We start from the raw sequence: 57,671 nt of genomic DNA, 5'->3' as shown, positions 1-57,671 counted from the left end.
CATCTTTAATTGGCTGAACATTGAGGTATCGCTTATTATCGGAAATATGTTCCATTAGTATGTTTCTAATCTTTTCTCTGACGACCTCCGGATTTGCATCCTTTCGTAGACAAACGTAACTGTTAAAATTGAGTGCTTCCCAGTTTGTTCCATTTAAAATCAGGGGCTCAGCAAAATATTCTGCCAAAATGAAAAAGTCAAAATTAATACTGGAATTTGGACGAATATCATCAACTACCGCGGTAACTTCGAAAGGATAGTTGTCATTTATCTGAAGCATTTTCCCGATAGGGTTTTCATTGCCAAAATATTTTTTAGCAACTCTTTCAGAGATCACGATAGATTGTTTGTGGCTCAAGGCCAGTTTTTTATTGCCCCGGGTGAATTTAAAATCAAAAATTTTGAATAATTGAGGATTGGTAAAACAGGCCCGATTTTCATAGAATGCATGATCGTTATATTTAACCTTTATGCTGCCACTGGAGACAATTGTACTGTTTTCAATTTCGGGGACTTCGCCCTGCATAGCTTCTGCCAACGGAAAGGATACCCATGGATATTTTTCGACGTCTCCTTTTCTCGGTTCCTCTATAAATACTTTGTAGATTCGATTTGTTTTGGGATAAAAACGGTCATACTGATATTCATAGTTGATCCAGATGGAAAGAAGTATGACAGAAGTGAAACCCACTGCAAGTCCTACAATCGTAATGGCAGAAAGTGCGGTCGATCGGCGAATCTGTCGTATTGCGGTTAACAAATGAATTTTGAACATCCTATTTAAGTTTTTAGGTCATGTTTGTCTTTATTCACATCATCCTATCGTTATTGGAACTCTTGTCTCATTCGTATCGCAGTGCTTCCACCGGGTTTCTTGTGGCAGCTTTCCAGCTCTGCCAGCTAACGGTGAGCAGGGCAATTCCAATGGCCAGCATTCCTGCTAACGCGAAAATCCACCAACTCAGGTCGGTCTTGTAAGCAAAGTTCTCGAGCCATTTATTCATGGCGAACCAGGCAATCGGAGCGGCAATCACAAAGGCGATGACTACCCACTTGATGAAATCTTTGTTGAGTAAAGTCATCACTTCGGAGACCTTGGCCCCATTCACTTTTCGGATGCCAATTTCCTTGGTCCGGTTGGTGATGAAATGAGATGCCAGCCCATATAATCCCAGGCACGATATTACAAGTGCGATGATGGTCAGATAAGAGAAGATGGTCATTTGATGCTCATTCTTTTCATAGAGTTGATTCATGTGTCTGTCCATGAAGCTGAATTCAAACGGTACACCATTGGCTATTTTTTTCCATTGTTTCCGAATCAAATCCAGGTAACGTGGTTCTACTCTCAGAAACATGTAATCGGGTTGCCCTTTTAGCATTCTAAACATGAGTGGTTCGATGGGGTTATTTAGTGCCTCGAAATGAAAGTCTTTTACGACCCCAATGATTTTTTGTTTTTGATTCTCGAAAACATATTTGCCAATAGGGTTCTTCCAGCCCATCTTTCGTACATATGCCTCGTTAATGATAACTGCATGGTCGCTGTCGCTTGGCATCGTCGGTGAAAAATTACGTCCTTTCAACAGTTGTAACCCGAAAAGCCTGATGTAGTTCTCATCCACAGAAGGTTCATTCAAAACAAACTGAAGATCGTTTCCCTCTTCATCTTTAGTAACCATGATAGCTTTCATCCAGTGGTTCGTATTCCCCAAATTGGTTCCGCCTCCACCAAATGCGAAAGACTTTACTTCCGGAAGTTTTTGAAACTCGTTTTGCAATACCTCTTTTCCCGGTAGGTTTTCGTGGTCGCTCAGACTAACGGCGATAAGTTGTTCTTTATCGAAGCCGAGATTAGAATTCTTCATGAAGTGAATCTGGCTCCATATTAAGATTACGCCGGCAATCATGACAATGGAAATGATATTCTGGAAAGCTACCAGCGATTTTCCAAATAAACTGAATCCTGTTTCCGTGTCAAAACCGGGTTTCAGACTTTTGAAAGCAGGATAAAGACCTGCCAGCAATCCAAATCCGAAAAATACGAGAAGTAGGGGAACAGATAGTTGGAAAATAGCGTGCAGGCTGAACCGTTCGCCGAACAGCGCATTGAATTGAGACAACAGAATTGCAGCCAAAAGAATGGAAAGGAAAGCCGCCACCATGGCAGTCAGGATCGATTCGGTTAAAACGTAATAGATGATCCATTTTCTGTCGCATCCGATGATCTTCCGGATGGAAAATTCCTTTTGACGTTTCTGAAGTTGGGCAATGGTGATATTGATATAATTGATGCCGGCTATCACCAGAATAAGGATGGCTATAATGGAAAAAACATAAACCATTGTCTTATTGCCTTTGGGTGTATCGGCGAGTAGCGTATTGTCAAAGTGAATGCTCTTTAACGGTTGAAGGTGGTGTTTCAGATGAAATCCGCCCATCTTCTTAAGCAGCTCAGTGTAAGTTTTCGTGGTTAATGTATCGACTTGTGACCTGAGTCTATTAATATCAGTGGTATTTATTTCCAGATATACAAAATAGTCGCCCCAGTCAACCAAATCTTCCGTTCCATTTACGTTGGAAGGAATCAAGGCCGCAAAGGTCAGGTCGGTATTTGCTGGTAAGTCTTTAATGACTCCGTTCACTTCGTAATTATCCTTTCCAATGGTAATCTGTTTACCCATTGGGTCTTCTTGTTTGAATATTTTTCGTGCTAATGATTGCGTTAGTATGATGGTATGGGGAGAAACCAGGAAATCATCTGGTTTACCTTCGACTGAAGGATAGGAGAAAAGCTTAAAAATGGATGGTGTTGCTGCCCTGACATTGATGTTTTCAAATTCTTTTTCTCCGTACTTCAGTTTAGCATTATCGCCAATATCTACACAGGCTATGTTCTCAACTTCCGGACAATTATTTTTAAGGATATAACCAAAGGCTGTGTTGGCCAAAGCCATATCAGTATTTTGACCATTGGGAGAAGTTATGGATGTTGTTAGTCTGTATATCCGATCGGCATCCGGGTGATAAGCATCGAAACTGGTTTCATTTTTAACATACAGCGAGACAAAAATGAAGACCAGCATAGCTGCTGACAAACCAATCAGGTTGATAAAGAAATCCAGTCGGTTCTTTTTCAACATTCGGTATATGGGACTTAATAGACTTTTCAGCATCGGTTTGATGTTTTTTGTTATTTATTCGTATTGCAACGCCTCCACCGGATTACGTGTGGCTGCTTTCCAGCTTTGCCAGCTAACGGTTAGCAATGCAACCCCCAATGCCAGTATTCCCGCGAGGGCAAAAATCCACCAACTCAGGCTGGTTTTGTAGGCAAAGTTTTCGAGCCATTTGTTCATGGCGAACCAGGCAATGGGTGTAGCAATCACAAAAGCGATGACTACCCATCTGATGAAATCTTTGTTGAGCATGGTCATTACTTCCGATATTTTGGCTCCGTTCACTTTGCGGATGCCGATTTCTTTTGTTCGCTGTTTGGTAATAAATTCAGCTAATCCAAATAATCCAAGGCAGGCAACTAAGATCGCCAAAATGGAAAAACTCCTGAATATTAACCCTGTGCGTTTTACATCATTGTACATTTTCGCGTATTCCATGTCAAGAAAGCTATATTGCATTTCCTGCTCCGGTGAAAATTTATCCCATAATTTTGTTAGCGCGCTGATTATTCCTGACATGTCAGCAGTGCTTGCTTTGACACTGATAAAATTTGGGCTTAATCCGGGATGCATAACCAGAGGCCTGATTGGGTACTGGATGTTGTCGAAATTAAAATCATGAACCACTCCAACTACTGTTAACAAATCATTTCCGTCGGTAATCCGCTGTCCGATCGGATTTTTCAAGTTCAGTTGGTGTACCATTTTCTGATTGATAATAGCCGAATTTTGTTCGGAACTTACATCTTTAGAAAAATTCCCGCCTTCAACAATCGTTAAACCCATTGTTTCGATATAATCGTTATCGACAATCCAGTTTTGAGCGGTAATCCCGGGGTCAATTCCCATCCTGCCTTCTTTATAAAACGGGATTCCATTTCGCAAGGAATTTTCGATTGGCAAAAACGAACTTACAGACACGCTTCTGATTCCTGCAATTGATTTCAATTCATCCTTGAAAGGTGCAATTTTTTCATTCAACGTATTCCCACCTTTTAAAATCAACACCTGCTCTTTATCAAACCCCATATTTCTGTTCATAATAAAACTCATCTGTTTAAATACAGCCAGGGTGCAAACAATAAGAATCAACGATGCGGCAAATTGAAAGACAATCATCCCGCCCCTTAAATTCACGGTTCTTTCTTTTTCCGGTAAATTACCTTTAAGAGTTTTTATAGCATTAAAGGAAGTAAGGTAAAATGCAGGATAAATACCTGCCAGGGTGCCAATAAATACAGCTACTGAAATAAGTAAAGGAACGAACCACCATGCATGCCATGGAATGGTTAATGATTCGCCTGACAAAGCATTAAAATAGGGTAATAGCATAACCGTTAATCCAAGTGCCAGAAAGACTGAAAAGAAACTGTATAATATCGATTCACTCAAAAGTTGTCTGACAAGGGTGCTTCTTTGTGCCCCGATTGTTTTTTGTAATCCTATTTCTTTTGCCTTACTGGTAGATTTTGCTGTAGATAGATTAATAAAATTTATACACGCCAGCAGCAAAATAAAAAAGGCACTCATCCCTAGTACCCAAACAATTCGGTTATCTCCCACATCGGCATAGTCGAAACTTACATTCTGAAAAATATGTGATGATTTTAAATGAATGTCTTTTATCGGTTGCAATTCATAGTAATCTTTTGTCCTATCGTAAAAAAATTGATTTTGCTTTTCATCAAATGGGATAATGTAAGTTTTAACAACCGTTTTCAATTTATCTTCAATAAGCGAAACATTTGTACCGGGTTTTAATAACACATAGTTATGGAAGGTGCTAAAATTCCAATTCTGTTGGTTAGCGTCTCCAAGATTTAAGGCCATTAAAAAATCAAAATGCATATGGGAATTATCAGGAAAGTTACTGATAACTGCGGTAATCGTATAGGGATTTTGTGTGTTGTTATTTAAAATAAGCGATTTTCCGATAGCGTCCTCCCCAGGGAAAAACTTATCGGCAGCACGCTTTGAAATCACTATTGTATTAGGATTTTCCAGCGCATTTGACAGTTTGCCATCAATCACCGGAAACTGAAAAATATCCAGGATACTCTGGTCAACAAATGCAAAACCAGACTCATTAAAATATTCTAAGTGGTCGCTTCGACTTATCCTGTTTTTACCAGCATTAAAATACATTATCCTGCCTGCATTCTCGATTTCCGGAAATTCCTTTTTTAATGTTTCTGCCAGCGGAGCCTGTAAAACAGTACCTGGTACTATTCTCCCATCAATATTTTGCACTTGAACTACACGATAAATTCTCTCTCCATTGATATAATTTTTATCGTAGCTTAGCTCATGCCTGATATATAGGGCAATAAGAAAACAGGCTGAAAGGCCAATGGCGAAACCGCCAATTTTAATAAAGGAATACAGTTTATTCCTTTTGAAATCGCGGAAAGTCAGTTTTATGGTTGTTATAATCATGGTTTAGTTTTTTCAATATTTGCTATTCATATCGCAGCGCTTCCACCGGATTCCGTGTCGCTGCTTTCCAGCTTTGCCAGCTAACGGTGAGCAAGGCAATTCCGATAGCTAAGATTCCGGCTAACGCGAAAATCCACCAACTTAGGTTGGTTTTGTAAGCAAAGTTTTCGAGCCATTTATTCATAGTAAACCAGGCAATGGGAGTCGCAATCACAAAAGCGATGGCTACCCACTTGATGAAATCTTTGTTGAGTAAAGTCATCACTTCGGAGACCTTGGCCCCATTCACTTTTCGGATGCCGATTTCTTTCGTTCGTGCAATGGCAATGAACCAGGCCATGGCAAACAGATTGATGGCGCTGATGAGAATCGCAACCAGAACAAAAGCCTGCAGCATTCGGATGAGTTGATATTCCTTATAAAACTGTTGATTGTAAAAATCATTCAGGACCAGATACTCGAATGGATAATTGGGAAAAGTAGCTTGGAATTTCTTCCGGATAAACGGGATGACAGAAGCAATATTGGCCTGTTTGAGCTTCACAAAATAGTTGCCCCAAATCATGTTTTTTGTCCAGTCGAAGAGGATCATCGGACCTGGATGTTCTCGAATGTTCTGGAAATTAAAATCTGAACAAACACCCCTGATTTTCAATTCGATATTTTGAAGGGCACTTTCATCCGTTAGTTTCAGAACTCTGCCCACTGCTTCCTGTGAATTCTTATAGCCTAAAAAGTTGAGACACGATTGATTGATGATGCAACCTTCATCGACATTTTCGGCGTGTGGCTCAAAATCATTCCCGGCTAAAAGCTTGATGTCGAAAAGCTTGAGGTAATGGACGCCGGCTACCAGAACTGCCGCTTTTCCTGAATGTTCCGTTCCTTTTTTCGCAAAGCTGAAGTTGAAGGCGGCCGTTTCTCCAGGCGTCCGGTTACTTTGAGTAATACCGGATATATTTGGGTTCTGCAATAGGTCTTGTTCGAAAGCGTCGAGGTTATTGATGCTTTGTGAGGTTCGGCGGAAATTTTGTGGAACCTTAATAGCAATGGTGTTTTCGAGGTTAAATCCCTTGTTCTTTTCTTTGAGGTAATTTACCTGTTTGTTGATGCCGATAATGCCAATGATAATAACCATGACAATGGCAAACTGCCCGACGACAAATAATTGCCGGAAGGAAATGCCGGGCATCAGCGGTTTGTATTTGAGATGGAACAGATCGAGACTGCGGAAACGTCCTATCAGGTAGCCGGGAACCACACCGTTAATGATAATGCTTAGCAGTAAGATGCTTCCCAGGCCAAACCAGAATAACCGGTTATGCAACGAGAAATCGAGGGTGATGCCAAACTGTTTTTGTAAAAACGGTAGGAGTAACATACAAAGCAGGAAAGCAACGGCGGTCGCGATGACATGAATGACCAACGAATCGGTAAGCGATTGCGCAATGAGTGTTCTCCGGTTGGCACCGAACACTTTTTTCAATCCGGTAGACGAGGCGTGATTGAGTGCCCTTGTAAAAGAGAAATGAATGTAATTGAGCCCAACAGCCAATACAATCAGCAAACTGATGATGAGCAAAATGTACAAGTAGTCGGCACGGGCGTTGGTTTGTAGCTCATGCTTCAGATGTGAATGCAGATGAATATCTTTCAACGGCTGCAAATGGTACACATGCAACTGGTTATTTTTCTCGAAATAGTCTTTTTTATGAGCCATGGCCAGTTGGTTCATCTTCTGCTCCAACGCTTGCAAGTCCGTACCGGGATGCACTTTCAGGTAAGTGTAAAAATCGGTCTCTCCCCAGGGAGCTTTCATGGGGGGAGGAAGGTGCATCTGGTTGTGGAACGATAACAGCATGTTGGGATGAAAGTGAGCCTGTTTGGGAATATCCTTGTAAACACCTACCACCCGGTATTCAAAAACCGGATATTTGACGATGGTTTTACCAACCGGATTCTCGTCACCAAAGTACTTCCTGGCAGTTGATTCCGATAGAAGAACAGTATAAGGAGCAGTCAAAACCTGGGAACGATCACCTTGGAGCAGCTGAAAAGAGAAGATATTCAACAGTCCCGGCGAAGCAAAATAGACCTTAGTATCCTTGAAAATGTTTTCACCGATTTTGTATTGCGGATTGCTGGCTTGAGCAAGGAATCCGGCTTCAGTCACTTCCGGGTATGTTTTTTTCAATGAACTTCCCATATCTCGTTCGCATTCGGGGATGGAAATCTGAAGTTTGCCATCGGAATACAAATCGGTGGTAATGCGGTAGATGTTTTCGGCATCGGGAAATATCCGATCATACTGCTGTTCGTATGAAACGTACCCGGAAACCAGGATAAAGGTCACCAACCCAACCGACATGGAAATGAGGAGCAGGAGAGTGGGCCTCAAGTTATGCCTGAGCGTCCGGATGGTCATATGGAAATGATACAGGACATTCATTAGTTTAAACGTTAGGTTAATTTGCGACCGGGCTAATCTTGAGGTTTTTGAACCAACCTTCCGAATTGTTGCCAACCCACAAGGCAATCCATCCTTTCTTCCGTTCACTGATTTGGTTAATGACCAACGATGGTTCGGCAGCGTTATTGACGTATACTTTCACTTCCGGATAGGTTACATGAATGGTTGCATGAAACCATTCTTCCGGATCGGGAACGGGTGTGACTTTGTTTTCATATTTGCCCGGATGTTCGTTGCGGAGCTTGTACCAGCCATATTTTGGAGCGGAAATGTACTGGACCGAATGCGAGTTTCTTTCGGGATTTTTAAAGTTGAAAGGACGGAAGTAAACAGCGTCGAATGTGCTGTCATTCACTCCATGGAAAGCTACTCCCACAAAACTGCGACCTGGCACGTTCTTTCCCTTGATGTCGAGTTCGATAGTGCCATTTTGAAATACAACGTCTTTCAGAATGAGTAAACCATCGCCGGGTCTTGCAGCCATGTGCACATTCCCGTTATAGGAAATTCCCCGGTTAAACGCTGACCATTCCTGGTTATCCTGAACGGTCGACAAATCAGGGACAATAACCTTTGCTTGCTGTGCTTCTGCTGAAAACAGGACGCTTAGCAATAACGCAATCGATAATATTAATCTGTTTGGTTTCATTGGTTTACGTTTTGTTAGGTTATGAAATTGAATATTTGGTTATATGCATATTACGGAGAAATTGTCAGATTATTCATATCGTAATGCCTCAATGGGATTGCGCGTTGCAGCCCGGTATGAATGCCAGCTCACTGTCAGTAAGGCAATAATCAGTGTCAGTAAACCTGCTAACGCGAAAATCCACCAACTGAGTGAGGTTTTGTAGGCAAAATTCTCCAGCCATTTATACATTGCGTAATAAGCGATTGGTATGGCAAGAACAAAAGCAGTTATTATCCACATCACGAAACTTTTATTTAGCAAAACCAATATTTCGGAAACTCTGGCTCCGTTAACCTTCCGGATACCGATTTCTTTCGTGCGATTGAGACTTATCAGGAAGATTTGCCCTAGAATTCCCATACAGGTAAGCACAATGGCGATGATTGAAAAGAAGGTGATGGATTTGGCCTGTCTGTCTTCTTTGGTATACATGGCTTGGAACTGAGCATCATAAAAGGTAAATTCCATCGGATCGTCAGGGAAAACAGTTTTCCAGACTTTTCTGAGTTGTACCAATTGTTCTCCTACTTTTCCAGGAGAAAGACGTAATGAAAGCGAATTAAATACACTGTTATCAGCTTTGTAAAGTAGTGCGACGGGGGACATGCTCGTACGTAGCGATTTAACGTTGAAATTTTTAGCCACTCCTACTACATGATAACCATTAGCACCATTGTTGTACTTCTTTCCATCAATATTTTTCCATCCATAACGCTTTATAGCTGCTTCGTTCAGGATACAGGCCTGTCCCTTATCGCCAGCCATAAAATCACGGCCTTCCTGCAATTTGATACCAAAAGTTTTCAGAAAATTATCCGAAACATTAATGCATTCGACCGAAAATTGATTGTCTTTTGCGCCACTTCCCATCGTCAAATTAATTAATCCCGGATACCCGTTACTTAAGGTGTTGTTGACAACGAAAGGCAGCCGTGCGGTTTCTTCTTTGAGCAGATCCTGTTTCTTTGAAAGATATGGGATTTCAAGTCGTACAAGATGCTCCTGGTTAAATCCTAGATCGTGATTTTTAACGAATTGAAGTTGTTTGAAAATGAGCATAACTACGGCAATCAGCGCAATGGAAACGGTCAACTGAAAAGTTAGCATGATTTGTTTTGCCAGCTGCTTTCCGTTTAGTTTTCTTTCGCCGGAAAGGAAGTCGGTTATTCTGAATTTAGATAAAATATAGAGTGGGATCACACTATTCAGTAAAATGATAGCCACAAGTGTACCTGCAAAAACCGGTAGTAGCTGGCGGAAATTTATATCTTCAAGCAAAATGGGTCTTCCAAACAAGGTCCCACTGACGGGTAATAATAAGTATACCAGCAAAACCGCGATTAGTAAAGAAATAATAATCCCGATAGACACCTCAAGCATCGAATCGATCAGTAGGTTTGTCATGCCGGCTCCGTTGGTTTTTTGAATACCGATTTCCTTCATTTTGGCATATTGCATCGAAACCGTGTAGTTGAGATAATTGATACTCGAAAGCAAAATGATAAGAATGGCAATGGAGAGAAAAACAAGCAGCATCCTGGCATTTCCTTTGCTGTGCTCATCCCAGTCGAGCTTTAGGGGTGACAAATAAATGTTCGATATATTTTGCAATGCCAGACTATCGGTGTTGGTGTTAAATTGCTTGATTGTACCATTTAGTTTTTCGGAAAACTGTTTGGGATTTACTCCATTTTTTAAAAGAAGAAAATGTTCCGTTGGATAGACGCAGACACCGGCGTTGCATGCCGTAGCCATCTGAAAATCTTTGTTGTCGCTATTCAGTAGTAGATCTGCTTTGAAAGTCGAATTCCCGGGAAGATCTTCCATAACAGCTGTAACTGTAGCAGTAAAAAACTCTTCTTTCACGGTGCGACCCAGTGGATTTTTGTTGCCAAAAAGCTTCTTAGCTACTGATTGGGTAATCACTGCCGAATTCAACTGACTAAATGGTTTCGCTCCTTCGCGGGCCAGGATTTTCACCGAGAAAACATTGAAAAAATGATTATTTGTGGAAATAACGTGTGATATCCGAACAAACTTTTTGGTTTCCGGGTCTTTCAATGTTATCGGGAAATAGCTGAAGCCCATCGGACACTCTTTTTTAACATCAGGATAATTTTCCGAAAGCACAGTGCTCAATTTATAATCAAGTCCCGAGGTGTTTTTTTTGATATCGTACAAGCGATAGATATTCTTATAATTGGCAAAATGCTTGTTTACATTATGTTCTGAGTTATAAAATAATGCAATAAAAATACACGCCGTAAAGCCAATGGCGAAACCACCAATAATCAACGACGAATACAATTTATTCTTCAGTAAATTCCTGAGAGCAAGTTTCAGTTTAAAGCGAATCATTCTTTTATTTTTATTTGTCTATTCATACCTCAAAGCGTCTACCGGATTTCGGGTCGCTGCCTTATACGATTGCCAACTAACCGTTAGCAGGGCAATCGCGAACGACAATATCCCGGCAAGGGCAAATACCCACCAACTGAGTCCGGTACGATAAGCAAAATTCTCCAGCCATAAATTCATGACATACCAGGCAATCGGCGTCGCTACAACAAAGGCAATGGCCACCCATTTGATGAAATCTTTGTTCAGCAAAGTCATTACTTCAGAAATATTGGCACCATTCACTTTTCTAATGCCGATTTCCTTGGTTTTGCTGATGATGGTAAACAGGCTGATGGCATATAGCCCCACCGCCGCGATGGTTATAGAGAGAATGGAAAGAATTAGCATCAGCTTTTTTGCTTGCTGATCTCTTCCATACTGGCTGGCAAGAACAGCATTGTGAAATTCGTATTGAATCGGACGATTAATGTGAAACTTTTTCCATTGCTTTTGCAGCAAGGCAATCACTTCCGAGGTTTCATTATTCCGGAATTTGACAAAAACATTACCGGAATTTTCTGCTCTTAAAATTATTAATGGTTGAATTTTATGGTAGAGCGAGCGGTAGTTGAAATCTTTCGTGATTCCGATAACGTGAAACCGGGAATTGTCTATTAACAGTTCTTTTCCGATTAATGAGCCCTTCTTATGGTATTCGTTGGCTGCTGTTTGGTTTAGAATGACAGCCTTGTCGTCAGTCGGGTGATTTGTATCGAAAAAACGTCCTTCATTCATTTTTAAGTCGAACGTTTTCTGGAATTCATCATCTACATGCATGACGCTGGTGTGGAAATAATTTTCTTCGTTTTCCGTCTCGAAGTATGCACTATTCATGCCGGGGTCATTCTTCCCGAAACTGACATCACTGGTGGTGACATCTTTTACAGCGGTATAAGCTTTCAGATCGTTGATAAAACTCTGCCGGTTGGCATCACTTAATTCATAAAAACTGAACATGAGAACATTGTTGGCATCGTAGCCGCGATTTTTATTCACCATGTAGCTAATCTGCTTCTGCACAAAAATAGAGCTGAGAATAATCAGAGCTGATAAGACAAATTGCAGAAATACAAAACTGTTTTTGACGGTGAAACGGTGGTGGCTGTTTTTCTCGTCTTTTAACAGGTTGAGCACTTTCCTTTTGGATACATAGTAGATGGGCAAAATATTCGTTAGCATATTAAACAACAGCAGCCCAAGGAAAGTCAGCAGGAATATCTTTATTAACAGAATGGTTGAGATTTGGATATTGAGGTTCAGATAATGAGCCAACGGTTGCCCACCGATTTCGTAGAGTACGATAGCCAGAAAAAATCCAATGGTCCAAAAAATTAATGATTCATACAGGAACTGCGAGGCAATTTGCCTGCTGAATGCTCCGGTCGTTTTCCTAATGCCAATCTCTTTCAGGCGGGTGGATAAATTGGCAATGGTTAGGTTGGTGAAGTTGATCGACGAAATCAACAAAACCAGCAATGCCAGAATGATGGCTCCGTACACGTATGTTTTGCTGGCTGTAACAGCCGGGTCGAATTTGTGATTGCTGAAATGGATGGCTGTCAGGGGTTCAACCATGTAAAAGAGATAAAGCGAATCATTGGCTTTCAAATCATCCCATGTTTTTGCTTTAGCACCATCGACATCACCGATGGGAGCGTGGGTGTAAACGGTTTTGGTCAGCTGAAAGCTCAATTTATCAATATCCGGATTGGCTGTATTTGTTTTGATGTACGTGTAATAGGATTGAGAGCCAAAAGGCTGTTTCTCCGGTTCGGTTTTCTCGATGGATTGCACCACTTGATATTGCAGGTGAAAGTTTTTTGGAAAATCCTTGAATACACCCGTAATCACACAATCTTCGTCCATTAACTTGACCACTTTGTCCAAGGCGGCATCCGTATTCCCAAACAACTTAACAGCCAGGCTTTCGGATATGGCGATATCATTCTTCGAGCCAAACAGATTTGAAGATGCTTTTTTAACGGGAAGATGAAAAAATGAGAAGAAATTCGGATCTGCAAAAAGCAATGGACCGCCTTTGATTATCTCGTTGTGGTAGTGTATATTGGCATCTCTGTCCGGTTTAATTCTTGTCGCCTGGGTAACTTCAGGTATGTCATGAACAATGGCTTCCGCCATGGCGGCACTAGTTACCGCATAATCAGCCTCATCTCCGTTGAGGTTTCCTTTTATGTAAATGCGGAAAATCTTGTCCTTGTCGGGAACAAATTTGTCGAAGCTGGTTTCGTAATAGACGTATCCGGCAGCGAACAAAATCACTGCAAACGATATGCTGATACCGAAAAGCTTGGCAAATGTCAATGCGCTGTTCTTTCGTGCATTGCGGAATACCATTATGATGTTTGACAGATTGAGCATGGTTGTTCTCTATTTCGTTTCTTTCAATTATTCATATCGTAATGCCTCAATAGGATTACGTGTAGCAGCCTTCCAGCTCTGCCAGCTAACGGTGAGTAATGCAATTCCCAGCGCCAGCAAACCCGCTAAGGCAAAAATCCACCAACTTAAACTGGTTTTGTAAGCAAAGTTCTCGAGCCATTTATTCATGGCGAACCAAGCAATGGGCGTGGCGATGACAAACGCAATAGCTACCCATTTGATGAAATCTTTATTGAGCATGGTCATCACCTCTGATATCTTGGCACCGTTCACTTTCCTGATGCCGATTTCCTTCATATGTGACTCAACCAGAAATAGGGTAATGCCCAACAGACCAAAGCATGCAATGAAAACTGACAGAATGGTAAGTGCCAGAGAGATTTTGCCAAAATCCCTGTCTTTTGTGTATAGCTTGGCCATTGTCTGATTGAGAAAATAGTATTCGTATGGCCAACCGGGAGCAAATTGCTTCCAAATAGCTTTCGCCTTACTTTGTACATTGGTAATAGTCCCCGGAGTCATGTTCGCTAATTTTAGGTACACATAGCTTAGATTTTCCGGTTTCCGGTAAACAAATGCCATGGGCTGTATCGGAGAGTGAAGGGAGGCGTAGTTGAAGTCTTTTACGACCCCGATAATATTTCCGGGGGCATCTGAGTATGAAGAAACCCTTGCTTTTTCAATGTTACTAATCCCAAATTCTTTGATGGCTGTTTGGTTAAAAATGTGGTCTTTTTCTTTATCGGAGTTTGATTTGAATCCGGTTCCCTCCACCAGCTTCAATCCCATCAGTTTAAAAAAGGCACTGTCCACCTGGATAACATTATACTGAACTCTTTCATTCTCCCCGTTGTTCGAGATGCTCATTCCCCAGGTATTGTATTCCTGGCCCAAAATTGTGGATGCAAAAGCGACCTGACTGACCCCGTTAATCTGTAACAATTCATTTCTGAGGGCAGCTGTATGAGCTTCCATTTCTCCAATTAACGGAATGCATAGAATGCCTTTTTTATGAAAACCGGTGGAGTGGTTAAGTATATAATGATTCTGCCTGTGAATAATCAGTGTTCCGGTTATTAATATGATAGAGAAGGCAAATTGAGTAATCAATAGTACATTGCGTAGGTGGGCTTTGCCAGGAACATTATTTTGCGATATCAGATGAAACTGACCTGCCCGGAAATAAGTAGCGATAATCATACCGGCTAATGCTGCAATGGCGATTGGAATGAGCCATAGTTTTTGTGAAATGAAAATTGAAAGAATGGACAGAAACGAGAACGATTGCCCGCTGAGTTGATTGAACAACGGATAAGTGAGTGCAACCAGTGCAACTGCTATGATAAATGAAATGAAGACCAGTAAAAACGATTCGAAGATAAACTGAAGATTGATTGCCGTTCCGGAAGCTCCGTTAATACTCGATATGGCAATATTTTTTCGTTTCTTCTCTTTCTGGGCTGTACTTAAATTAATGAAGTTAACAGTCCCCACCAGTAGCAAAATCAATGCAAGTATAGCTATGGAACGGATATTGGTCAGGCTGTTCTGTGCCAGGACATCTTCGGGAAAAGGATTGTTGTAGTATAAGGTTGAGAATGATTTTAAGCTCAGATGTTTTACATCTTTCGAAAACCAACCGGGAGCGGCTTTTTTGAACGCAGCGGTCAACTTCTGGTCAGTTGCTTCGATTGAGGTTCCTTTCTTAAGTACGACAAACGTTTCGTAATTGCAGTTTCCCCATTGTTGCCTTCCTCTTTTGTACCAGTCAACCTTGTCGAGTGAGCTTTGTGGCAAAATGCAGGAGAATTTTAACATATCATTCTGCGGAAGATCTTTAATAACTGACGCTACCTGGTACTGAAAATCGCCAAAGGCTGTACTTTTGAACGTAATACTTTTGCCTATCGGGTTTTGCTTACCAAATATTTTTTCCGCCATGCTTTGCGTCAGAACAATTCCATTCGGACTATTCAGAGCTTGTTGTATATTTCCAACTATAGCCTGATAGGGAAATACCTTGAAAAAATCTTTACTGGCATAGAGTACTTTCCCGGGGGCATAAGTCTTTGTTCCGGATACAAAATATTGTTTCATACTCCAGCTGTCCATTAACCAGGTATAAGTCGAAACTTCAGGAATTGCATCCAATAGTTCAATCGTTTTATAAGAAACCGATGTCCCGTTCTGCCCCTGTAATCTGTAAATATCTTTGCTATCAGGTAAATTCTTTCCCATACCGGACTCATTTGCCAGATAACTTCCCAGGAAGATGAATATGACGAAGGTGATTGACAGCCCGATGATATTCAGCGCCGACGTAATTTTGTTTGAACGGATGTACCGAATAGCCGATTTTAAATGATAAATGATCATTGCTTTTGTTTCTGTTTTATAACGTTATGTCTCTACCGGATTTTTTGTAGCAACCTTTCCCGTATTTTTAATCCTGAAACTTCACATTGACGTTTCCACCGGACGCGTGCATGTAAACGGGGATTCCGCCACCATTCATCGTTCCTTTTACCCGGTCTTTTTCTGATGTGCCGGAAAAGTTATGCAGTTCGATGTGCACTCTGTCTGATTTCAAATCCAGGTCCATACCCAATTTATCGCCATTTTGAATCGTTGCGTCAACTCCACCGCCACTGGATGCCAGGTATAGTTTTTTGCTTAAATTGCTGATGTTGACATGTACAGAACCTCCGCTGGATGTGGCTCTTATAGCTTCCGTTTCACCAGTGACAGTTACACCGCCTCCGCTACTACTGGCATCCACATCTCCGTGCACATTCTTCAGGCGCACACCTCCACCGGAACTGCGTGCATAAACACTTCCGTGACCTTCATCCAACGTTACACCGCCTCCGCTGGAACTTAAGCGAACATCACCGTTCTGGTTTATGGCCTGGACACCACCTCCGGAAGAACTTGCCTTTGTAGTCCCTGCAACGTTTTCCAGACGTATTCCGCCTCCGCTACTTGATAGATCGTGTGTCGTTCCGTCTACATTTGAAATTTTTAATCCTCCGCCGCTGGACGATACATTGCAGGACATTTTTTTAGGAACGGTAATCTTCAGGGAAATGCCAACATTGTTCCAGAACTTGAAGTTTCGTTTGCGTTCAACGTTTGCCGTGATGACCGAACCATTTTTCTTTATATCCAGGTTAAAATCTTTCATGACATCGGTGAGCAACGGATCTGTCGGAGATAGAATTTTTCCGTTTTTCCGGACAAATGCCTGCACAACCACTTTGTTTTGGTCGTTCCCTTCTACCACAATACCTCCACCGGATGATTGGGAATTCAATGTTCCCGGTTGATTCATATCAAAGGTTTTGGTTATCGTTGGAGTGCCCTTTTGGGCAAATCCGTTACACGAAAGCAATGTCGCCATCAGGGCGATTAATGTGTACCGTTTGATTCTGATTTGACTTTTCATGATCTTATTTTTAGGTTTTCATTAAAGTTACTCATATCTCAGCGCTTCCACCGGATTTCTTGTCGCCGCCTTCCAGCTTTGCCAGCTAACGGTGAGTAGCGCAATTCCCAATGCCAGTATTCCCGCTAAGGCAAAAATCCACCAGCTTAAACTGGTTTTGTAAGCAAAGTTCTCTAACCATTTATGCATGGCAAACCAGGCTATGGGTGTGGCAATGACAAAAGCAATACTCACCCACTTGATGAAATCTTTATTGAGCAAAGTCATTACTTCCGATACGTTGGCCCCGTTTACTTTGCGGATACCGATTTCCTTGGTGCGTTGCTGAATGACAAAGAGCAGGATTCCCCATAAGCCCATTACCGAAATGATGATGGCAATGAAGGAAAACAGGCTGAGTTGCTTTTGCAACCGTTCTTCGCCATTATACAATTTGGCAAATTCATCATCAAGGAAATGGTAGCTGAAAAGAAAATCCGGGTTTAGTTTTTTTACTGTCTTTTCTATATTCCCCAAGGTACCGGAAACATGGGTTGGAGCTATCTTGACAAAAAGATACCTCATATTGTCGAGTCCTGCTTCTTTTATAAACATTAATGGCCCGATAGAACGATTAAGTGGCTTGAAATTAAAATTATTAGTAATTCCGGTAACCTCCAGTTCCAGTGTGTCACGAATAATTTTTTTATTTAAAGCATTCCCATCAGGTGAAATGATATCGGCTAATGTTTTATTGATAACAACAGCTCCGGGTTTTCTCGTTTTGAAATAATCGCCATCGAGCATCTTGATATCAAATGTTTTACAGAAATTATCGTCTGTTTCGATAAAGGTTATCAGGGGGTCAACATTTGCAGGTTTCCCTTCCCATTTAAATCCGTCACCGTTCCAGTAAATTCCGGTAAGGTTACGTGATGCTGCCGTTGAACTCAGTATGTTGGGATTTTTCCGAAGTTCATCCTGCAGAACTTTATAATTCGATTGGAGTGGTCCCTGTAAATCAACCCGAACAATTTGTTCCTTGTTAAATCCCAAATCGAAATTCCGCAGGTAGCTTAATTGTTTGATGGTGAATAGGGTGCAGATTATCAGTCCGATGGCCAGGCCAAACTGAACGCCGGATAGAATCGTCCTTAATCTGGAAACGCTTATCGTCTCATTTACTTTGGCTTTCAGCGAATTTACCGGTGAGTTAGATCTTAGTGTGAGTGATGGAATTAACGCAGAAATGAGCGCGATCAGGCCTCCTGAAACCAAAAACATGACAATGGAGGCTGGCGTGAAAATACCGGTAAGCGTTCCGGATATTCCGGTGAGATTTTTCAGCGTTGGAATACTAAAATAGATAATGAATAAGGAGAGAGCTGCTGATACGATTATTACCAAGCTGGCTTCCAACATTAGTTGTTTGAAAATATACCCTTTCCCTGCACCATTAATTTTACGAATTCCAAATTCCTTGATTCGCTGAAAGGTATCTACTGTTTTCAGGTTAATGAAATTGATACTGATCAGTATGAAAATGATGACGGCGATGGCACTCACCATTTTAATTCTTTTATTGCGCCCATATAAAACGGTGTGTAGGTTCGAATATGGATAGAGTTGTGATTCTGCCTGTGAATCAGGATTTGATTGAATGATTCGGCCTTTGAGTCTTTTATTGACATTCTCAGGTGATGCACCTTTGGCCAGGAGAACATATGATTGAAATGAGAGATTATACCAGGTGTTCAGGTAATTGGGAAACTGGTTTAATTCCGGTAGAAATCCGATGGGCGCCCAACAATCAAATCTAAGTGATGAATTTTTCGGTATATCGTCGAAAACAGCAACGATTCTGAATTCATATTTGTTGTTAATCGTAATCAGTTTGCCAAGCGGATTGGTATTTCCAAAGAATTTTGTTGCCGATGATTTGCTGAGAGCCAGGATGTTCTTTTCTGTACTTTCGGCAGGAATGTTTCCGCTCAGCAAGGGAAACGAAAATATCTTAAATAGGTTGGGAGAGGCAAACTGAACTTTTTCTTTAAAGATCTGATTCCCGATTTTGAATTGCATGGTTCGTTTCCCGTTTTGAACCAATGAAGCTTGTTCAACTTCCGGAAATTCGTTCATCATAGCCCGGGGGAGAGCCGGTACCGATTCATTCCAACCAATCGGGCTACTTCCCGAGTGTTGGTCTTTGGTTACGATACAATAAATGTCATCGAGCCTGTGATTGAATTTATCAAAACTCTTTTCGTACCCTACAATGTTTAACAGTAACAATATTACTGCGAGACCTACACTTAGTCCAACAATATTGATATAGGTTCCTGTTTTGTTTTTCAGGTTCCATCTGACGGCTGATTTTAAGAATTGCAGGTTCATGATTGTATGATTAGTTGGTTATTCATATCGTAATGCTTCCACCGGATTCCTCGTCGCCGCCTTCCAGCTTTGCCAGCTAACGGTGAGTAGCGCAATTCCCAAGGCCAGTATTCCTGCTAAGGCAAAAATCCACCAGCTTAAACTGGTTCTGTTGGCGAAGTTTTCCAGCCATTTATTCAAGGCAAACCACGCAATAGGTGTGGCAATTACAAAAGCAATGGCTACCCACTTGACGAAGTCTTTGTTAAGCATGGACATCACTTCGGAGACTTTGGCTCCGTTTACTTTTCGGATCCCGATTTCTTTCACTCTTCGTGTCATCATATAAGACGAGAGGGCAAACAGACCCAAAATTGAAAGCATGATTGCCAGAACGGAGAACCAGGCAATGAGTTGATTTACTTTGATGTATTCTTTGTAATAATCGTTGAGTTTGTCATTGGCAAAGAAGTAATTAGCTGTTGCCAGGGGCGGAATTTTCTTCCATTCCTTTTTCATTAACGCGATTACCTGCAAGGCGGCGCCCGGTTTAGCTTTTACCGAAAGATAATTCCAGTCGGCCAGATTGTCGTGTTGGGTAAAAAAATGGGCCAGAGGCTGCATCTTGTTCTGAGCCCCCTGATAGCTGAAATCGTCTACCTCTCCGATGACTTTCCATTCATCTCCGGTAGGAGAACTCTCATGCATGAGCTGGTCGGTCGCTCCTTTAAATCCTAATTTGTTGATGGCTGTTTTATTCAGGATCATACAGTTTTTATAGTTGGTCAGGTCCTGGTCGAAACCCGAACCGTCCAGAACCTTTATGCCATAGGTTTTAAAGTAGTTTTTCCCCACATAGGCTTTTCGCAACCGTATGTTCTTATCTCCTTTTCCTTCTTCGGTGTAAAATGTGTTGTAGTTTTGGTTGTATGTGCCGGGAATTGTGTTCGAGAAGCAAACTGATTCGACATAAGGGCTGGCCTGCAATTCCTCTGAAATCACTTTGAACTTTTGTGATGCGGCTTTCATATCCTGATATTGCCAGGTTTCCAGATCGGCAACTACTACATTTTCTTTGTCGAACTTCGTGTCCTTGTTCATCATGAAGCTGATTTGCTTCCGGATTAGGACGGTTCCGGCAATCAAAACAATGGCGATGACAAACTGAACGATAAGCAATGAATAACGAGCTGTTCCTGCTTTGTTAACCGAGCTCAGACTTCCACGAATGCTATTCGTGAGCTTGGCCTTTGCCATAAAGAGGGCAGGTACCGTTCCGGAAACGATTCCGATAACCAGCCAAATAGCAGCCAGAATTAGCAGCAGGATGGGATTTTGCAACGGATTGAAATGTAACCGGGTGCCGAAAAGCTGGTTGAAGTAGGGCAGGGTAAGTGTCGTAATCAAACCCCCTAGTAGCAACGCAACAAAACTGACCATCAGCGATTCCGTTAGCATTTGAATGATTAGTTGTTTTCGGCTTGCACCAAACATTTTCTTAATACCTGTTTCCTTTATTCGCGAAAGCGAACTGGTGATGGTCAGGTTGATAAAGTTGACGACGGCAATGCTCAGAATTCCTAAGGCGATAACCGTCAAGATGATGATCATCGTCCGGTTTGATTCCTCTTTTGCGTGATAGTCTTTGAATGGAACCAAATTCAGTTTCGTTTTATTTTTACCTACCGGAAGAAAATTCTCGTGCACGATTCGTTGCAGCTTATTCTGAATACTAGCGGGCTTCACCCCATTTTCAAGAAGGACATAAGTATTTGAGAATGTGTTGTACCAATCGTGTACTCCCTTTATCCATGGCGAAATGGTTTCACCCGTTTCGTAGGAGGCCAGGATATTGAACTTTACCGATGAATTGGATGGAATATCGACTACGCCATTCACGTGGAGGAAGGTATTGTCAAATTTGACGCGGATTTTTTTTCCGATGGCCGGCTTATCTCCAAAGTATTTCTCGGCAAATTCCTTACTGATCACTACGCCATATTTGTCTTTGATTCCCGGTTTAGCGGAACCTTCGATAAACGGAAAAGTAAAAACAGAGAAGAAGCCGGTATCAGCATATTGAATATTTTCGGGAAAGGCCAGGTTTTTATAACTCATTCTGAATCCGTCCCAGTCAAAAATTCGTGTTCCGTTTTTTACTTCCGGTATTTCATCCTGCATCTTGGGCAACAACAGACCTTTGGTTTGCGCTCCATTTCCTTCATATACCCGGTAGATATTTGCCAGATTTTTGTTGAAATGGTTGTAGGTTAAATCATTGTATACATAGAGAAACAGAAGGAGAAAGGATGCGATACCAATTCCCAGACCTGCCATATTAATCAGGAGATGGTTCCTTTTTCTCAATAAAAAACGAAGACTATTTTTTATTTGTAACAAATTCATAGTAAGTGGTTTATTCAGTTTTTGTCTATTCGTGCCTGAGTGCTTCCACTGGATTCCTGGTAGCCGCTTTCCAGCTCTGCCAGCTTACCGTAAGCAGCGCAATTACCAATGCGAGCAAACCTGCCAGGGCAAAAATCCACCAGCTTAAACTGGTTTTGTAGGCAAAACTCTCCAGCCATTTATTCATGGCAAACCAGGCGATGGGAGTGGCAATCACAAAAGCGATAGCGACCAATTTAACCAGGCCCCGGTTGAGCATCGTCATTACTTCTGATATTCGGGCACCATTAACTTTTCTGATGCCAATCTCTTTTTGTTTTCTGGTAAGAGTAAAGGAAACAAGTCCTAATAATCCCATGCAGGCGATAACAACGGATAGCAGGGAAAACATGCTGGTCAGTTTTCCAAAGCGTACCTCTTGTTTGTATTGGTTGTCAAACGATTCATCCAGAAATGTATATTCAAAAGGAGCCTGGTCATTTAATCCCCCCCAAATCGATTTTATTTTTTTTAAGACTTTAGTCGCACTTTCCGGTCGGATGCGAACTGCCAGGTAATCTCCGGTTTCCTGGTAACGAATGATCATGGGCTCTGTTTTTTTCCGCAAAGATTTAATGTGAAAATCATCAACGATTCCTATCACATTATAATTCTTGCCTCCGTTGTTAAAGTCGTAAATGACTTTATCATTGCAGTCTGTCCAACCAAATGCATGGGCTGCTTTTTTGTTGATGATTGCATTAAACCGCTCATTTTCCGCATTATCAGTAAAATTTCGCCCGTCCAGTAATTTGATTTTTAATGTATTTAAAAAATCCTTGTCAGCCGTGACCCGCAATAGGAATATCTTATTCTTCTTATCGGTTTTGCTAAACGGATTCGATGACCCGTTAAACATGGAAGGCAATGCGTTGGAATAGGATGCTTTGATCACCTCAGGGTTTCTTAGAATTTCGTCCTTGAAAACCTGCTCGCTATTCCCTAGTTTACTCGTATTCTTTACCACAATGACATTTTCCTTGAGGAATCCAGGGTTTTGATGATGCAACATACTTACCTGTTTTTTGACAACGATAGTTCCGCAAATCAGGATAATGAAAATTATGAACTGAAACGATACAAGACTGTTCCGAAGCCCTGAATTAGCATTCCAATTCAAAACAGTTCCTTTAATTACTTCCACCGGGTTAAACTTTGCGATAACAATAGAAGGTATAGTTCCGGCCAGAATGACTACTAAAATCAGGATAACGCTTATTGTGATAATTCCCTGTGTAGTAAAGAACTGCGAAAATTGCATGTCCAGCCCTGTATAAAGGTTCAAAACCGGTAAACTTATATACAGTAAGAGAATCGCAATGGAAATGGCCAGAACGGATTGCATGAAAGTCTCAAACAGGATTTGAATGGTAATTTTTGATTTACTTGAGCCGATGATCTTTCTAACCCCAATTTCTTTGGCCCGCAAAGTTGCCCGCGCTGTACTAAGATTAATAAAATTAAAACAGGCGATAACGATAATCATAATCCCAATTAGTCCAAGTGCATAAAGCAATTGCTTATTCCCGTGCACAATCGACACATCAGTATAAACTGAATCTAAGTGAATGTCCTTTAAAGGTTGCAAACTGTGAACAACATAATCCCCTTTTTTTTCAAAATCTTTTAAATTGATGCCAACTCTCTCCATCATCGGGGTGTAATATTTGATCGTAAAGTCCTGTAATTTTTTGTTCATGATGGACAAGTCCGTATGCTTCTTCAGAAGCAGATAGGTGTACATATCCCGAAAATTACCCCACTGTTGAATCCCGTAATCAGCGCTGAATTTGATACTGGAGAATGAAGCGAGCATATCAAATTGTAAATGTGAATTGGCAGGTATTTTCTGCATGATGCCAGTCACTTCGTACAATTGGCCATCGGAATTGATTTCAATTGTTTTCCCAATAGGATCAGAATCGCCAAAGTATTTTTTACTGAGTTCCGGCGTAATAACAACCGAATTGGGTTTTGCTAATACCTCATCTTTGTTGCCTTTTAGTAGTTTGAAATCGAACAAATCAAATACGTTTTGATCTGCATACCAGAATCTTTTCTCCATGTATTTGTTTTCACTGACTTTCACCACTACATTTCTTCTGAAATAAAAACGGGTGGCATCGATCACTTCCGGCAACTCAGATTTTACAGTGAAAGCTAAAGGGACCTCTGAAGTGCCCAGATTTTCTTTTGTGGCACCCATTTTTACACGGGTGACTACCCGGTATAATCGGTCCGATTTGGAATGGAACCGGTCAAAGCTTTGCTCCTGAATAAAATAAGCTGCAATAAACAGAAAAGCTGCAAAACCAAATGTTAACCCCAGAATGTTTATACCAGACTGGTATTTGTCTTTGAGCAGATTCCGAATGCTTGTTTTAAATAAAAACTTGATCATGATTTCGAAGTTTTAATTCGTTATTATCCAGGATTATTCGAGCCTCAATGCTTTCATCCCTACGCTTTATTCAGGATTTCGTCACTCATATCTGAGTGCCTCAACCGGATTCCTCGTCGCCGCTCTCCAGCTTTGCCAACTTACCGTAATCAGCGCAATTCCCAAAGCCAGTACTCCTGCCAAAGCAAAAATCCACCAGCTTAAACTTGTTTTGTAAGCGAAGTTTTCGAGCCATTTATTCATTAAGTACCATCCTAACGGACAGGCAACTAAAAAAGCAAAAAACACCCATTTTAAATAATTACCGTTAAGCATCATGATAACCTGTCCTATTTGGGCACCATTTACCTTTCGGATGCCTATTTCATTGGTGCGCTGTGCCGATATTAAAACCGTTAAACCGAATAGCCCTAAGGATAAAATAATGATAGAAATAATTGAAGCATAAAGTATCGTTTTACTTAATCGCTCTTCTACTTTGTAGCGATTCTCCAGTTCTTTATCCCAAAATGTATAGTTCAAATTTTCTTTGGTATTCATTTCTTTCCACCCTTTTTTAATCGCAGAAATTACATTGCTTAAGTTTTCAGGATTGTATTTTACTAAGATGGAGCTGTATCCATTCCCGATATTCGTGTTAGAATACAGGATCATCGGTTCGATTTTTTCTCTTGATGTAAGAAACTGATAGTTGTTTACCACACCGATAATCTCGAACCTATTCTTGCCACTGCTGACAATACTGCCGATAGGTGAGCCGTCAATCTTCATTTTCTTGACAAACTCCTCATTTACAACGATTGACTTATCGGTCGAATCCACATTGCTTTCGGAGAAATTTCTACCTTCCAGTAACTTGAGATTCAACGTGGGAATGAAATAATTATCAGCCTTAAAAATATAGGTATTTAAAACTTCCGAACTGGACACTTCAAATGAACGGGTGGAATATCCATCAAAAAAGTCTCTGTTGGTTAAAGAAGTATTTGTAACACCCGCCTGATTTTTTAACATATCCCGTAAAACAGTCGCCCCTGACTGACTTAAGTAGCGGACATCCAAAGAGATGATGTTCTTATCGGAAAAACCGAGGGATTTATTTTTCAGGTAATTCGTTTGCTTGCTAATGGAGATGGTCGCTATAATCAGCACAATGGTTAATGCATATTGTAATCCAACAAATACCTGCGATGCACTAGCTTTTTTCCCGGCAAACAGTTTTTTTGTCGATAAAAGCGTAGGCTTAACTTTTCTGAAAATAAAAATTGGTATTAAACTGGTTAGTGTAGTCAATAAAATTATTGATAAGGCGGAGAAAGCAACTAACGAAGGAATATTTATCAGATTAAAATAGATCTGACTCTGCGAAATGTTATTAAATACAGGGATTAACATATCCCCGAGTATTCCACCAGCTATAAATGAAATTAGTATTGTAATCAAGTTTTCGCTCAGGAACATTTTGAAAATATCGATGTTTTTTCCACCCATCGATTTTCTGATACTTACCTCACCTGCCTTTTTAAAGAACTGACCGATTGTTAAAATGATGTAGTTGCTAAAGGCAATGAATAAAATAAGCAGGGCGACGATGGTTAAAATTTTCAATTGCGTTCTATTACCGGTAAGTTGGTAGGCTACGCCATCTATTGTATTGTCGAGATATAAACTTTTTAACGGAAGGGCATACGGCTGAAAGCATTTGGAAGATGAAGAAAGAAGGTTATTTTTTTGTGCCTTTTCAATATCCTTTTGGTAAAACTCTTTTACTTCGGCGTAAACCAGATTATTCGCCTGTTCAGGAACAACACCGTTTTTTAACTCATAAAATAGAATTGAGTTACCAAGGCCATTATTCGATTGCCAGAATGCATTTTCATGTTCAAACGGTATGATCGCTTCGAAATCAAGTGTTGAATTCCTGGGAACATCAGCAAGTATCCCTTTGATTGTAAAACTGACATTCTTTATGAAAGTAAATTCAAGACTTTGTCCGATAAGCTTATCATAGTCCGGGGAATCAGTACCTGTTATCTTTTGTGCAAGAGATTTTGTGATAACAATATTGGTGGGATCAACCAACAAATCATTTCTGTTTCCTTTTAAGAGTTTAAAGCTAAACATGTCGAAAAATTCCTGATTTGCAATCCCAAGTTTGACCTTAAGGTTTTTGTCTTTTAAGTCCAGTTGGGCCATGTAGCCTTCCCGGTAGGGGGTGCAGTGTTCTATTTGCGGAACTTTATCTTCCAGATCCTTTGCAAGATCTGGCTTAATAAGATCATCCGATCCTTTGGTCCCGTCTTTTAAAGTCATTGTGTAATTAAGCCGGAAAATCCTATCGGCATTTTCGTGGAAATCATTATAAGAATGTTCTTGCTCGACAAACAGGAAGATAATCAGGACACTTGCGAGGGCCATAGAAAGACCAATGGTTGTAATCGCTACATTTAGCCTGTTTCTCTTAATATTTCTCAATGCGTATAGAATTCTGCTTCTCATGGCTATCGTTTATGTTTTAATTATTCATACCTCAGCGCTTCCACCGGATTCCTCGTCGCCGCTTTCCAGCTTTGCCAGCTAACGGTGAGTAGTGCAATGCCCAGAGCCAGGATTCCTGCCAGGGCAAAAATCCACCAGCTTAAACTGGTTTTGTAAGCGAAATTCTCCAGCCATTTATTCATGGCAAACCAGGCAATGGGCGTGGCAATCACAAAAGCAATCCCGACCCATTTCACAAAATCTTTATTCAGCATGGCCATTACCTCGGAGACTTTGGCCCCGTTTACCTTGCGGATGCCGATTTCCTTGGTACGCTGGAGGACCGATAAAACCGTCAGTGTGAAAAGCCCCATACAGGCAATGAGAATGGCCATTATGGCAAACAGGTTTAATGTACCGGCCAGGTTTTTTTCCGGTTGGTATAAGGCTTTGATTTGGTCGTCGACGAATTTGAATTCCAGTGGATATTGCGGAACAAATTTATCCCATACCGTTTTGAGCTCAGATAAAACACCCGGATCAGATGGATTGATTCGCACGATGATCTCATTCATGTAGAATGGGTTCATCTGGTAAAACATAGGGGTGATATCTGAACGCAACGACCGGAAATTATAATTTTTGACCACCCCAATAATGGGACCCTCAAATCCCCAAACCTCGAATTCTTTTCCGATGGGATTGGCGATGTCCATTGCTTTCACGGCACTTTGATTTAAAATGAAAGCACTTTTCCGGGTATCGAAATCAGTAGCATCGGAAGGGAAATTCGGGCTGAAACTTCGTCCTTGTACGATTTTCACTCCCAGGGTTTTGAAGTAATTATAAGACACCGAGGCCCAGTTCATTTTTACCTCCTTGTCTTTTGGTTTTCCTTCCCAGTTGGGTGCATCCTCGCCCGTTTCGGCGGAAGCTGGAGATGAGAAAGCCATCGTCACATTTTTTATCCCGGGATATTTCTTCAGCTCATCAGCAAATACACCGAATTTATCGCTGTAAATTCCTTCTCCGACATGCATGTTGAGCGGGATAGTCAGCAGCTCGTCTTTTGCGTATCCGGTCTTTTGGTTCTCCAGAAAACTTGTTTGTTTATGGATGATAAAAGTGCTGATAAGTAACATGATACTTAGTAGAAACTGGCCGATGACAAGTAAATTGATCAGCTTGAATTTTCCTGGTATGAAGATGCCCGGGTTTCTGAATATTCGTGCCGGTTTCTGTGATGCCAGAATAACGGATGGATAAATGGCTGGTAACAGAGTTGCAAGAAATACAGTAATTAGCAGAATAATGGCGAGTTTCCCATCGAAAAGATTAATGTTAGGTAAGAGAGGGAAAACGTTGGTCAGGTAACCGCGATAGAATAAAAACAATAGGATTGCCAGACCAAGACTAATAAGCATCATGAACGAAACTTCCTGCAGGTGTTCTTTGAACAGAATTGTTTTTGAGGCGCCGCACACTTTCTTGATGGAAGTATCAGCGCTTCGTTGACTCATGGTCCCAATATACAGAAACAGAAAATTGGCCGTGGAAATGAGCAGGATGATAATCGCGACGGCTACCAAAATGTACAGGTACCTAACATTTGCCTGTGGCGTTGATTCCCATGCCGTCATGCGATCGACGTGTATGGATGTTAGTGGCTGAAATAGGAGTTCATAGTTATGGTCGGGAATGTACTTTGAAAGAAAATTTCCAGCCTTTCGGGAGAAATCATCCACGTTGGTGTTGTCGGCCAGGCGGACAAAGGTGAAAATATCACTTTCGTATTTCCAGCTGGGGTCAACCCAAATCTGGGTTAATTTAGCTATGCTTTTGAGCGGTAAAACAATGTCGCCACGAAAATTGGAATTGTTCTTGAAATTATTGTAAACATCCGTAACTGTGAATTCATGATTCCCGCCAATTTGCAGATGCTCACCGATTGGATTTTTGTCTCCAAAGTATTTTCTGGCTGCTCTTTCAGATAGTACTACGGCATTGGGGGATTGCAGGCATTGCTCTTCATCTCCTTTTTCCAGTGGAAACGAGAACTGACTGAAGAAATTAGGATCAGCAAAGATGGCCTGATTCTCGTTGAACTTGTTTTCCCCGGCGGAACAGGCCAGGTAACCATAAAAGAAACCAATCCGGGTCGCTTCTTTTACCTCCGGAAAATTGGATTTCAACGCTTCCGCCAACGGGGCATAGCTGTAGGAGTTCAACTGTTCACCATCTTTCCCGATGACTTGATAAATTTTCCGAGAATGAGGGGTATTGGAATCATAATTAAATTCCTGATGCACATAGCCAAGGATAATGCCGGCAGAAACAAGCCCTAAAGCCATCCCGAATACATTGATTAGGGTCAGCTTGAGATTCTTGCTGATTGATCGATATATAAGAATCAATCTTTTCATGCTTTGTGCTTTCGTCTGGTTGTTTTAGTTATTCATATCGTAAAGCTTCCACCGGATTCCTCGTCGCCGCTCTCCAGCTTTGCCAGCTAACAGTAAGCAGGGCAATTCCCAGTGCCAGGATTCCTGCCAGGGCAAAAATCCACCAGCTTAAACTGGTTTTGTAAGCGAAGTTTTCCAGCCATTTATTCATGGCAAACCAGGCCATGGGAGTGGCAATCACAAAGGCGATACCGACCCATTTGATAAAATCCATATTGAGCAAGGTCATAACCTCAGAGACTTTGGCACCGTTTACTTTTCGGATGCCAATTTCCTTAATGCGTTGCCGGCTAAGGAAAAGTGACAGACCAAACAATCCCAGGCTGGCAATGAAGATGGCGATGACAGCCATCAATCCAATAATTTTCGAGAAACGAATATCTGATTCATAAATATCCTGCAGGGCATCGTCGGTGAATCGGAAATTGAACGCAGTGGTGCCGCCCGATGCTTTCCATTCCTTTTTCAAAAAGCCAATGGTGCCGGGAATATTATTAGTGCTAATTCTGATAGCCACTTCGCGGCACATTGCCGGATTTAGCACAATAATCATTGGGGTTATAGACTGATGTAGCGAGTACATATTGAAATCGTTTACTACACCCACTACGGTTCCGAATGCTGTTTTTTCCCCGATAATATCTTTTAAGCCAAGCGCCTTGATAGCCGACTGGTTAATTAAAACACCGGAGCTGTTTCTTGTTTCATCGAAATCAGAACCCAGCAAAACATGCATCCCCATGGTTTGAGCAAAATGATAGTCAGCCATCAGGCCTCTTACTTTAACTTTTTCGCTTGGATTATCCACCCGGGGAAGCGAAACATACATGGCATTGGTGGTCGGCGGTAACCAGAGGGCCCCGCTTACATCGAGGATGTTGGGATTATCTTTGATTTCCTGTTTAAATAGCTGATAATTATGATCACCCAAATCAACCCGGAGTAAACCTGCTTTTTTGAAACCTAAATCTTTATGAAAAGCATAGTGGACCTGCTTTTGAACGAGTAACATCACAGCAAAAAGGACAATGAAAACCGTGATCTGAAATATGACCATTCCTTTTCGCCATCCGACTTTTGGGGTGCCCGAAACATTTTTCCCTTTTAAGGTTTCCACCAGTTTAAAGGTCGATAAACGCAGCGAAACTAACATTCCTGCGAGAGCTCCCGTGGCAACGGTTATCAATAAAAGAATCCCGGTGATAATCAGAAACTTTTGACTGAATGCCAGCGGATAGGATTTTCCAAGGAATTGACTAAGCCATGGTAATGAGATATGTGCCAGCTCCATGGCAAATGGCAATGCCAACACCGAAAGAAGCACTGATTCCAGCACCATCTGCGATAGCAGATTCTTCCCCGAAGCCCCGCAAACTTTCCTCACAGCCCAGCTTTTGGTTTGGGCAAACGCTTGTGCAAAAGCTAAGTTCAGGTAGTTGATATAGGCAATGATGAGAATGAGAATACCAACAAAAATCAGTATTAGCAGCATGGGGAAATTACCCAGATCGCCGCTATTATTATCGACTATTTTCTGCGAGCCGAAATAGATTTTTGTCAAAGGCTGAAGAGAAAAGGAAAGCTTGTTGTTATCGGTGGAATGTTCGACACTCAGCTTCTTCATTTTTTTTTCGATTGCACTAACTGACGCTCCTTTCTTCAGAAGAAAGTAATTGGTAAAGAACTGCCCGTCTTCCCACGATTCACGAAAGTGTTTATTATCGGAATTATCACCCATGGAGATTAGACTGTTTCGGAGGTGCTGCATCCCGAAATCGACATTGGTTATGAGCGAGGCTTTAATCGTGGAATTTTCGGGGATATCTGCATACACTGCTGCCACTTCCATTGGGAATTCTTTTCCGTGGCTTCTTAACGTCATAATCTTACCAACAGGGTTTTGCTTTCCAAAATATTTTTTGGCCAGACTTTTACTGAGCAAGACTTCCTTTTGGGCCTGGTCGAAGTCAGACAAGCTTCCGTGCAGAACATGAATTCCAAACATAGAGAAGAAGTTGCTCTCCGTACAAATCATGTTGGGCTCGGCAATGAATTCACTATTCTTCTTTATCTCGATGTCATATATATTGTATTGGTGAACAAACTGTTCTACTTCCGGAAATTGGTCAGCAATGGTTTCTCCGGCAATAAATGGTGTGTTGGCCCAAGTATTGTTATCGGCGGCATTGTAATTAAGCAACCGGTAAATCCGGTTTCTCTCCGGAACAAATTGGTTGTATCCCAGTTCGTTCAGTACAAACACTAAAACAACGGTTACAATGGCCAGGCCGAGTGTAAGACCAGCTATATTGATAATGCTATTGGTCTTGTCGGCCTTCAAGTGCCTGAAACTAACGAGCAAATTGTTTCTTATATTCATATCGATATCCGTTTCCTGATTGTTTTTTTATTTCTTACTCGTAGCGTAAAGCTTCCACGGGATTCCTCGTCGCTGCCTTCCAGCTCTGCCAGCTAACGGTGAGCAAAGCAATTCCCAATGCCAGTATTCCCGCCAGGGCAAAAATCCACCAGCTCAAATCGGTTTTGTATGCGAAATTCTGGAGCCATTTTCGTCCGACATAATAAGCCATTGGTGTGGCCATTATGAAAGCAATGACTACCCATTTCACAAAATCCTTGTTGAGCATAGCCATAACTTCACCGATTTTGGCACCATTTATTTTACGAATTCCAATTTCTTTTGTCCGTGTATTGACTGTCAATAGTGTTAATCCGAAAAGGCCTAAGGAGGAAATAATAATGGCAATGATGGCTGCATATCCAATAATTTGGCTCCACTGTTCTTCCGACTGATAGCGATTATTCAATTGTTCATCCCAGAAATTAAGATCCAGTTCTTTACCAGGAATAATTTTTTCCCAGGTATTTCGAATAAAAGGCAGCAATGAAGCCAACTGTTGTGGTTGATATCTTAGTAACATAAAATTGCCCCGCTCCCCATTATACGTCTTTGGCCTAAGCATCAGTGGCATGATTTCATCTTCCATCGAGTCGTAATGAAAGTTTTTTACTACCCCAATAATTTGGTACACAGTTCCACTCATCCTGATGGTATTGCCAATAGGATCTTCTTTCTTACCAAGATCGGCCAGAAGTTTTTCATTTACAATAACTGATTTGCTATTGAGGTTTGATTCCCTGAAATTTTCTCCTCTAATGAGTTTTAATCCTAATGTCGGGATATAATTGTTGTCGACATTTAATATCCTTGTATCCACCCAATCACCATTGTCCTTAATAACAGCGTCAGATGATCTTCCCCCCATATAATCGCGGTCTGTTAGGGTAAGGTTGATTATGTCCGGGTTACTATTTAAACGATCCCGCAGTGCAAGTTTTTCGCTGTTTGTCAATTGGAAAATCCGGAGGTCGATGATATTTTTCGAAGAGAAGCCCAGGTTCTTGTATTTCATGTAATTGATCTGGTGCACAACCAAAATGGTCAGAATAATCAAAAGAATGGAAAGGCCATATTGCAGTGTGACGAATAGCTGAGTGATACCATTACCTTTCCCCAACTTCAATTTTTTTGACGAAAGTAAATTGGGTTGAATATTGTTTAGCTTTAGCACGGGTATAATGCTGGTTGAAAAAGCAATCAGAAGCAAACAGCCAATTACAAAAAGAACAACCCTGGGTATGTTGATCAGGCTGGTGTAAATTTCATTCGGGGCCAGGTTTTTAAAAGTCGGTAGGAATAATACAAAAATAATAACACCCAGAACAAACGCGGTGATAGATAAAATCAAATTTTCAGAGAAGAAGATCCCGAAGATACTTGTTCTTCTGGCTCCAAGCATGTACCGAATGCCAACTTCACCTACTTTTTTAAAAGCTTGCCCAAGCGAAAGCATAATGAAATTACTGCAGGCAATAATCAGGATGAGCAATCCAATGGCGGAAAGAATATATAAGCTGGCTTTATTATTATTGGTTTCATAGTCTGATTGAACTTTATTGAGGTGTGTGTCTTTTAAAGCGATCATGAATGGCTGAAAATCGTCTGCATCGGTTAATGCCTTGTGGCTTTCAAGAACGTCAATCATGCCTTGATAATAGGTTTTTACAACCGAACTGACTTGTGCTTCAGTGTTCGTTATATTGTTGTTTCCGTTTGTTTGATAGAAGATGGTGGAATTGCCGAAGTAATTGTTCGAAGTTGAGAAATTTCGCTCATATTTATAAGGGATTAAGGCGCTGAACTGAAGGGTGGAATTTTTGGGAACATTGTCCAGTATCCCGGAAATTACAAATGGTTGATCGCCTGAATTCATGAACGAAACCGTTTTACCCAATAAATCTTCAATACCACACTTACCAATGGTGCAGAGTTTATTGGCCAGGTTTTTGGTAATCACCAATTCATTGGGGCTTTTTAAAAATTGATCGGGATTTCCATATAGAACTTTGAAGCTGAACATTTTGAAAAAATCAGGTTCAGTGATACACAAAGTTTCTTCCAGGTTTTGATGCTCAAAACTCATGGTTTGTTTTTGGGCACTTCGAAAGGCTGTACACCGTTTTACCTGAGGGACTTTGTCTTTCAGAACCTGTGACAACTCAGGATTCAGAAGAGCAGATTCATTTACATTCCCATTGGCCCACTTCACCGAATAATTTACCCTGAATATGTTGTTTGCGTTTACGTGAAAGTTATTGTAGCTAAACTCTTGTGTTACATAGAGAAAAATCAATATGAGGCAGGCAAATGCAACTGATAATCCTGCTACGGTAATAACGGAATTAGCCTTGTTTCTCAAGATGTTTCGGAGTGCATACAAAACATTTTTATTCATGAGTTTTTGTTTTAATTATCAATTCCGTGTTATTCATATCTTAATGCCTCCACTGGATTCCTCGTCGCTGCCTTCCAGCTTTGCCAGCTTACCGTGAGTAGTGCAATTCCCAAGGCCAGCACTCCTGCTAAGGCAAAGATCCACCAGCTTAAACTGGTTTTGTAAGCGAAGTTTTCGAGCCATTTATTCATGGCATAGTATGCGATCGGGGTAGCAATCAGAAAAGCGATGGCAACCCATTTGATGAAGTCTTTGTTGAGCAGGGTCATTACTTCCGAAACTTTGGCGCCGTTGACTTTCCGGATGCCGATTTCCTTGGTTCGTTTCTCAATGATGAAGAAAGTCATGCCAATTAATCCCAGGCATGAGAGGAATAGCGATATCAGGGTGGTTATTCCCAGTATCTTCTGAAATTGTTGATCTTTTCTGTAAAGAGCATCCCATGAAGCATTCAGAAACTTATATTCAAATGGAAAGTTCGGAGATAACTGATCCCATATTTTCTTTACCGATTTCATGGTTTGCTGAAACGATGCGCGGTCTTGTGTGTCTGTTTTTAAGTAGATTACATCAGCATAGTTTGAGTTACACATAAATCCGGCCGCCCGGATAGGGGCATGCAGCGATTCGAAGTTGAAATTATCTGCTGTGCCAATAATTCTTCCTTTAGCCGGATCGCTGGTTGCTATCTGAGCTTTCGAAATATCTTTGATACCAAAATCATGTATTGCTTTTTCGTTGAAAATAAAATCTTGGTTTCGCGACGAGTTGTCATTGAACGTTTTCCCTTGTTTGAGTTTGATACCGAAGAAGTGGAAGAAATTGGGTGATACCGTGAATTTGGCAAAATGAACTTCTTCTTTTTTTCCATTGTTGATTAAATTTCTCCCCCAATTTTCTGACATATAGCCTATTGGTTCGTCAGAAAGAGCGATATCGGTTATTCCGGGAATTTGTTTGAGCTCATCCCTGAAAGCATTCATGTTGGCACCCAAATTACTATTGGAATTGGCAAAGATGATATGATTGCGCTGAAATCCCGGATTAGAGTTGTCGAGGTATTGGTTCTGGCGATTGATGAGCATAATACCAGCTAATAAGGCTATAGAGACAGTAAACTGGAATACTAATAAGCCGTTTCGGAACCAATTACTTCGGGACTGGTTAATTTGGTTTTTCAGAAGCAAGACGGCCCGGTGTCGACTAAACAGCAGGCCCGGAATGATTCCTGTGAGTATTAAAATCAAAAGCAGTATGACACTTAAGATAACCAGATTCCATCCGGAATAAATAGAAGGTACGGTAAATTTCGATTCAGTCAAACTATTGAATATTCCAATCATATTCAGGGAAATAAATACTGAAAGCAGGGTTGAAATGAGCAACAAAATGCCGGATTCGGTGATGAATAGTTTGATGATTTGGGCTTTACCACTCCCCAGCGTTTTGATAATGCCGACTTCCTTGAAACGCTTTTCCCGCTGAGCTGTCACCATGTTGATGTAATTGACGCAGGCGAGAAGAAGAATAAGGATACCAATTACTTGAACAATAGATACGGTCAGAGGATTGCCATGCTTGAGAATATCTACGTCCGGGTGGTTCAAATAGAGCTGACTGAACGGAGTCAGACCGTAGTGAAGGTTTTTCTTCCAGTAATCCGGCACACCGACCATGGGAATGGCGGCGAGCTTTTTTTCTACAGTTTGGGCTGATACATGTTTATTTAATCTGGCAAAGGCGCGGTAGTTTTGGGTTCCCCAATCTTCCATGTTTTCGACATACCAATCCAGCTTATAATTGGTTTGCAAGGACAAGACTGACTGAAAGTCCCAGGAGGAATTTTGTGGCAAATCGCGAATGACCGCTCCCACTTCAATGGGAGTGTTTTGCATATAAGTTGCATTGTAAATGATGCTTTTGCCTACCGGATTTTCGTTGCCAAATAGTTTCCTGGATAATGATTGTGTGATGACTACCTGATTGGCCCTGTTTAACGTTTTGGCCGGATCGCCATAAACTGCTGGAAATTGGAAAACCCTGAAAAAGCAGGAGTCAGCGACTAATTGTTTATCGACTTGGAATGTCGTGTGGTTGTTGGTGAAGAATATTTGAGGTGACCAGTCGTTGGTACAGTAAGTCAATTCTTTAATCTCCGGAATTTCCTGTTTGACCAAATTGACCATGTGCTGTGAAAGATGGGAGCCTCCATTGTTGTTTAGGTTGTATATGTTCTGGCAATCAGGGATATATTTGTCTGTCGATTTTTCTTTCCGAACAAATGAAAATATTAGTAAAGCGGATGTAATTCCAATTGTAATCCCCAGTATATTAATAGCGGAAACCAGTTTGTTTCTCCAAAGATTTCGCCAGGCTAATTTGATGTTTGAGATATGCATATCGATTTTTAAGAATATGACGACTTGTTGCTTTTTAGATTTTTTCGTTGGCAGCAATTCAAGTTAATACGATAATTCCTAAAGTGCTACAGTCAGTTATTTTTCGATATAGCATCTGAAGCAAAAAAAATGCCCTTATCGATAAGGGCATGAATGTCAATGGTTAGAATGTCTTGTGTGAAGGCTATTTTATCAAAAACTTTGACAGCCGTGTCAATTATCTTGTCAATATAAGCTTGGGTTTTAGTTCATCTTCTCTTTCACCATAGTTTCCAGAGCATCAATCCATAGCGGCTGGTCGTTGAGGCTTTCAACCATCGTTAAGGTTTCGCCACCGTTTCCGGTGAAGAAGCGCTTGTAATCAATGCCGATTTCCACGCGGGTTTCCAGGCAGTCGGCCACAAATGACGGGGCTGCCACCAATAGCTTTTTCACCCCTTGTTTGGCCTGCTCTTCCAGCAGTTTATCGGTGAAGGGTTTGATCCATTTATCCGATAAGCGCGATTGGAACGATACAGTATAATCACCTGGTTTCAGGCCCAGTTCGTCTGCCAGTTTGCGAGAAGTAGCATAACAGGCGGCTTTGTAGCAGAAGGTCCCGTGTGCCGGCATGGCTTCGTGACAGGTGCAGGTGGTATTGCTGATGCCGGGATGCGATTTGTCGAGATGGCGAAGCGGTAATCCGTGATATGAGAAGATGATGTGATCGTACTCCTCCGGCTTTTGCTCGCGAATGCGTTCAGCGAAAGCTTGAATGAAATCGGGCCGGTCATAGAACTGGCTGATGACCTGCACATCGGGAATGACGTTCCACTTCCGTACGGCGGACCAAAAGGCTTCAACAGCCGTTCCGGTAGAGGAGGAGGCATATTGCGGAAACAATGGCAACAGGATAATTCGTTCGAATCCACCTTCCTTAATTTGCTTCAACGCAGCTTTTAACGACGGATTGCCGTAGCGCATGGCCACGAATACCTTATCGCTTTCCGGCAGGCGGGCTTCCAGTTTTTTCTGAACGCTGTTGGCAAAAACCACCAATGGCGAACCTTCTTCGGTCCACAGTTGCTGGTAGAGTTTCGTCGATTTTGGGGCCCGGAACGGAACGATAATCAGGTTCACCAGAATCTTTTGCAGCAGCCAGGGAATGTCAATCACCCTTCGGTCGTTGAGGAACTGAGTCAGGTAGCGGCGTACACTGCCTACTTTGGGTTCGTCGGGGGTTCCGACATTCATCAGGAGAACGGCTGTTTTCTTTTCGGCCATCGAAGAAATGTTAGATTTTAAATGATAAATATTGAATTGTTCTGTTCAGGAAACAAGTCAATCTGTTAAACAGTTTATCCAGTCCATATCTTTTTTCAACAGTGAAAGGGTTTCTGCTTCACGTGAACCGGGTTCCGGAGTATAGTTGTATTCCCAGACAGCTTCCGGTGGCATGCTCACCAAAATGCTTTCGGTGTTTCCTCCCGAGGCCAGTCCGAATTTCGTTCCCCGGTCGTACACCAGGTTGAATTCCACGTACCGTCCACGTCGCATTCGCTGCCATTTTTCTTCCCTTTCAGTGAAAGGTTTATCAGCGTATCTTGCCAGTTGTCCGGCATACATTTCCGGGTAAGCACTGGCTAAATCGACCGTGAATTGTATCAATTTTTCCAGCGGAATCTCTTTGGTCGGTTTCAGCCGGTCGAAGAAGATGCCTCCCACGCCACGGGTTTCATCACGGTGAGGAATGAAGAAGTAGTCGTCAGCCCATTTCTTGTAATCGGGATAGAACGAAGGTGAGTAATGATCGCAGATTTCCTTCAGTTTCCGGTGAAACAACTGAGCCCCGGCTTTGTCGATGTAGTGGGGCGTGAGGTCGATGCCGCCGCCAAACCATTGTACCCCGTTGTCGAGACTGAAATGGCGCACGTTCATGTGAATAATGGGTGCGTGTGGGTTCACCGGATGCAGAATGGAGGAGATGCCGGTGGCCGCATACGCCGAAGCTTTTTCGCCCAGCAGTTTCTCCATTTGGGCACTGTAGGTGCCTTCCACGTGCGAGAAGTTGATGGCCCCTTTGGCAATCTTATTCCCGCCGGCAATTACCCGCGTCATGCCACCGCCAATGTTTTTCTTCCAGGCATCGCGACTGAACGTGGCTTTGCCGTCGGCCTGCTCGAGGCGGGCGCACATTTTCTCCTGCAATTCGCTGTAAAGCTCCGCTATCCGGGCTGTCTCTTTCATCAAATTTCTTTTTCGGTTATCATTCGTGCCTGTTTGATGCGATCGGCCATCCCAATACCGTTCCGGATGTTTCCGGCCAGAATCAATCCGGGATATTTTCCTTCCAGGCGGTCAATCATTTCAAAGCGCTCCTTCGAATTGGCACCGTATTGCGGAATAGCGTGCCGGTAGCGGTAAATGTGCTGGATATTCGGTTTCAGCTCCTGAAGTTTCATCATCGGAACCAGTTCTTTTTCGAGTACTTGCTGAATTTGTTCATCGCTGTAATCAATCATCTCCGGATGTCGGATGCCGCCCATGAAGACTGACAAAACAGCTCCACCTTCCGGTGCACGGTTTTGAAAAAACGACGAGGTAAATAACACGCCCAGCATATTTTTGTTTTCCTTTGCGGGAATGAGGCCTCCGAAGGCGTTGAGTGGCATTCCTTGCCAATTTTTGAATCCCAGAATAACCTGCGTAACGGTCGCGTATTTTAGTTCTTTAAAAGGTGCCAACTCCTCTTTTCCCAGAAATGGGTACAAACTGTTGAAGGCATGTCCGCCGGCGGTTGAAATCACTTTCGGTGCCCTGATGGTCTGGGTTTCTCCATCTGCAGTGATTGTGGCGGTAAACCCGTCGCGGTCTGGCTGAACCTGTGTGTTTTCCGCGCCCAGCGTAATGCTTTCCAGCCCGACCGACTTTTCCAGCGCCTTAATTAATGATACAAGACCTCCTTTGGCCGAAAAGACTTCCCGTGTAGCTTTGGAATCACGCGGTTCTTTGGGCTCTTTACGCTTTTTCATGGCGCCTCCGATGAAGCTGCCATAGTTTTGCTCCAAATTGTACAGCTTCGGCAGCGCATATTGGGTGACGAGGTATTCCGGGTCACCGGCATAAACACCCGAAATGAACGGGTTGACCGCATAATCGAGGAAGCTTTTCCCCAGCCGGCGACGGACCAGGTCAGCCACCGATTCATTGGGTTTGGTACCTTTCTTGCGAAACGGTTCCCCGAGAATGCGGAATTTATCGTACCACGAAAAGAGGGGAGTACCGATAGCGGAAATGGGTCTGGAAGGCAATGCATGCCAGTCGTTCCCTTTCCAGATGAGGCGCCGTTTGGCGGCCGGATCGGCGGTTTCCAGGGTCACATCTTTCTGCAACTCTTCAAACAGCTCGGCTACTTCGGGATTCCCCAGAACACCGGTATTCGGACCGGTTTCAAAGGTGAAGTCCTCCTCATGGACGGTTTGAATGACGCCGCCGGTGCGGCCATTCTTTTCAATGACGCGAACATTCTTACCCTGCTTTTTCAGGTAATGGGCCGCTGTCAGACCAGTGAGGCCTGCACCGATAATAATGACGTCGGTATTTTGTGCGTTACTCATTCGTCAGACTGGTTTGGAAAATTTGGATTCGTTGTCGCCGCCCATCAACGGGTCGAAGGTGGCGGCCACATTGCGGATGAACATGTTTCCCGCTTCTGTTACATTCACTTTTTCGTTATCGAAATGAATGAGACCGTCGGTTTGCAGTTCGGTGAGCTTTGTTTCTTCATAGGCTACAGCCGAGCGGACCGCATCTTCCGAGACGCGGCAACGTTCGGCCATGTCGTCCCATCGAACGTGCCGGTTGCACATCACTTCGGTCACTACTTCGCGGACGATGCGCTCATTGTCGTTCAATTGGTAGCCTTTGGCGATGGGCAAATGGCCCTTTTCCACCTGCTGCATATAATCGTTAATGGACTTGCTGTTTTGTGCATACACCTGTTCCAGCTGACTAATCCCCGATACGCCGAAAGCATACACCTGTCCGGTGGTGCGGCGGGTGCAGTAGCCCTGGAAATTCCGGTGCAGACTGCGTTCCTTGTGGGCAATGGTCAGCTCGTCGTTGGCTAGCGCAAAATGGTCAAGACCGATGGCATGGTAGCCGCTGTCAATCAACAATTCGCTGGCCCGGTCGAACATGGCAATCTTATCCTCGTTGCTGGGAAGTCCAATCACTTCGAGGCGTTTCTGGCTCTTTTTCACCCACGGAACATGGGCGTACGAGAAAGTCACCAACCGGTCGGGCTTCATGGCAATCGCTCTTTCGATGGCCGAAATAAAGCTGTCGACGGTTTGGTTGGGCAAGCCGTAAATGAAATCGAGGTTCACATCCACCGGTTCGTCACCGTCTTTCAGTAGTTGAATGAGTTCGTCCACCGGAAGTTGGGATGGATCCCGGTTAACGGCTTTCAAAACCTCAATATCGAAATCCTGGATGCCGATGCTGAACCTTCTGAAACCGGCTCCTTTTAGTCTTCTCACCGACTCTTCATCGAGATGGGCCGGATTGCACTCAATGGCAATTTCGGGGTTTTCGATGAACGAAAAACTATCGAACAACAACTGATTCAACTCTTCGAGGTAATGAACCGGAATAGCGTTGGGCGTGCCACCGCCATAGTGAATCTGGGAAACCTTGCGTCCGGGGACGAGGTGTTGTTTCACCATCTCCACCTCCTTTTTCACTGCCTCCATGTACCGTTTCACGGTTTCGTCGTTCTTCATGGGGAAGGAGTTGCAGCCGCAGAAAAAGCACATTTTCCGGCAAAACGGAATGTGAAAATAGAGCGATATGTTTTGCGGTTCCCAGTCGTTCGATGCAGTCAGCGCTTCACGGTAGTTTGCTTCGGTAAAGCTTTCGGTAAAGAAATTGGCTGGCGGATAACTGGTGTAACGCGGTACCGGACGATTGTATTTCTCTAATAATTCGTTATTCATCAATGATGCATTTATGACCGTTTCCAGTCGGCATTTTTTGCCCAGTCGGCCAGAAAGCGGGCGTTTTCAAACGGGATGCCGGGCATAAAGCCGTGGCCCAGGTTGAAAATCCAGTTTTGATTCTCCGCACCAAAGCGGAGGTATTTTTTCAGTTCCTTTTCGATTTCTTCCTGTGGTGCAAACAGCAATCGCGGATCGACATTTCCCTGCAGTCCGATTTCCGGATGAACCAGCTTGCGGGCGTTGGTTAACGAGGTTTGCCAGTCGACACTGAGGAAGTCGGCCTCCTCGGGTGTGAGTTTGGCTATTCCGGTTCCAATCCCTTTCGGGAAGAAGATGAAGGGCAGTCCGGCGTCGCGAACCACCTGCGCTATTTTCCGCACGGGCGGAAGGAACAGTTCGTTGTACACATCGAACGGCAGCAGACCGGCGTGTGTGTCAAACAGCTGGAAGACATCGATGCCGTGTTTGATTTGCCCCTTGATGTATTCGATGGACATATCCGTGAGGGCGTCAATCAGCTGCTTCGTTGTTTCCCTGTTTTCGTAAATAAACCGAATCGCATCGGGGAAATCGCCTTTGCGGCCCAGGCCCTGCAGCATAAACAGCAGCACCGTGAGTGGCGCTCCGCAAAAACCAATCAGCGGAATGTGGGCCGGTTTCGTGCGGTTAATTTCGTCAATTACCGCGTAGATGTAATCCAGCTTGGTCGGATCATCAAACAGTCCGTTGATCGGGTTTTCCCGGAAGGCGAGTGGTTCGTCAAAGGTCGGACCGGCATCGGTGAAGTCGAGGCCCATGCCCATGGCGTAGGGAACGACCAGGATGTCGGAAAACAGAATGGCCGCGTCGACGCCCAAATCTTCCACCGGAAGGAGGGTCACTTGGGCCGCTACTTCCGGATTTTGCATCATCTGCCAAAACGTATATTGCTTCTTAATCTCCAGGTAGGAGGGCAATACCCGCCCGGCCTGGCGCATGAACCACACCGGTGGTCGCTCCGTCGATTCGCCTTTCAGGGTACGTAATAATATGGATTCCGTCGGGTTTGTCTGCATCGGGGAATTAACCTTTCTGTTTGATTTTTTTCAATGCGTTGTAACTGGCTTCGATGGTGCGCTGAATGTCTTCGTCGGTGTGAGCCGCCGAAACAAAACCAGCCTCGAACTGCGACGGTGCCAGGTAGATGCCGCTTTCCAGCGAGTATTTGAAATAATCGGAGAAAACCTTCGTATCGCATTTCATCACATCGGCAAAGGAAGTCACCTTCTCTTCCTTGGTGAAGAAAAGCGTAAACATGGAGCCGACGCGGTTGACCACGGCCGGGAAATCCAGTTCGCGGAGGTTGTTCTTCAGCCCTTCTTCCAGCATGCCGGCTTTCCGCTCCAGGTCGTCATAAATCATCGAGTCGTTGTCCAGCAATCGTAGCTGTGTTAATCCGGCTGCCATGGCCAGCGGATTTCCCGAAAGGGTTCCGGCCTGGTACACGGGACCTTGCGGTGCCAGATGATCCATGATTTCTTTTTTACCGCCGTAAGCACCGACAGGCAGTCCGCCACCGATGATTTTACCTAAGGTCGTCAGATCGGGTTCGATGCCCAGCAGACTTTGTGCGCCGCCTTTGGCTACCCGGAAACCGGTCATCACCTCATCGAAAATGAGCAGTGCACCGTGTTTGGTACACAGGTCGCGTACGCCCTGCATGAATTCTTTCGTCGGAATCACGACCCCCATGTTGCCGGTAACGGGCTCGATGATGAGCGCGGCAATGTTGTCGCCGTGTTTTTCGAAATGGGCGGCCACCGAATCCAAATCGTTGAATTGGGCCGTGAGCGTATCGTGTGCTGTTCCCGTGGTGACGCCCGGTGTGTTCGGTGTTCCGAAAGTCAAAGCTCCGGAGCCGGCAGCAATCAGGAAGCTGTCGTTGTGACCGTGGTAGCAGCCTTCGAATTTGATGACCAAATCGCGGCCGGTATAGCCACGGGCCAGGCGCAGGGCACTCATGGTGGCTTCGGTACCTGAGTTCACCATCCGCACACTCTCGATAGACGGCATCATCTTCCGCACTTGCTTTGCCATTTCGGTTTCCAGCAGGGTGGGAGCGCCAAAGCTGGTGCCCTTCTGCATGGTTTCGGATAATGCTTTCAGCACGTCGGGGTGGGCGTGACCGAGAATCATCGGTCCCCACGAACCTACATAATCGATATATTCGTTGCCGTCGATGTCACGGACTTTGGAGCCTTGGGCACTTTCGATGAAGACCGGATCACTCTCCACGCTCCTGAACGAACGCACCGGTGAGTTCACTCCGCCGGGGATGTACTCCAGCGCTTCCTGAAAGGCCTGTATGCTTTTGGTAAATTCCATTGTCAATATATTTTAATCTTTTTTCCGGATGCCATGAACGGGAAAAACGGGAGTCTATACGGTTGAGTAAAACTCGTCGGTTCAACCTTCCGTTCGCTAACCGACAAAAATAACAAATATGCCGGCTTGAGGTTGCGATATTTCCTATTAATACCTGTTGGAATTCTTGCAGAAGAAGGAAAATCAACAAAAGATTAGGTCTGCTTAATATCTGGTAAAGAAAAGAGAGAGCTGTTGTGTATAGCTTTGGAGTGTTGATGACAGCGAAAAAATAACTTGAAATATTCATTTTTATGCAAAATAGTGTAGTTTTGAATTATCAATATCCATGACAGTGTAAACACTTTCCGGAATTTACCTATGATGAGATGATTTTTTGATTGTTGTGTTGCTTTTTAATCCTGCTTTTTTACCTGTATTTCTGTTTGATGAGATTGCCTAAGAGTTATCATTAACCTTGAGAAAGGCTAATTGGGCTTTGTAATGTATTTATGTAACGAGAAAATTTAAAATGGTAAAAAAAACAGCATTATTCGGGCTATTCCTCTTGCTTTATGTTGCGACAGCAACTGCCCAAACCAATGAATTTGGAATAAAAGGAGGCATTGGGAACAGTAAACTCGATGTAACGTTTTATTCAACAGCCAACAATTCGTTTCGTCCCTCTTATGAAGCTATCATTGGTTATGAGTTTGGCGGGTATTACCGTCATGCATTTAGCAAGCATCTGGGACTGAAAGGCGAACTGCTCTTTGCCCGGAAAGGAGGAAAAACCAAATTGCTCGACGGAACATTTTATCAGGGAGAGTGGGTTGCTTTTACTCCTTCTCCAATTAGTAATTACTATTTGAATGTGCCTCTCACTGTGTCGTGGTTTCCGGTGAAACACCTGGAGCTGGAAACCGGTTTTGAGTATGGTTTTTTACTCAATAACAGGAATGATGAGCAGTTTTACAAGATGGGTAAACATGATGCCGGCTTACTGGCTGGGGTAGCCTGGCACTTTGGGAACACCTTTCTATCCGTACGGTATATTTACGGCCTGACAACGGTCTTTCAGAATCAAAACATAAGTACTGTTTCTGCGTATAGTCAGTCCAATATGGTAACCGACTCGAAGAACCGTAGTCTGCAGGTTTCGATAGGTTTTAAACTTTTCGGTAAATAACTGAGAAGAAGTTATCCTGTATTAACTAGTAGTCTATAATATGCCCTTTGCGGTTGCTGATTATCGGTGACTGCAAAGGGTTCTGTTGTATGGATATGAATGACTATGAGAATTAGATATTTCGTTTGTGTACTATGCCTAATCGCGTTAACGGCCTGCGAAAAGGACGTGACCGACCGGTTTGCCAGTGAACTGCCGGCCCAAATTGTCGTGAATAGTTTCTTCTCCCCTGAGAAAAGCTGGAAGGTGTATGTCGGTAAAACCGTTAACCTGGGGCAAAAACCCGGAAAGAATCCGGTTGATAATGCGACGGTGGTGGTTTATGAGAACGGTTCGATACCTATTGAACTTCATTATAACTCTGACGGGCAGTATGTCAGTAGTGAGAAACCCCGCGACGGCGCTTATTACCGGCTATCGGTTAAAGTGCCTGGTTACGATGAAATAACAGCTACTGATACGGTACCACCGCCGGTCCGGGTTGAGTCGGTTACTTACGATACCCTGCAGCGGAGCTTTCCTTCGCTGGATCAGATCTCCGAGAGTTTCTACACTTACCGGACTAAATTTAGTTTTCCCGGACAGCCAGTCAATTTAAACTGCCGTACGGTTCGTTCGCCTAACGGGACAACTGCATATTACCTCGATGACGAAAGTTTTCGCCTGATGGCTTTGCACGGTCTGCCTCAGGCATATCTCGATGCACTTCAGTCTCTGAAAAACGAACATTTTACCGGGAGCTGGCAGTTGATTCGGGCATGCGACGATTTACTCCAGCCTGTCGATAGCATGTATTACATGAATTTTCCCGTAGGGTGGATGGGATTTGATTATTATGCTGCAACGGAAAAGGAACCAATTGGTGAAAACAACGTTACTTCGTTCGACATCTTTACCCACAACGGGTCTTTTCAGCATATCGGGACCGACAATGCCAACCTGTTTGCATCGGACATAACCGGTTTGGCTACACCTCCCGGTTTCTTTGTCGATGTTTATGAGCTTCCGTATACCGGGAACAGCAGTTCACCCTATAAGCTGCTTCCGTATCCTCCCGACACTGTTCACTACAATGTTGCTCCGGGTTGCTATCTGCAGGTTTATTCGCTGAGTCCGGCCGGCTATCAGTACCAGACCAGCTATGTGAAGCAGGTAACCGGACGAACCAATCTGTTCGACAATTACTCTTCGGTTTATTCCAATATTAACGGGGGAGTCGGCATTTTTGCCGGAGTGCGCGATACCATCTGCCCGACGCTCTACTTTGGGAGACCCAAATTAAAGTACAGCGAGTACGAAGAATTGTCATTAACCGACGAGAGTTTTGCTCAAATGCGCGAAGCCGGCATTGCCGATGTGTACATCAATGCGCTGATGCCCCTCAAAGGCAAAGTATTCCCCGAACCGGAATTTTCGGACGACCGCGATTTTACGAATGCTATCTGGGAAACCATGCGCAAGGCGCTGGGAGAAGGTTATCATTTCGATGAGTCGCTGAGAAATATCGATTTTACTTCATTCGCCACAGTAACCACCATCCCGGCCAAACCCTTTTAACTATGTACCCCAGTTCTTTGAATAAATTACCGGCGCTTGACCGGATACAAAAAATTAATCGCTTTTATTCTGCCGGAAGGCGTATACATTACTCCGTTATTGCCTGTTTATTGTTGCTCGTCGGAGTTGTTGGTCAGGTGTCTGGCAAGCCGGTCCGCGTTGTCCTTTCCGGAACAATCACCGATGCTCAAACCGGAGAGACACTCGTCGGGGCATCGGTATTCGAAACGGTCCATCAGCAGGGAACGATAACTGACCCGTACGGGCATTTCAGTTTGCAAACAAACCCCGGCGAGCAGGAGCTTGTTGTGTCGTTTATTGGCTACGAAACCTTCCGGCGAACCTTCGATCTGAAAAAGGATACGGTTCTTTCGGTTGCCCTGAAACCCAAAGTATTTACAACCGGCGACGTAAAGGTGGTGGGGAGCGGAAGCCTGTGGAACATTAACAGTACACAGGGAAGTGCCAATACCTTAACGCCGCGCGATATCGACCAGATTCCGACCCTCCTGGGCGAGAAAGATGTGATGAAGGCTATCCAAATGCTGCCGGGGGTGCAGGGCGGAACTGAAGGAAGCAGCGATTTGATTGTGCGCGGCGGCGGGCCCGGACAAAACCTGGTACTCATCGATGGTATCCCCGTTTTCAATGCCTCGCACCTGTTTGGCTTCTATTCGGTTTTTATTCCTGAAGCGGTGAAGAATATCGATTTCTATAAAGGAGCTTTTCCCGCCCGTTACGGCGGGCACCTGTCGTCGGTGGTGGATGTAACCATGAAGGAGGGAAACATGAAAAAGATAACGGGCTCGGTGAGTGTGGGCACCCTGTCGTCCAAAGGGCTCATCGAAGGGCCCATCAAAAAGGATAAAGGCTCGTTCCTGCTGGCGGCCCGACGTACTTACTTCGATGTCTTTCTCTCCCCCCTCTACCGCAGTCAGTTTAGCGCCGGAGAGAATGGAACGCTGGGTTACCACTTTTACGACATGGTGGGAAAGGCCAGCTACCGGCTGTCTCCGTCCGATAAGCTGTATGCGAGTATGTACAAGGGACGCGATATTCTGAAAAGCACCTATGGGGAAAGCTATGATAATAATACCTCGAATTCGTCTGTAGGTATTAACTGGGGCAACATTACGTCGGCGCTCCGATGGAACCATATCCACAGTGGTAACATGACGACTAACGTGCAGGCTACCTATGCCCGTTTCGATTACCGGAACCTGTATACGTCAGACGAGAGAAATGGGACCGATAGTACCCAGGCAGTTAACCGGGCATCGTTTGTGTTGTTCTCCGGTGTGAAGCAGGCGGCTCTCCGGTCGCAAACCGACTGGGTACTCAGTCCGGCCCACCGGTTGATATTCGGGGCCGAAGGAAACATGGCGTGGTTCGAACCGGGTTCGTCCACGACCCGCCAGTCGCAAGCTAACAACGAACAGCCTCCTATTATCGATGGCGGCGACAAAATACGTACCTCGGGTGCTAGTTTGTTTGGTGAGTGGCACTGGAAGATGACTGACCGGTTTACCTTGAATACCGGGCTCCGGGCATCATACTTCCATGTCGGTAATAAATCATTTTACTTCGTGCAGCCCCGCTTGTCGGCCCGGTATCTTTTAAACGAAACGAGTTCGCTGAAGCTATCGTATGCCAGAATGTATCAGCCGGTCCACCTGCTCAGCAGCGGAAACGGGAATTTTCCGGCCCAGGTATGGGTACCGGCCACGTCCGCCATTAAGCCCGAAACCAGTCACCAGGTATCGGCCGGATATTATACCCGCCTGCACCACGATTTCAATTTCTCGGCGGAAGCTTATTACAAACAACTTGGGAACCAGGTGCGTTTTTCTGACGAAGTTAACCTGTCGAACACGCTTACCGACTGGCAAACGAACTATCGCGAGGGGAAGGGCCGGGCGTGGGGCTTGGAGTTGCTCCTCAGGAAGAAGCGCGGCAAAACAACCGGATGGATAGGCTACACACTGGCCTGGAACCAGCGGCAATACAATGGCATTAACAACAACCGGTGGTTCTGGTACCAGTACGACCGGCGGCACGATTTGAAACTGAATGTGGCGCACCATTTTTCGAAACAGGTGCAACTGGCTGCCAACTGGGTCTATTCATCGGGGTATCCGTTTAACGCCCCTTTGATGAGCTATAACGGTTACCCGGGATTTATCAATTATCAGGTTTACGATTTCCTTACCGGCAACGAGAACAAAACCCCCGGGTATATTAATATAGCGCCTGGTTATAATTCGGTCAGGATGGAGGCTTATCACCGCCTCGACCTTTCGCTCAGCATCTCGCGCGAAAAACGGCTGGGAACATCCACCTGGACGTTTGGCCTGTATAATGCCTATAACCGGATGAACCCGTTTGCCTACCGTTTTTCGCAGGGAGCCGATGGTTCCACCCGGCTGAAGAAGATCACGCTGTTTCCCGTTTTGCCTTTTGTGACGTGGAATTTTAAGTTTAAATAATTTTCCCGAAAGATTTTCCTTCGGGAAGATTAGATCTTTCGAGGCGGTTGGGGCGAATTGATATTCGCCCTTTATGAAGCGAAATTTCTCTTTTCGGGCGAATTCGATTCGCCCGTACGGGCCGGTCGATTATTTCAGCTTATCCTTCTTCCAGTTAGCGGGATTATTGATGATATAATTGGAGATATTCCGGTAGGCCTTTTCGTTTCGGATGATTTTCTCGTAGTAGTTCCGATGCCAGATAGAGCTCTCTCCCGATAAGAGCGCCGTTGGGGCGAATTGCAATTTGCCCGTCCTATCGCCCGCGCCGCCGCCTTCTTTTATTTCCCGGATGAGTTGATGGATTCGCCTGGTGGTGGCTCCTTTGTAGCCCCGGATGATGGCGCCGATGGTGTGGGATGGGGAATGGAATTTTCCTATTTCGTCCTTTCTGGGTTTTCTGATTTGATAATCGATGCTGATGATGCCATGCATGTGGTTGGGCATGATGATGAATGCGCCCAGCGAGGTATTATTCCTGATTTCGGGTGTTTTGGCCCATTCCTCTTTGGCTATTTCTCCCAATGGATTCAGAAAAAGCTCTCCATTGATAATCTCGCCAAATAGATTCTTCCGCTGAGCCGTGCAAAGCGTAATAAAATATAGCCCTTTCCCTGCGTAATCGTAATTCTTTAAACGGATGCTTCTTCGGTGATGTATCTTGGGATCATACATTCTCAATCATTCGATTCTGTCGTTAGATTGTTTTTCACAGAACAAGTTAGGAATGATTGGTGTCATCTGCAATTGTCCTTGTCGGCAGACAGGCCTTGGGGAATATTCTATTCACTCATGTGATCAGGAAAAGACCGGATGAAATGATAATGTCAGTTTTAAAGTTTCCTAACTTCTCTGGTAGTCGTTTTGGGATGCTTCTCTGCATATTCTTTTGATACTATTCTTCCGGTAATCGCGTCTCTATAAATAATTCGTGTTTTAATATTTTTCTTACTCATAATAATTTAAACCTTAAGATGAACAAATTCTATTGATTTACTATGCAAACAAAATGGTATCTGAGGGTGATTTTTTAGAAGGTTCTTGAGTCATTTCAGAATTATCTGTTTTCATGCGTAATGAATTTACTTGTGTTTGTTTTTTTAGTCCAGCTCTGATACTTATTGTACTGTGGTTATGCCAAGAAATCCTAATACTGCTAGGACAAAGGAAACAACAGTCATAACTGATAATATTATATTCCATATTTTCAGTTTTCTATCTTTTTTATCTAATATTTCAATGGCCTTAAAAGCTCCACTTATTTTTAATTTAACTTTAGAATTTACATCATCAAATGATATTTTTCTATAAACAGGTTCATGGACCTCCTTAAATGACAATGTTTCGTTATTGTCAGATGTAATTAAGTTACCATCATCAAGTAATCCTATAAGTCTTTTTGCAGTGCTTTGATATTCATTAAAATTTTTTGTTTTTATATTCTTTCTGAAGAACGGTTTCATTTCAACGTCTTTAGATTCACCTCCACTATTATAGATGAATTTCAACGCCTTCAAGATTAAACTATCTGATATTTTCGTTTCTTTCATTCTTTTTATTTTTCGTTAATGCATTCGTGTGTAAACTAATCTTATACCTCATCCAGGTATGTATTGTGTACTTATTATGTCCTTTCAACAGTAGTCATTGGTAATTTGGATTTCGTCGTTTGGTTTTCAGCCCGTCTTAGCCCTTTTTATTCGGTATAGTGAGCAATCATTTTATATACTTTGCCTTTTTCGTTAAAAAACATCACTTCGACGGCTTTCTTGTCCATCACCGATTTGTAATAAAGCGCTACCGAATCGACGCCAACCGTTACGTCGATTAGTTCGAAATGCAGATCGGGTATTTTTTCCAGCGCTTTTTTCCAATAATCAGCCACCGATTCTTTTCCTTTTAATGTACCGCTGTTTATGCCTCCGGCCAGTTTTATCATTGGCGTTGTAATTTCGATATCGTTTGAATAGTGATTCAGAATATCATCAAGATTATGCGAATTCCATGAGTCAATCCATTCTTTGGCGAATTTTTCTGCATCCATTTTATATCATTTTGGGAGTTTAATTATTCTTATGTATCACCCGGTAAACCGGGTCTTTTGCCGTGTTATTGGCTATTTGTTCAGCAATTTAGAAAAAAATATCTATGCTTTCCTGATGGGAAATCTCTTTTCACCTTTCTTTTTTTGATAAGTGTTAATGAAGCCGTCTTCGCAGCGACCAGGACTAGCCAGGCACATTTGCCCATGGCTTCGCCGGGAAGGAAACGGCTCATGGACTTTTGCCCATGGCTTTGCCGGGGAGGAAATGACTCATGGACTTTTGCCCATGGCTTTGCCGGGAAGTAAATGGCTCATGGACTTTTGCCCATGGCTTCGCCGGGAAGTAAATGGCTCATGGACTTTTACCCATGGCTTTGCCGGGAAGTAAACGACTCATGGACTTTTGCCCATGGCTTTGCCAGGAAGTAAACGCCTCGTAGACTTTTGATCACGACCTTTCCTCTGGCGTAGCGGCTAAAAGCGATGGACCGATAGCGATGAATACCGTGAGATGGACTGGGAAAAAACAATAGAATGGATAATAGCTATGATTTTTCGGATATTTACCATAAATTAGTGTATCTGTTAAGTAGTAAGTCAATTACAGGTTATTTATGCCAGACGGATCGACAAACCAATAATTAATTTAACTTTTAATTCGAAGTCTATGATTCCAAAAATTAACAACAAAAGTAGAAATGCCGAAGTAGACGGCACTGCTAAACGCATGATCAATGCCTGGAATAGCGCAGGTATAGCCGATGATGCCCACCTGACCACGATTTTTAACCTCGTGGATGCGGGTGAAAAGAAGCTTTCTACGGCGATTAATCGCTCGAAAGCCGAATCGCAACTGGAAGAAAAAGACGAAGTTCGCGATAATCAGTTCCGCTTGCTGTATAATTTGGTGCAAGGAGCGCTCGGTCATCCCGACCCATTGGTCCGGACAGCCGCTGAGAAGCTGTTTGCTATACTCGACAGGTATAGTTTGTCAATTATCAAGGAGAATTATGTAACCGAGTCGTCGCTGATCGGTTCGTTGCTGGAAGAACTGTCCGACGCCAGCCTGGAAACGTCTGTTGCAGCGGTTTCGGGATGTGCTGAACTGATTGCTTCGCTGAAAGCTGCCCAGGACGATTTCGAGAATGTCCGTACGGCTTATGAATCAGAAAAGGACTTGGATAGTAAAACGGATAATGCTACCACGCTTAAGAAGCAACTCGTCCTCGTCATTAACAAAAAGCTGGTGCCGTATCTCCGGGTTGTTTCGGAGAATGACGAAGCCAAATATGGCGGACTGGCCGGCACATTGACGCAAATCATCGCCGATAATAATGCAGTAGTGAAAAAGCGTATTGCTGACGCTGAACCGGTTGCTGATTGATGCCAGTAGCTGGTAACTAAATATAAATAGATACGTTCGATTCGATATATTGCTCAACAGATTGAATCCGCCCGACCGTAAATGATTGGGCGGTTTTTTTGTGTGATTTATTTTTCATTCATCGTGGAAAATCCTCCTCCGGCCTGTCGGCCACCTCCTCCAGCGGAGGATAGGTTGCGAATTGCAGCACATTTGAACGACTGCATTGGTTGTTTTCGGTAAGAATACGGGAGCTCCATTCTGCACGAAACCACTTAATTCTGTAGTTGGTTGGCAGAATATCTCCTTTGGAGGGGGAATTAAAGGGGGAGGATTGGAATCGGTAAAATTTGAAGGTGGAGCAGTCTAAAAACAAAAAACTCCCGGCCTTTGCAACCCGGGAGTTTTACTATCTAATCTTTGACTTCTCTTATAAATCTTTCACAATATCCTGCGAGTGGTAGGTGATGATGATGTCGGAGCCGGCGCGTTTGATGGAAGTCAGAATTTCGCGTACGATGCGTTTTTCATCAATCCATCCGTTGGCTGCTGCTGCTTTCACCATCGAGAATTCGCCACTCACATTGTAGGCGGCAATGGGCATGTTGAAATTGGTTTTCACCCGCTGAATCACGTCGAGGTAACTCAACGCCGGTTTCACCATCACAATGTCGGCACCTTCTTCAATATCCAGGGCCACTTCGCGCAATGCTTCGTTGGCGTTGGCCGGATCCATCTGGTAGGTTTGACGGTCGCCAAACTGCGGCGCACTTTCGGCGGCATCGCGGAACGGTCCGTAAAAGGCCGAAGCATACTTGGCCGAGTACGCCATGATGGGCAGGTTATGGAAACCATTTTTATCGAGCTCCTGGCGGATGGCGCCTACACGGCCGTCCATCATGTCACTGGGGGCTACCATATCGATGCCTTCGTTGGCCAGCGATACACACTGTTTGGCCAGGGTAACCAGGGTCAAATCATTGGCTACATCGCCGTCAACAACGGTTCCGCAATGGCCGTGCGTGGTGTACTCACAGTTGCAGATGTCAGCAATGATGTACAAATCGGGCACAGCCTTTTTCAGGGCGCGGGTGGCTTGCTGTACAATGCCGTTGTGTTCGCAGGCGACCAATCCGGTTTCGTCCTTGTGTTCGGGTATCCCGAAAAGGAGAATGGCCTGGATGCCGATGCCGTACAGGCGCTTGCACTCTTCCACCAACTGATCGACGGATAGCTGGTAGTTACCCGGCATCGATTTGATGGGATTGCGGACATTGGTACCCGGACACACAAACAGCGGCATGATGAGATCGTCGCGGGTTAAAACAGTTTCACGAACCAGGTTCCGCAGAACCGGTGTTGTGCGCAGACGGCGCAGACGAGTGGTAGGAAATGCCATACTAATTGATTTTTTATGTTATACGTTAAATGCTATGTTGTAATGGTCCGCAATAGCGACCATTAATCCTTCTGAATTACTCATCGAAGCGACCAGCACCGGCTCAATTCCGTAGTTTCCGGCTGCTTTAGCCGTTGTGAACCCGATACAGGCTATCCGCAGAGCGGAAGGAGTGAGTTGTTTTTCCGTTAGCCGGATAAAGTTATCAATTCCCGACGGACTGGTGAAAATCATCAGCTCATAATCGTCCGCTTCAATTCGCTTCTGTACTTCGGTATCGAATGTTTCCGGCATGATGGTTTGATACACTTCAAGTCGTACGACCTTCGCTTTTCCGGCCAGTTTCTCTTCGATGAGATGACGCGCTAAATTACCGACCGGTAGCAGCACTTGCTGAGCATCGGTTACCTGTTCGCACAGTTCTTCCGCAAATTCGTCTCCGGTTTGTCCGTGATTGATGAATCGGGCCGAATGACCGTATGGTGCCAGTTTCGCTGCCGTTTTCTTTCCAACCGTTGCTATTTTGATTTTCTCCGGAAGGGAAAAATCACCTCGTATGTTTTTCAGCTGTTCAAAAAAGCAATGAACACCATTGGGACTGGTAAAAACCAACCAATCGAAGCGGCTCAAATCTTTCAGGATTTTCTCCATCTTCCCGCTAAGCGGAACCGGTTGGATTTCAATCATCGGAAATTCCAGCAACGTGGCGCCTTCTTCGGCAAACCATCGCTTCAGGTCTTCCGACTTGCCTTTGGGCCGGGTGGAAATGAATACCTTATTTTGCAATTTGCTACTGCTCATGGTTATTACTTTTCGGCTATTCCACCGGACGTATATTTTGTAAGATCTCTTTTCCGCCTTTTTCAATGAGTGTGGTGGCCAATCGGATGCCCAATTGCTCACCATCTGCTTCGCTTCCCGCTAGGGAATCTTCGAGGTATTCTGTTCCGTCAACGGACGAAACAAAACCGGTGATGGTCATTTGACCGTTTTCACGACGGGTGTAGCAGCCGATGGGTACCTGGCAACCGCCTTCCAGCGTGCGCAGAAAAGCGCGTTCTGCCTGTGCGGCCAACCATGTTTCCTGATGATTGATACCGGCCATCAGTTCGTTAATCCATGCATCGTCTTCCTTGGTTTCGATGGCAATAATGCCTTGCGATGGCGGTGGCATCAGCTGGTTGGGCTCCAGGATTTCGGTGATGTAATCATCGAGACCGATACGCTGCAAGCCGGCAGCGGCCATGATCATCACGTCGCAGTAACCTTCCTCCATTTTGCGGAGGCGGGTATTGACGTTACCACGAATGTCGATGATTTGAAAATCGGGGTTGTATTTTAACAACGAAGCCCGCCGGCGCAGACTCGATGTGGCCAGAACATCTTCGGTCGTCAGTTCATCCAGCTTTTTCCCTTCGCGGCTGACCAGTGCGTCGCGGTACTCGGCCCGTTCGAGCACAGCAGCCAGTTTCAATCCTTCCGGAAGGGTAGTCGGGAGGTCCTTGAGACTATGAACCGCCAAATCGACTTCGCCGGCCACCATGGCCATTTCAATTTCTTTGGTAAACAATCCCTTGTCGCCGATTTTGGAAAGGGCAACATCCAGTATTTTGTCTCCTTTGGTGTGAATGATTTTTATCTCAACGGGAAGGTCCGGATAGGTTGATTCGAGCGCTTCCTTAACAGCATGCGCCTGATACAACGCAAGCTGGCTTCCGCGTGTTCCTATCCTGACAGTTTTGTTTTTCATAAAATAAGAGCTTTCAGCAGATTGATTCCGGTCGGGCCGGAATGGGATTATTCATTTACCTTGAACAATTCGTTGATGACCCGCAACGATTCCGCATCACGGCCGTTGTCAGTGATCTCCTTCAGATTCTTAATCAGAATGCGTGCATACCGCTGGGTTAGGTGGTTGGTGTATTCGTCCACCTGACGCTGTACCTCTTCCGAATCAATCTTCTTGTAACCATTCAGCTCTTCCTGGTTGACCCGTTGCAAGTTCGCTTTAATAGCCTTGATGGCCGGACGCAGCGAGCGGCTGGCGTACCAGTCGCAAAATTCGGCAACCATCTCATCGATGATGGGGCGGGCACTTTCGACAGCAACCAAGCGCTTTTCGGTATTCTCAGCAATGTTTTGCTTTAGGTCATCGACTCCGAACAACCGGATACCCGGAATGGTACCTGCCTGTTCCTCAATATTCCGGGGAACGGAAAGATCGATGAAGAGTTGTGGTTTTCCGTTGCGTTTCTCTGCGGAAGTCTCCACCATTTCTTTGTCGATCAGGTATGTGGGAGAAGAGGTAACTACCATTACTATATCGAACAGCGAGAGATGGTTGGGATAATATTCGAAGGGAATGACCTTTCCATTATAGCGTTTTGCCAACAACTCGGCATTCTCAAGGGTGCGGTTGCTCACTGAAAAATCGGTTACGCCTTTTTTCATGAGGCTTTGCAGGGCAATTCCGGCTGTGTCGCCGGCACCAATTAGCAGCACTTTCTTTTGCGAAAGGTCGTCAACCAGATTGTTGCAAACTTCTACCGCCGCGGCACTCACCGAAGTAGCACCTACCTTAATGGCTGTTTCGGTACGTACGCGCTTGCCTGCTTCGAATGATTTCTGGAAAAGCCGCATCAACACGGCATCGGTCATGTTGGCTTTGGTACAGAACAGGTAAGCGTCCTTCACCTGGCCAATAATCTGGTCTTCACCAATCACCATGGAATCAAAACCGGCAATTACCTCGAACAGATGCCGGGCGACATCTTCGTCTTTTTTCCGGTAGAAGTATTCTGCATGCGAATTTTCCAGTTTTTTAAACTGGTTGAGTTGCTCTAATACGAGCTCAAAAGCTTTCTTTGACGGATATTTACTCTGTGAAAAATAAATCTCCGTCCGGTTGCAGGTCGACAGTACCACCATGTCGGTGATGTCAGTCGCTTGCTGCACCTCTTCGTAAAAAGGCTGAATTTCCTCTGTCAGGAATGTATATTGTCCCCGGATGTCCAGGGATGCCGTCTTATGGCTGATACCTAAAAGGCCAATCATTTGTTGTTGCTTTATGGACAACTGCCATACAAAAATACAGATTATCAGGAATATGGCGAACTGTCCTGTCGGTCAATTATAATTCAAGCAATTATTTTCTTCACGTAGGAAGAGTTTTGGGAATGATTCAGCTAAAGATTGGCGGAGGTCGGGAGAATAAACGGAAAGCGAGATGATGCTCCGGAAATTGCGTTGGAACATCCATGACGTTAAACACTATTCCGTCGGGGAAGCTTTTATCTTCAGATAATTGCTGTTCTGCCTGCTCATGATGATTGGCAGCAACATGGTTCAAAAAATGAACGGTATCCCCGGAAGTCACATTGCCTTCTTCTGCAACGCTAATGGTATTTGCGGTGATTGAATCAACCGTGTTTTCTTCCATATTGGGTTTTCCCAACAACCATGACCCCAGTCCCACAACGTAAAGCACGAAGAGGAACAGGTAAGGCAATGTGTTCGATAAAACTCCGAAGAAAAACACCGGCAGATTATTTAATTATCAATATATTATAGTCACTCATTTAACTGCTTAAGTTAAAGGAGTTCTGCAAACTTACTAAATCTGTCCGAGACTCTTTCTTTAAGAATGCTTAAAATTGTGGTGATATATCTCACAAGATGGTGGGGATATTTCGGGTAAAGAAAAAATGTAACCCTTTTACAGCCGGACTGACTAAGTAAGCAAAACCAACATTCATGCACACCAAAGAGGAACACTTTAAAGAGCTGATTGCCGAAAATGAAGAGCGGTTGGTGCGTATCTGCCGGTACTATCATTCGAATGCCGAAGGGCAGAAGGATTTGTACCAGGAGATATTGGTCAACATATGGAAAAGCCTC

The 57,671-nt window shown here is 43.7% G+C and carries 37 protein-coding genes (2 of these 37 cut by a window edge); 6 read left to right on the top strand and 31 right to left on the bottom strand.

Going from position 1 to position 57,671, the window contains the following annotated elements; all coding sequences use genetic code 11:
- The 23 genes from T426_RS0112285 to hemL form a co-directional block, all read right to left on the bottom strand.
- Positions 1 to 775: the 5' portion of an ABC transporter permease gene (locus tag T426_RS0112285; protein WP_027585777.1), read on the bottom strand. 1,571 nt of this gene lie to the left of the window's left edge; the window shows 775 of its 2,346 coding nt (coding positions 1–775); its start codon is at positions 773 to 775; the stop codon falls past the left edge of the window.
- 67 nt (positions 776 to 842) lie between these two features.
- On the bottom strand, positions 843 to 3,176 hold the full coding sequence (locus tag T426_RS0112280) for an ABC transporter permease (RefSeq protein WP_081782398.1): 2,334 nt from the start codon (positions 3,174 to 3,176) through the stop codon (positions 843 to 845).
- Positions 3,177 to 3,197: 21 nt separating this feature from the next.
- Positions 3,198 to 5,615 (bottom strand): ABC transporter permease, encoded by a 2,418-nt coding sequence (locus T426_RS0112275; RefSeq protein ID WP_025864002.1) that lies wholly within the window; start codon positions 5,613 to 5,615, stop codon positions 3,198 to 3,200.
- 22 nt (positions 5,616 to 5,637) lie between these two features.
- Entirely contained in the window at positions 5,638 to 8,064 is a 2,427-nt protein-coding gene (locus T426_RS0112270; RefSeq protein WP_081782399.1) for an ABC transporter permease, read from the bottom strand.
- 16 nt (positions 8,065 to 8,080) lie between these two features.
- Entirely contained in the window at positions 8,081 to 8,734 is a 654-nt protein-coding gene (locus T426_RS0112265; protein ID WP_025864004.1) for a 3-keto-alpha-glucoside-1,2-lyase-like domain-containing protein, read from the bottom strand.
- A 69-nt stretch (positions 8,735 to 8,803) separates the two neighbouring features.
- The gene (locus tag T426_RS0112260; RefSeq protein ID WP_025864005.1) at positions 8,804 to 11,134 is read right to left on the bottom strand and encodes an ABC transporter permease; all 2,331 of its coding nucleotides are present in this window, start codon (positions 11,132 to 11,134) and stop codon (positions 8,804 to 8,806) included.
- Positions 11,135 to 11,152: 18 nt separating this feature from the next.
- Positions 11,153 to 13,555, bottom strand: coding sequence for an ABC transporter permease (locus tag T426_RS0112255; protein ID WP_025864006.1), 2,403 nt, complete (start codon positions 13,553 to 13,555; stop codon positions 11,153 to 11,155).
- 27 nt (positions 13,556 to 13,582) lie between these two features.
- Positions 13,583 to 15,952 carry an ABC transporter permease gene (locus tag T426_RS0112250; RefSeq protein ID WP_027585776.1) on the bottom strand — a complete coding sequence of 790 codons (2,370 nt, stop codon included), beginning with the start codon at positions 15,950 to 15,952 and terminating at the stop codon, positions 13,583 to 13,585.
- A 67-nt stretch (positions 15,953 to 16,019) separates the two neighbouring features.
- On the bottom strand, positions 16,020 to 17,021 hold the full coding sequence (locus tag T426_RS0112245; protein ID WP_025864009.1) for a DUF4097 family beta strand repeat-containing protein: 1,002 nt from the start codon (positions 17,019 to 17,021) through the stop codon (positions 16,020 to 16,022).
- Between the two features lie 27 nt (positions 17,022 to 17,048).
- Positions 17,049 to 19,394 carry an ABC transporter permease gene (locus T426_RS0112240; RefSeq protein WP_025864010.1) on the bottom strand — a complete coding sequence of 782 codons (2,346 nt, stop codon included), beginning with the start codon at positions 19,392 to 19,394 and terminating at the stop codon, positions 17,049 to 17,051.
- A gap of 18 nt (positions 19,395 to 19,412) precedes the next feature.
- Positions 19,413 to 21,710, bottom strand: a complete 2,298-nt coding sequence (locus tag T426_RS0112235; RefSeq protein ID WP_027585775.1) for an ABC transporter permease — start codon at positions 21,708 to 21,710, stop codon at positions 19,413 to 19,415.
- 94 nt (positions 21,711 to 21,804) lie between these two features.
- Positions 21,805 to 24,219 carry an ABC transporter permease gene (locus T426_RS0112230; RefSeq protein WP_027585774.1) on the bottom strand — a complete coding sequence of 805 codons (2,415 nt, stop codon included), beginning with the start codon at positions 24,217 to 24,219 and terminating at the stop codon, positions 21,805 to 21,807.
- Between the two features lie 81 nt (positions 24,220 to 24,300).
- A complete protein-coding gene (locus tag T426_RS0112225) occupies positions 24,301 to 26,718 on the bottom strand; it encodes an ABC transporter permease (RefSeq protein ID WP_082229545.1) in 2,418 nt (805 codons plus the stop codon).
- A 20-nt stretch (positions 26,719 to 26,738) separates the two neighbouring features.
- Positions 26,739 to 29,120 (bottom strand): ABC transporter permease, encoded by a 2,382-nt coding sequence (locus T426_RS0112220; RefSeq protein ID WP_027585772.1) that lies wholly within the window; start codon positions 29,118 to 29,120, stop codon positions 26,739 to 26,741.
- A gap of 28 nt (positions 29,121 to 29,148) precedes the next feature.
- Positions 29,149 to 31,539, bottom strand: coding sequence for an ABC transporter permease (locus T426_RS0112215; RefSeq protein WP_027585771.1), 2,391 nt, complete (start codon positions 31,537 to 31,539; stop codon positions 29,149 to 29,151).
- Between the two features lie 34 nt (positions 31,540 to 31,573).
- Positions 31,574 to 33,976 (bottom strand): ABC transporter permease, encoded by a 2,403-nt coding sequence (locus tag T426_RS0112210; RefSeq protein WP_027585770.1) that lies wholly within the window; start codon positions 33,974 to 33,976, stop codon positions 31,574 to 31,576.
- 29 nt (positions 33,977 to 34,005) lie between these two features.
- Complete coding sequence (locus T426_RS0112205) at positions 34,006 to 36,375, bottom strand: ABC transporter permease (protein WP_025864023.1); 2,370 nt, start codon at positions 36,373 to 36,375, stop codon at positions 34,006 to 34,008.
- A gap of 243 nt (positions 36,376 to 36,618) precedes the next feature.
- Positions 36,619 to 37,638, bottom strand: coding sequence for a ferrochelatase (gene hemH, locus T426_RS0112200; RefSeq protein WP_025864024.1), 1,020 nt, complete (start codon positions 37,636 to 37,638; stop codon positions 36,619 to 36,621).
- Between the two features lie 57 nt (positions 37,639 to 37,695).
- Positions 37,696 to 38,601, bottom strand: a complete 906-nt coding sequence (gene hemF / locus T426_RS0112195; protein ID WP_025864025.1) for an oxygen-dependent coproporphyrinogen oxidase — start codon at positions 38,599 to 38,601, stop codon at positions 37,696 to 37,698.
- Positions 38,601 to 39,971, bottom strand: coding sequence for a protoporphyrinogen oxidase (gene hemG / locus T426_RS0112190; RefSeq protein ID WP_025864026.1), 1,371 nt, complete (start codon positions 39,969 to 39,971; stop codon positions 38,601 to 38,603). Before hemG ends, hemF begins: the two co-directional genes overlap by 1 nt.
- 3 nt (positions 39,972 to 39,974) lie before the next feature.
- On the bottom strand, positions 39,975 to 41,351 hold the full coding sequence (gene hemN / locus T426_RS0112185; RefSeq protein WP_025864027.1) for an oxygen-independent coproporphyrinogen III oxidase: 1,377 nt from the start codon (positions 41,349 to 41,351) through the stop codon (positions 39,975 to 39,977).
- Between the two features lie 11 nt (positions 41,352 to 41,362).
- Entirely contained in the window at positions 41,363 to 42,409 is a 1,047-nt protein-coding gene (gene hemE / locus T426_RS0112180) for a uroporphyrinogen decarboxylase (protein ID WP_025864028.1), read from the bottom strand.
- 7 nt (positions 42,410 to 42,416) lie between these two features.
- Positions 42,417 to 43,718 (bottom strand): glutamate-1-semialdehyde 2,1-aminomutase, encoded by a 1,302-nt coding sequence (gene hemL / locus T426_RS0112175; RefSeq protein ID WP_027585768.1) that lies wholly within the window; start codon positions 43,716 to 43,718, stop codon positions 42,417 to 42,419.
- Positions 43,719 to 44,229: 511 nt separating this feature from the next.
- Here hemL and T426_RS0112170 point away from each other — a divergent pair.
- From T426_RS0112170 to T426_RS0112160, 3 genes are all read left to right on the top strand, one after another.
- Positions 44,230 to 44,886, top strand: a complete 657-nt coding sequence (locus T426_RS0112170) for a porin family protein (protein WP_025864029.1) — start codon at positions 44,230 to 44,232, stop codon at positions 44,884 to 44,886.
- 105 nt (positions 44,887 to 44,991) lie between these two features.
- Positions 44,992 to 46,443: a DUF4249 family protein gene (locus T426_RS0112165; protein WP_159103307.1), complete on the top strand. Its 1,452-nt coding sequence runs from the start codon at positions 44,992 to 44,994 to the stop codon at positions 46,441 to 46,443.
- Positions 46,444 to 46,445: 2 nt separating this feature from the next.
- Positions 46,446 to 48,929: a TonB-dependent receptor gene (locus T426_RS0112160; protein ID WP_027585767.1), complete on the top strand. Its 2,484-nt coding sequence runs from the start codon at positions 46,446 to 46,448 to the stop codon at positions 48,927 to 48,929.
- A 129-nt stretch (positions 48,930 to 49,058) separates the two neighbouring features.
- On the opposite strand, the gene T426_RS0112155 is transcribed toward T426_RS0112160, so the two are convergent.
- From T426_RS0112155 to T426_RS0112145, 3 genes are all read right to left on the bottom strand, one after another.
- On the bottom strand, positions 49,059 to 49,643 hold the full coding sequence (locus T426_RS0112155; RefSeq protein ID WP_036984384.1) for a transposase: 585 nt from the start codon (positions 49,641 to 49,643) through the stop codon (positions 49,059 to 49,061).
- A gap of 443 nt (positions 49,644 to 50,086) precedes the next feature.
- Positions 50,087 to 50,518 carry a hypothetical protein gene (locus T426_RS0112150; RefSeq protein ID WP_025864033.1) on the bottom strand — a complete coding sequence of 144 codons (432 nt, stop codon included), beginning with the start codon at positions 50,516 to 50,518 and terminating at the stop codon, positions 50,087 to 50,089.
- Between the two features lie 146 nt (positions 50,519 to 50,664).
- The gene (locus T426_RS0112145; RefSeq protein ID WP_025864034.1) at positions 50,665 to 51,012 is read right to left on the bottom strand and encodes a nuclear transport factor 2 family protein; all 348 of its coding nucleotides are present in this window, start codon (positions 51,010 to 51,012) and stop codon (positions 50,665 to 50,667) included.
- 157 nt (positions 51,013 to 51,169) lie between these two features.
- Here T426_RS0112145 and T426_RS25780 point away from each other — a divergent pair, with 157 nt between their 5' ends.
- Both T426_RS25780 and T426_RS0112140 read left to right on the top strand, forming a co-directional pair.
- Positions 51,170 to 51,400 carry a hypothetical protein gene (locus tag T426_RS25780; protein WP_153637597.1) on the top strand — a complete coding sequence of 77 codons (231 nt, stop codon included), beginning with the start codon at positions 51,170 to 51,172 and terminating at the stop codon, positions 51,398 to 51,400.
- A gap of 279 nt (positions 51,401 to 51,679) precedes the next feature.
- On the top strand, positions 51,680 to 52,396 hold the full coding sequence (locus T426_RS0112140) for a DUF6261 family protein (RefSeq protein ID WP_025864035.1): 717 nt from the start codon (positions 51,680 to 51,682) through the stop codon (positions 52,394 to 52,396).
- A 409-nt stretch (positions 52,397 to 52,805) separates the two neighbouring features.
- Here the strand turns inward: T426_RS0112140 and hemB are convergent, their stop codons facing one another.
- The 5 genes from hemB to T426_RS0112115 all read right to left on the bottom strand — a co-directional run bounded on the left by hemB (position 52,806) and on the right by T426_RS0112115 (position 57,312).
- Positions 52,806 to 53,774 (bottom strand): porphobilinogen synthase, encoded by a 969-nt coding sequence (hemB, locus tag T426_RS0112135; RefSeq protein ID WP_027585766.1) that lies wholly within the window; start codon positions 53,772 to 53,774, stop codon positions 52,806 to 52,808.
- A gap of 18 nt (positions 53,775 to 53,792) precedes the next feature.
- Positions 53,793 to 54,575, bottom strand: coding sequence for a uroporphyrinogen-III synthase (locus T426_RS0112130; RefSeq protein ID WP_027585765.1), 783 nt, complete (start codon positions 54,573 to 54,575; stop codon positions 53,793 to 53,795).
- Positions 54,576 to 54,591: 16 nt separating this feature from the next.
- Entirely contained in the window at positions 54,592 to 55,524 is a 933-nt protein-coding gene (gene hemC / locus T426_RS0112125; protein WP_025864037.1) for a hydroxymethylbilane synthase, read from the bottom strand.
- A gap of 47 nt (positions 55,525 to 55,571) precedes the next feature.
- Positions 55,572 to 56,828 (bottom strand): glutamyl-tRNA reductase, encoded by a 1,257-nt coding sequence (gene hemA, locus T426_RS0112120; protein WP_025864038.1) that lies wholly within the window; start codon positions 56,826 to 56,828, stop codon positions 55,572 to 55,574.
- A gap of 127 nt (positions 56,829 to 56,955) precedes the next feature.
- A complete protein-coding gene (locus T426_RS0112115) occupies positions 56,956 to 57,312 on the bottom strand; it encodes a hypothetical protein (RefSeq protein ID WP_025864039.1) in 357 nt (118 codons plus the stop codon).
- A gap of 215 nt (positions 57,313 to 57,527) precedes the next feature.
- On the opposite strand from T426_RS0112115, the gene T426_RS0112110 reads away from it, so the two are divergent.
- A protein-coding gene (locus T426_RS0112110; RefSeq protein ID WP_027585764.1) for an RNA polymerase sigma factor crosses the window boundary here: on the top strand, positions 57,528 to 57,671 show its beginning. 369 nt of this gene lie beyond the right edge of the window; the window shows 144 of its 513 coding nt (coding positions 1–144); its start codon is at positions 57,528 to 57,530; the stop codon falls past the right edge of the window.

The sequence above is a fragment of the Prolixibacter bellariivorans ATCC BAA-1284 genome (genome assembly GCF_000621705.1).
GTDB lineage: Bacteria > Bacteroidota > Bacteroidia > Bacteroidales > Prolixibacteraceae > Prolixibacter > Prolixibacter bellariivorans.
Note: the sequence above shows the minus strand (reverse complement) of the source record. Positions and strands in the feature narration are given on the sequence as shown.

What these genes read in the sequence shown, in the direction of transcription:
- T426_RS0112280 (WP_081782398.1), bottom strand. Translation starts at nt 3,176, where the DNA reads ATGCTGAAAAGTCTATTAAGTCCCATATACCGAATGTTGAAAAAGAAC.
- T426_RS0112275 (WP_025864002.1), bottom strand. Translation starts at nt 5,615, where the DNA reads ATGATTATAACAACCATAAAACTGACTTTCCGCGATTTCAAAAGGAAT.
- T426_RS0112270 (WP_081782399.1), bottom strand. Translation starts at nt 8,064, where the DNA reads ATGAATGTCCTGTATCATTTCCATATGACCATCCGGACGCTCAGGCAT.
- T426_RS0112265 (WP_025864004.1), bottom strand. Translation starts at nt 8,734, where the DNA reads ATGAAACCAAACAGATTAATATTATCGATTGCGTTATTGCTAAGCGTC.
- T426_RS0112260 (WP_025864005.1), bottom strand. Translation starts at nt 11,134, where the DNA reads ATGATTCGCTTTAAACTGAAACTTGCTCTCAGGAATTTACTGAAGAAT.
- T426_RS0112255 (WP_025864006.1), bottom strand. Translation starts at nt 13,555, where the DNA reads ATGCTCAATCTGTCAAACATCATAATGGTATTCCGCAATGCACGAAAG.
- T426_RS0112250 (WP_027585776.1), bottom strand. Translation starts at nt 15,952, where the DNA reads ATGATCATTTATCATTTAAAATCGGCTATTCGGTACATCCGTTCAAAC.
- T426_RS0112245 (WP_025864009.1), bottom strand. Translation starts at nt 17,021, where the DNA reads ATGAAAAGTCAAATCAGAATCAAACGGTACACATTAATCGCCCTGATG.
- T426_RS0112240 (WP_025864010.1), bottom strand. Translation starts at nt 19,394, where the DNA reads ATGAACCTGCAATTCTTAAAATCAGCCGTCAGATGGAACCTGAAAAAC.
- T426_RS0112235 (WP_027585775.1), bottom strand. Translation starts at nt 21,710, where the DNA reads ATGGCAGGTCTGGGAATTGGTATCGCATCCTTTCTCCTTCTGTTTCTC.
- T426_RS0112230 (WP_027585774.1), bottom strand. Translation starts at nt 24,219, where the DNA reads ATGATCAAGTTTTTATTTAAAACAAGCATTCGGAATCTGCTCAAAGAC.
- T426_RS0112225 (WP_082229545.1), bottom strand. Translation starts at nt 26,718, where the DNA reads ATGAGAAGCAGAATTCTATACGCATTGAGAAATATTAAGAGAAACAGG.
- T426_RS0112220 (WP_027585772.1), bottom strand. Translation starts at nt 29,120, where the DNA reads ATGAAAAGATTGATTCTTATATATCGATCAATCAGCAAGAATCTCAAG.
- T426_RS0112215 (WP_027585771.1), bottom strand. Translation starts at nt 31,539, where the DNA reads ATGAATATAAGAAACAATTTGCTCGTTAGTTTCAGGCACTTGAAGGCC.
- T426_RS0112210 (WP_027585770.1), bottom strand. Translation starts at nt 33,976, where the DNA reads ATGAATAAAAATGTTTTGTATGCACTCCGAAACATCTTGAGAAACAAG.
- T426_RS0112205 (WP_025864023.1), bottom strand. Translation starts at nt 36,375, where the DNA reads ATGCATATCTCAAACATCAAATTAGCCTGGCGAAATCTTTGGAGAAAC.
- hemH (WP_025864024.1), bottom strand. Translation starts at nt 37,638, where the DNA reads ATGGCCGAAAAGAAAACAGCCGTTCTCCTGATGAATGTCGGAACCCCC.
- hemF (WP_025864025.1), bottom strand. Translation starts at nt 38,601, where the DNA reads ATGAAAGAGACAGCCCGGATAGCGGAGCTTTACAGCGAATTGCAGGAG.
- hemG (WP_025864026.1), bottom strand. Translation starts at nt 39,971, where the DNA reads ATGAGTAACGCACAAAATACCGACGTCATTATTATCGGTGCAGGCCTC.
- hemN (WP_025864027.1), bottom strand. Translation starts at nt 41,351, where the DNA reads ATGAATAACGAATTATTAGAGAAATACAATCGTCCGGTACCGCGTTAC.
- hemE (WP_025864028.1), bottom strand. Translation starts at nt 42,409, where the DNA reads ATGCAGACAAACCCGACGGAATCCATATTATTACGTACCCTGAAAGGC.
- hemL (WP_027585768.1), bottom strand. Translation starts at nt 43,718, where the DNA reads ATGGAATTTACCAAAAGCATACAGGCCTTTCAGGAAGCGCTGGAGTAC.
- T426_RS0112170 (WP_025864029.1), top strand. Translation starts at nt 44,230, where the DNA reads ATGGTAAAAAAAACAGCATTATTCGGGCTATTCCTCTTGCTTTATGTT.
- T426_RS0112165 (WP_159103307.1), top strand. Translation starts at nt 44,992, where the DNA reads ATGAGAATTAGATATTTCGTTTGTGTACTATGCCTAATCGCGTTAACG.
- T426_RS0112160 (WP_027585767.1), top strand. Translation starts at nt 46,446, where the DNA reads ATGTACCCCAGTTCTTTGAATAAATTACCGGCGCTTGACCGGATACAA.
- T426_RS0112155 (WP_036984384.1), bottom strand. Translation starts at nt 49,643, where the DNA reads ATGTATGATCCCAAGATACATCACCGAAGAAGCATCCGTTTAAAGAAT.
- T426_RS0112150 (WP_025864033.1), bottom strand. Translation starts at nt 50,518, where the DNA reads ATGAAAGAAACGAAAATATCAGATAGTTTAATCTTGAAGGCGTTGAAA.
- T426_RS0112145 (WP_025864034.1), bottom strand. Translation starts at nt 51,012, where the DNA reads ATGGATGCAGAAAAATTCGCCAAAGAATGGATTGACTCATGGAATTCG.
- T426_RS25780 (WP_153637597.1), top strand. Translation starts at nt 51,170, where the DNA reads ATGAAGCCGTCTTCGCAGCGACCAGGACTAGCCAGGCACATTTGCCCA.
- T426_RS0112140 (WP_025864035.1), top strand. Translation starts at nt 51,680, where the DNA reads ATGATTCCAAAAATTAACAACAAAAGTAGAAATGCCGAAGTAGACGGC.
- hemB (WP_027585766.1), bottom strand. Translation starts at nt 53,774, where the DNA reads ATGGCATTTCCTACCACTCGTCTGCGCCGTCTGCGCACAACACCGGTT.
- T426_RS0112130 (WP_027585765.1), bottom strand. Translation starts at nt 54,575, where the DNA reads ATGAGCAGTAGCAAATTGCAAAATAAGGTATTCATTTCCACCCGGCCC.
- hemC (WP_025864037.1), bottom strand. Translation starts at nt 55,524, where the DNA reads ATGAAAAACAAAACTGTCAGGATAGGAACACGCGGAAGCCAGCTTGCG.
- hemA (WP_025864038.1), bottom strand. Translation starts at nt 56,828, where the DNA reads ATGATTGGCCTTTTAGGTATCAGCCATAAGACGGCATCCCTGGACATC.